Source organism: Occallatibacter gabretensis (assembly GCF_001449115.1).
Taxonomy (GTDB): Bacteria; Acidobacteriota; Terriglobia; order Terriglobales; family Acidobacteriaceae; genus Telmatobacter; species Telmatobacter gabretensis.
Genome location: NZ_LAIJ01000010.1, coordinates 57,672 through 115,342, shown reverse-complemented (window position 1 = coordinate 115,342; position 57,671 = coordinate 57,672). Strand labels below are relative to the sequence as shown.

General features: G+C 57.2%; 55 protein-coding genes (1 of these 55 only partly in view). 31 read left to right on the top strand and 24 right to left on the bottom strand.

The window, feature by feature from the left end:
* Both VO84_RS16825 and VO84_RS23375 read right to left on the bottom strand, forming a co-directional pair.
* Window positions 1–1,285 carry the 5' portion of a kelch repeat-containing protein gene (locus tag VO84_RS16825; RefSeq protein ID WP_058189350.1) on the bottom strand. Its footprint begins 1,034 nt before the window's first position, so 1,285 of the gene's 2,319 nt are visible here — the first part of the coding sequence; the start codon lies at window positions 1,283–1,285; its stop codon lies off the left edge, out of view.
* A gap of 361 nt (window positions 1,286–1,646) precedes the next feature.
* A complete protein-coding gene (locus VO84_RS23375) occupies window positions 1,647–1,835 on the bottom strand; it encodes a DUF2569 family protein (protein ID WP_157439965.1) in 189 nt (62 codons plus the stop codon).
* Between the two features lie 241 nt (window positions 1,836–2,076).
* Here VO84_RS23375 and VO84_RS16820 point away from each other — a divergent pair, with 241 nt between their 5' ends.
* Entirely contained in the window at window positions 2,077–2,385 is a 309-nt protein-coding gene (locus VO84_RS16820; RefSeq protein ID WP_157439964.1) for a hypothetical protein, read from the top strand.
* A gap of 36 nt (window positions 2,386–2,421) precedes the next feature.
* Here the strand turns inward: VO84_RS16820 and VO84_RS16815 are convergent, their stop codons facing one another.
* The 3 genes from VO84_RS16815 to VO84_RS16805 form a co-directional block, all read right to left on the bottom strand.
* On the bottom strand, window positions 2,422–2,964 hold the full coding sequence (locus tag VO84_RS16815) for a DUF2569 domain-containing protein (protein WP_058188912.1): 543 nt from the start codon (window positions 2,962–2,964) through the stop codon (window positions 2,422–2,424).
* Window positions 2,965–3,611: 647 nt separating this feature from the next.
* A complete protein-coding gene (locus VO84_RS16810; protein WP_058188911.1) occupies window positions 3,612–4,241 on the bottom strand; it encodes an NAD(P)H-binding protein in 630 nt (209 codons plus the stop codon).
* A gap of 14 nt (window positions 4,242–4,255) precedes the next feature.
* On the bottom strand, window positions 4,256–5,056 hold the full coding sequence (locus VO84_RS16805; RefSeq protein WP_058188910.1) for an SDR family oxidoreductase: 801 nt from the start codon (window positions 5,054–5,056) through the stop codon (window positions 4,256–4,258).
* 135 nt (window positions 5,057–5,191) lie between these two features.
* Here VO84_RS16805 and VO84_RS16800 point away from each other — a divergent pair, with 135 nt between their 5' ends.
* The 3 genes from VO84_RS16800 (at window position 5,192) to VO84_RS16790 (ending at window position 6,898) form a co-directional block, all read left to right on the top strand.
* Window positions 5,192–5,818, top strand: a complete 627-nt coding sequence (locus tag VO84_RS16800) for a TetR/AcrR family transcriptional regulator (RefSeq protein ID WP_231738029.1) — start codon at window positions 5,192–5,194, stop codon at window positions 5,816–5,818.
* Window positions 5,819–6,315: 497 nt separating this feature from the next.
* The gene (locus tag VO84_RS16795; protein WP_082662105.1) at window positions 6,316–6,570 is read left to right on the top strand and encodes a CPCC family cysteine-rich protein; all 255 of its coding nucleotides are present in this window, start codon (window positions 6,316–6,318) and stop codon (window positions 6,568–6,570) included.
* A gap of 13 nt (window positions 6,571–6,583) precedes the next feature.
* Window positions 6,584–6,898: an ASCH domain-containing protein gene (locus VO84_RS16790; RefSeq protein WP_058188907.1), complete on the top strand. Its 315-nt coding sequence runs from the start codon at window positions 6,584–6,586 to the stop codon at window positions 6,896–6,898.
* A gap of 14 nt (window positions 6,899–6,912) precedes the next feature.
* Here VO84_RS16790 and VO84_RS16785 read toward each other — a convergent pair whose 3' ends face one another.
* Window positions 6,913–8,040, bottom strand: a complete 1,128-nt coding sequence (locus VO84_RS16785) for a Gfo/Idh/MocA family protein (RefSeq protein WP_058188906.1) — start codon at window positions 8,038–8,040, stop codon at window positions 6,913–6,915.
* 239 nt (window positions 8,041–8,279) lie between these two features.
* Between VO84_RS16785 and tig the strand changes: the two genes are divergently transcribed.
* From tig to lon, 5 genes are all read left to right on the top strand, one after another.
* Window positions 8,280–9,665 carry a trigger factor gene (gene tig, locus VO84_RS16780; protein WP_058188905.1) on the top strand — a complete coding sequence of 462 codons (1,386 nt, stop codon included), beginning with the start codon at window positions 8,280–8,282 and terminating at the stop codon, window positions 9,663–9,665.
* Window positions 9,666–9,739: 74 nt separating this feature from the next.
* Window positions 9,740–10,333 carry an ATP-dependent Clp endopeptidase proteolytic subunit ClpP gene (clpP, locus tag VO84_RS16775; RefSeq protein ID WP_058188904.1) on the top strand — a complete coding sequence of 198 codons (594 nt, stop codon included), beginning with the start codon at window positions 9,740–9,742 and terminating at the stop codon, window positions 10,331–10,333.
* Between the two features lie 79 nt (window positions 10,334–10,412).
* Complete coding sequence (clpX, locus tag VO84_RS16770; protein ID WP_058188903.1) at window positions 10,413–11,684, top strand: ATP-dependent Clp protease ATP-binding subunit ClpX; 1,272 nt, start codon at window positions 10,413–10,415, stop codon at window positions 11,682–11,684.
* Between the two features lie 105 nt (window positions 11,685–11,789).
* Entirely contained in the window at window positions 11,790–12,230 is a 441-nt protein-coding gene (locus VO84_RS22610; protein WP_157439963.1) for a hypothetical protein, read from the top strand.
* 107 nt (window positions 12,231–12,337) lie between these two features.
* Window positions 12,338–14,752: an endopeptidase La gene (gene lon / locus VO84_RS16765; protein ID WP_058188902.1), complete on the top strand. Its 2,415-nt coding sequence runs from the start codon at window positions 12,338–12,340 to the stop codon at window positions 14,750–14,752.
* A 65-nt stretch (window positions 14,753–14,817) separates the two neighbouring features.
* Here lon and VO84_RS16760 read toward each other — a convergent pair whose 3' ends face one another.
* Window positions 14,818–15,606: a GlcG/HbpS family heme-binding protein gene (locus VO84_RS16760; protein WP_058188901.1), complete on the bottom strand. Its 789-nt coding sequence runs from the start codon at window positions 15,604–15,606 to the stop codon at window positions 14,818–14,820.
* 179 nt (window positions 15,607–15,785) lie between these two features.
* On the opposite strand from VO84_RS16760, the gene VO84_RS16755 reads away from it, so the two are divergent.
* On the top strand, window positions 15,786–17,117 hold the full coding sequence (locus VO84_RS16755; protein ID WP_197414088.1) for an MATE family efflux transporter: 1,332 nt from the start codon (window positions 15,786–15,788) through the stop codon (window positions 17,115–17,117).
* A gap of 2 nt (window positions 17,118–17,119) precedes the next feature.
* Entirely contained in the window at window positions 17,120–17,722 is a 603-nt protein-coding gene (yihA, locus tag VO84_RS16750) for a ribosome biogenesis GTP-binding protein YihA/YsxC (RefSeq protein ID WP_058188899.1), read from the top strand.
* Here yihA and VO84_RS16745 read toward each other — a convergent pair.
* The 4 genes from VO84_RS16745 to VO84_RS16730 are packed head-to-tail and all read right to left on the bottom strand — an operon-like array spanning window position 17,716 to window position 21,692.
* A complete protein-coding gene (locus tag VO84_RS16745) occupies window positions 17,716–18,333 on the bottom strand; it encodes a hypothetical protein (protein ID WP_058188898.1) in 618 nt (205 codons plus the stop codon). The two genes, yihA and VO84_RS16745, sit on opposite strands and share 7 nt — an antisense overlap.
* A gap of 36 nt (window positions 18,334–18,369) precedes the next feature.
* The gene (locus tag VO84_RS16740; protein ID WP_058188897.1) at window positions 18,370–18,774 is read right to left on the bottom strand and encodes a type II secretion system protein; all 405 of its coding nucleotides are present in this window, start codon (window positions 18,772–18,774) and stop codon (window positions 18,370–18,372) included.
* Window positions 18,761–19,231, bottom strand: coding sequence for a type II secretion system protein (locus VO84_RS16735; protein WP_058188896.1), 471 nt, complete (start codon window positions 19,229–19,231; stop codon window positions 18,761–18,763). The genes VO84_RS16740 and VO84_RS16735 overlap by 14 nt, the downstream gene beginning before the upstream one ends.
* Before the next feature lies 1 nt (window position 19,232).
* A complete protein-coding gene (locus tag VO84_RS16730; protein WP_197414087.1) occupies window positions 19,233–21,692 on the bottom strand; it encodes a cohesin domain-containing protein in 2,460 nt (819 codons plus the stop codon).
* Window positions 21,693–21,840: 148 nt separating this feature from the next.
* Between VO84_RS16730 and smpB the strand changes: the two genes are divergently transcribed.
* Window positions 21,841–22,392 carry an SsrA-binding protein SmpB gene (gene smpB, locus VO84_RS16725; RefSeq protein ID WP_058188894.1) on the top strand — a complete coding sequence of 184 codons (552 nt, stop codon included), beginning with the start codon at window positions 21,841–21,843 and terminating at the stop codon, window positions 22,390–22,392.
* A gap of 16 nt (window positions 22,393–22,408) precedes the next feature.
* Here smpB and VO84_RS16720 read toward each other — a convergent pair whose 3' ends face one another.
* Together VO84_RS16720 and VO84_RS16715 are read right to left on the bottom strand one after the other, a co-directional pair.
* Complete coding sequence (locus VO84_RS16720; RefSeq protein ID WP_058188893.1) at window positions 22,409–22,795, bottom strand: type II toxin-antitoxin system VapC family toxin; 387 nt, start codon at window positions 22,793–22,795, stop codon at window positions 22,409–22,411.
* Window positions 22,788–23,108: an AbrB/MazE/SpoVT family DNA-binding domain-containing protein gene (locus VO84_RS16715; protein ID WP_058188892.1), complete on the bottom strand. Its 321-nt coding sequence runs from the start codon at window positions 23,106–23,108 to the stop codon at window positions 22,788–22,790. Before VO84_RS16715 ends, VO84_RS16720 begins: the two co-directional genes overlap by 8 nt.
* Before the next feature lie 103 nt (window positions 23,109–23,211).
* Here VO84_RS16715 and VO84_RS16710 point away from each other — a divergent pair, with 103 nt between their 5' ends.
* Window positions 23,212–24,711, top strand: coding sequence for a leucyl aminopeptidase (locus VO84_RS16710; protein WP_058188891.1), 1,500 nt, complete (start codon window positions 23,212–23,214; stop codon window positions 24,709–24,711).
* A 697-nt stretch (window positions 24,712–25,408) separates the two neighbouring features.
* Here the strand turns inward: VO84_RS16710 and VO84_RS16705 are convergent.
* Entirely contained in the window at window positions 25,409–27,388 is a 1,980-nt protein-coding gene (locus VO84_RS16705; RefSeq protein ID WP_058188890.1) for an arginine--tRNA ligase, read from the bottom strand.
* 101 nt (window positions 27,389–27,489) lie between these two features.
* Between VO84_RS16705 and VO84_RS16700 the strand changes: the two genes are divergently transcribed.
* From VO84_RS16700 to VO84_RS16665, 8 genes are all read left to right on the top strand, one after another.
* The gene (locus tag VO84_RS16700) at window positions 27,490–27,987 is read left to right on the top strand and encodes a DinB family protein (protein ID WP_058188889.1); all 498 of its coding nucleotides are present in this window, start codon (window positions 27,490–27,492) and stop codon (window positions 27,985–27,987) included.
* A 78-nt stretch (window positions 27,988–28,065) separates the two neighbouring features.
* Window positions 28,066–30,306: a methionine--tRNA ligase gene (metG, locus tag VO84_RS16695; protein WP_058188888.1), complete on the top strand. Its 2,241-nt coding sequence runs from the start codon at window positions 28,066–28,068 to the stop codon at window positions 30,304–30,306.
* Between the two features lie 63 nt (window positions 30,307–30,369).
* Window positions 30,370–30,624, top strand: a complete 255-nt coding sequence (locus tag VO84_RS16690) for a type II toxin-antitoxin system VapB family antitoxin (RefSeq protein WP_058188887.1) — start codon at window positions 30,370–30,372, stop codon at window positions 30,622–30,624.
* Between the two features lie 27 nt (window positions 30,625–30,651).
* Window positions 30,652–31,065, top strand: a complete 414-nt coding sequence (gene vapC / locus VO84_RS16685; RefSeq protein WP_058188886.1) for a type II toxin-antitoxin system VapC family toxin — start codon at window positions 30,652–30,654, stop codon at window positions 31,063–31,065.
* A 19-nt stretch (window positions 31,066–31,084) separates the two neighbouring features.
* Complete coding sequence (locus tag VO84_RS16680; protein WP_058188885.1) at window positions 31,085–31,912, top strand: TatD family hydrolase; 828 nt, start codon at window positions 31,085–31,087, stop codon at window positions 31,910–31,912.
* 53 nt (window positions 31,913–31,965) lie between these two features.
* On the top strand, window positions 31,966–32,469 hold the full coding sequence (locus VO84_RS16675; protein WP_058189349.1) for a YajQ family cyclic di-GMP-binding protein: 504 nt from the start codon (window positions 31,966–31,968) through the stop codon (window positions 32,467–32,469).
* A gap of 38 nt (window positions 32,470–32,507) precedes the next feature.
* Entirely contained in the window at window positions 32,508–33,497 is a 990-nt protein-coding gene (locus VO84_RS16670) for a polyprenyl synthetase family protein (protein WP_082662186.1), read from the top strand.
* Between the two features lie 42 nt (window positions 33,498–33,539).
* Complete coding sequence (locus tag VO84_RS16665) at window positions 33,540–34,220, top strand: O-methyltransferase (RefSeq protein ID WP_058188883.1); 681 nt, start codon at window positions 33,540–33,542, stop codon at window positions 34,218–34,220.
* Between the two features lie 18 nt (window positions 34,221–34,238).
* Here the strand turns inward: VO84_RS16665 and VO84_RS16660 are convergent, their stop codons facing one another.
* From VO84_RS16660 to VO84_RS16625, 8 genes are all read right to left on the bottom strand, one after another.
* The gene (locus VO84_RS16660) at window positions 34,239–34,661 is read right to left on the bottom strand and encodes an acyl-CoA thioesterase (RefSeq protein WP_058188882.1); all 423 of its coding nucleotides are present in this window, start codon (window positions 34,659–34,661) and stop codon (window positions 34,239–34,241) included.
* A gap of 77 nt (window positions 34,662–34,738) precedes the next feature.
* Window positions 34,739–36,142, bottom strand: coding sequence for an RIP metalloprotease RseP (rseP, locus tag VO84_RS16655; RefSeq protein WP_157439962.1), 1,404 nt, complete (start codon window positions 36,140–36,142; stop codon window positions 34,739–34,741).
* 25 nt (window positions 36,143–36,167) lie between these two features.
* Complete coding sequence (locus tag VO84_RS16650) at window positions 36,168–37,322, bottom strand: 1-deoxy-D-xylulose-5-phosphate reductoisomerase (RefSeq protein WP_058188880.1); 1,155 nt, start codon at window positions 37,320–37,322, stop codon at window positions 36,168–36,170.
* A 22-nt stretch (window positions 37,323–37,344) separates the two neighbouring features.
* On the bottom strand, window positions 37,345–38,181 hold the full coding sequence (locus VO84_RS16645; RefSeq protein ID WP_058188879.1) for a phosphatidate cytidylyltransferase: 837 nt from the start codon (window positions 38,179–38,181) through the stop codon (window positions 37,345–37,347).
* Between the two features lie 47 nt (window positions 38,182–38,228).
* Complete coding sequence (locus VO84_RS16640) at window positions 38,229–38,690, bottom strand: RES family NAD+ phosphorylase (RefSeq protein WP_058188878.1); 462 nt, start codon at window positions 38,688–38,690, stop codon at window positions 38,229–38,231.
* Window positions 38,690–39,373 carry a type II RES/Xre toxin-antitoxin system antitoxin gene (gene parS / locus VO84_RS23235; protein ID WP_157439961.1) on the bottom strand — a complete coding sequence of 228 codons (684 nt, stop codon included), beginning with the start codon at window positions 39,371–39,373 and terminating at the stop codon, window positions 38,690–38,692. Before parS ends, VO84_RS16640 begins: the two co-directional genes overlap by 1 nt.
* A 58-nt stretch (window positions 39,374–39,431) precedes the next feature.
* Window positions 39,432–40,265: an isoprenyl transferase gene (locus tag VO84_RS16630; RefSeq protein WP_058188876.1), complete on the bottom strand. Its 834-nt coding sequence runs from the start codon at window positions 40,263–40,265 to the stop codon at window positions 39,432–39,434.
* 256 nt (window positions 40,266–40,521) lie between these two features.
* A complete protein-coding gene (locus VO84_RS16625) occupies window positions 40,522–41,118 on the bottom strand; it encodes a helix-turn-helix domain-containing protein (protein ID WP_231738026.1) in 597 nt (198 codons plus the stop codon).
* Between the two features lie 203 nt (window positions 41,119–41,321).
* Between VO84_RS16625 and VO84_RS16620 the strand changes: the two genes are divergently transcribed.
* Entirely contained in the window at window positions 41,322–41,936 is a 615-nt protein-coding gene (locus VO84_RS16620) for a hypothetical protein (RefSeq protein ID WP_058188875.1), read from the top strand.
* Window positions 41,937–42,161: 225 nt separating this feature from the next.
* Window positions 42,162–42,866, top strand: coding sequence for a lipid-binding SYLF domain-containing protein (locus VO84_RS16615; protein WP_058188874.1), 705 nt, complete (start codon window positions 42,162–42,164; stop codon window positions 42,864–42,866).
* 89 nt (window positions 42,867–42,955) lie between these two features.
* Here VO84_RS16615 and VO84_RS16610 read toward each other — a convergent pair whose 3' ends face one another.
* Window positions 42,956–43,351, bottom strand: coding sequence for a DUF3592 domain-containing protein (locus VO84_RS16610; protein ID WP_197414086.1), 396 nt, complete (start codon window positions 43,349–43,351; stop codon window positions 42,956–42,958).
* A 145-nt stretch (window positions 43,352–43,496) separates the two neighbouring features.
* Here VO84_RS16610 and VO84_RS16605 point away from each other — a divergent pair, with 145 nt between their 5' ends.
* The 4 genes from VO84_RS16605 to VO84_RS16590 all read left to right on the top strand — a co-directional run bounded on the left by VO84_RS16605 (window position 43,497) and on the right by VO84_RS16590 (window position 49,221).
* Entirely contained in the window at window positions 43,497–44,294 is a 798-nt protein-coding gene (locus VO84_RS16605) for an enoyl-CoA hydratase/isomerase family protein (protein ID WP_058188872.1), read from the top strand.
* A gap of 96 nt (window positions 44,295–44,390) precedes the next feature.
* Window positions 44,391–44,738: a PadR family transcriptional regulator gene (locus tag VO84_RS16600; protein ID WP_058188871.1), complete on the top strand. Its 348-nt coding sequence runs from the start codon at window positions 44,391–44,393 to the stop codon at window positions 44,736–44,738.
* A 29-nt stretch (window positions 44,739–44,767) separates the two neighbouring features.
* Window positions 44,768–47,383, top strand: a complete 2,616-nt coding sequence (locus VO84_RS16595; RefSeq protein ID WP_058188870.1) for an ABC transporter permease — start codon at window positions 44,768–44,770, stop codon at window positions 47,381–47,383.
* Between the two features lie 164 nt (window positions 47,384–47,547).
* On the top strand, window positions 47,548–49,221 hold the full coding sequence (locus VO84_RS16590) for a carboxylesterase/lipase family protein (protein WP_058188869.1): 1,674 nt from the start codon (window positions 47,548–47,550) through the stop codon (window positions 49,219–49,221).
* A gap of 23 nt (window positions 49,222–49,244) precedes the next feature.
* On the opposite strand, the gene VO84_RS16585 is transcribed toward VO84_RS16590, so the two are convergent.
* Window positions 49,245–50,768, bottom strand: a complete 1,524-nt coding sequence (locus VO84_RS16585; protein WP_231738024.1) for a DUF1254 domain-containing protein — start codon at window positions 50,766–50,768, stop codon at window positions 49,245–49,247.
* 310 nt (window positions 50,769–51,078) lie between these two features.
* Between VO84_RS16585 and VO84_RS16580 the strand changes: the two genes are divergently transcribed.
* The 4 genes from VO84_RS16580 to VO84_RS16565 all read left to right on the top strand — a co-directional run bounded on the left by VO84_RS16580 (window position 51,079) and on the right by VO84_RS16565 (window position 56,200).
* The gene (locus VO84_RS16580) at window positions 51,079–52,305 is read left to right on the top strand and encodes a TIGR03118 family protein (protein ID WP_058188868.1); all 1,227 of its coding nucleotides are present in this window, start codon (window positions 51,079–51,081) and stop codon (window positions 52,303–52,305) included.
* 218 nt (window positions 52,306–52,523) lie between these two features.
* A complete protein-coding gene (locus tag VO84_RS16575) occupies window positions 52,524–52,874 on the top strand; it encodes a PadR family transcriptional regulator (protein WP_058188867.1) in 351 nt (116 codons plus the stop codon).
* Window positions 52,875–52,890: 16 nt separating this feature from the next.
* Window positions 52,891–55,560: an ABC transporter permease gene (locus VO84_RS16570; RefSeq protein WP_082662102.1), complete on the top strand. Its 2,670-nt coding sequence runs from the start codon at window positions 52,891–52,893 to the stop codon at window positions 55,558–55,560.
* Between the two features lie 304 nt (window positions 55,561–55,864).
* Window positions 55,865–56,200, top strand: coding sequence for a GIY-YIG nuclease family protein (locus VO84_RS16565; RefSeq protein WP_058188866.1), 336 nt, complete (start codon window positions 55,865–55,867; stop codon window positions 56,198–56,200).
* Window positions 56,201–57,671 lie beyond the last annotated feature (1,471 nt).

The following is a 57,671-nucleotide window of genomic DNA, read 5'->3' as shown; positions in this document are numbered from 1 at the left end:
CTCCTCCAAAGAGCCAGAGTTTACCCGACGCATCCGTCCAGCTCACCACCTGCTCGCGTCCTCCGGGAACGTTCGTCGCCGAAGCTGTTCCCAGCGTCCCGTAAACTCCCGGTGAGCCGGCTGCGCCAAAGTTAGGGCTGGGAGGGTTAATGTTGCTTCCGCCCATCCATGTCCACTCGCTCTGTTTCGGGTCAAACTTCCACAGGTCGTTTTCCAATCCGCCCGCACCCGTCGAATCGTCACCATATCCGCCGAAAAGCCACTGGTTGCCGGATGCATCAGTCCAGCTAAGGCTCTGCTCTCGTCCGCCGGGAATATTCGCAGCCGCTGCCGTTCCCAGCGTCCCGTAAACTCCGGATTGGCCAAAATTGCTGCCCACCGTGCTGCTGCCGCCCGCCCACGTCCAATCGCCAACGCAGACCACGTTCACATCCGTCACGTTAGCCACGGCTATGCCGCTCGCGTTGGAGAGCACGCAGTTCCGGCTTGGCGGATTTGCCAGCACCGAGACCATGTATGCGCTGCCGCTCGCAACCGGATCAACAAAAGTAAAGTTGCCGTTGCCGTTCACCGGCAGCAGGTCGCTGTCGTTAATGCCGACACTGTTCTGCAGGATCAGCCCCGCGCCCGTGAGGCCCGTAGCCGTGCCGCCAATCGTATAGGCGGTGGCCGCAACATTCGTGCAGGTCACATTCGCGTTCGTAACATTCGCGGTGGCCGTGCCAATCGGGTTTGCCACCGTGCAGGCCTGTCCCGCAGGATTCGTGAGCACCGTAATTACATAAGGCGCACCGCCGCTGGGAATCGCGCCCGCAAAAACGAAGTTATAGCTCATTGCACCGGTGCCAACCGTCAAGTTGTTCCCGCTGTTATCCTCCAGCACCAGCCCTGAGCCGGTAAGGCCAAATACCTGTCCGCCGATCGTGTACGCCTGCTGGCAGGCAATACTCACGCTGGTCACATTCGCGCTGGCAGTGCCGCTGGCGCTCGTAAGCACGCAATTCTCTCCAGTGGGCTGCGTGAGCACGGACACACTGTATGCGCCGCCGCTGGCGATCGCAGTGGCGAAGGTAAAGGTGGTGGCGTTTGCGCTCACCGTCAGGCTGTTGCCACCATTATCTTGCAACACCAACCCTGAGCCGGTGAGCCCTGAAATGGTGCCGCCGATGGTGTAAGTGGCGGGCGCGGGTGGTGGGGTCGACTTGCCTCCCCCACCGCAGCCAATCACTGTAATCAATGCGATTGCCGGTAGGGCAAAAATACCGAATCTTATCCTGCTTCTCATCTTCATAGGCCTCTTTGAAATGGATTGAATTCAGATGCGCGCGACAGAATGCAGTGGGGGCTCAGTCCGTGTCTTGGGAAAACACAGCATGGGCTGAAGAAAAAACTGGGGCGCAAACTGAGGAAGGACGATCAGCCTGCTGGAATCGATTGCGGGGGTAGGGGCATTCACACACAACACCGGGAACACAATGCGCGCTCACTACGGATCAACTTGTCATGGTGAAAGTTGGAAAAAAGGAGCTTGGATTTTCAGTGCATGGGCCGAATCACCAGCACATACCTTTGCTCCGGTCGCAACAAAACCGATTTAGTTGAGGCGTTCCCGAGAAGTATCCCCATGTCTTTTTATGTATCGAAATTTAATTCGTGTCAACAATTATTTGCATCAACAGCGTAATTTCATCCTGAACCCGATATAAAAAGCTCCTGTCATCTTGAGCGAACTGGGACCCAGACGTTTTCTTCAGTCTGGGGGTTACCTTCACCCGCCGTGAGCGGAGGTAGTACGGAATCCAGATCGCAGCCGCAAGCAATGCGCTGACGAGCACATCAACGGAACGGCTTTACCAATCGGAACGTATACTTTGCTACCGTGTTGGAATCCGTTCTCATCGGAGATTGCGAATGACTTTCGGTCGATATGGGGCTGTTCTAGTCATCACAGTCTTGGTCGGGTGCACTCAGCCGGTTCGACAGAGCCCTGTGATCGACAATTACAATAACGCGGAATGTGTCCCCGTCAGGCTTGGGCCAGGAATCTCGCCGCCTACCCGGGCGTGGAACGATACAGTGATGACACACACGGGCATGGTTGTACTCGTATCGGGAGCAGAGATGCCCGGTGGCAAGATCAGCGTTCACTATCTCCCCGACGGAAAATCAGATGTCGCAGCAGACGCTGGAGACTACATCTATCCTTCTGACGTTCGTATGAACCGAGGCACGGATGTGCTTTACATCAAGGCGAGCGGCATACCTGCTGCATTCGGTGGTCCTCAAACCTGGCTCTTCGCTTATGACCTTCAACAGAAGCGGCAGACAAAACGCGTGCAGGTTGACCCAACCGTTCTGCCGAAGCAATGCGCCGAGCTGCCTTAGGAGGCAGCAGCCGGGGTGCCCCACCCCTTCGCAGCATCAATGCACGAACGTTACCTTCACCCGCCGCGAACGGAGGTAATACGGAATCCAGACTGCAGCCGCAACAAATGTGCGCACAAGGGTGAGGCTGGAGGAAGGTTTTGCCAAGAGGAAAACTGCCGCAAAGTGGTCGCCAGCGATAAAGATGCACTGGAAGACGAAGTAAAAAATCATGAATGTCGGAAAGGCTCGCCGTTTTGTGAAGAACAGGTAGTTGAGCCAGACAAGCATCAACACAAGAAGCACATTGGTAATGGCCTCAACGAGAATGAGCGCATGGAGAGTTCCATGTGTTTGCAGATATGACTGCATGTGCGGGTTGATAAGTACGCGCAGATGTACTGTGAAAATCCTGAAGAGAATAATCACCGGACTCAACACAAGACCAATTCCCACAAGAATCAGCCAGCCCGAAAGACCTTCGAGATGACGGTCTGAGTCGAGCGAAGAGGACGTAAAGAGATCTGGAGCCTCGTACACAGGCGTAGTAGATTCCAGCGCGGAAGCGCTCGCAGCCACAGGTACAGCAGCGGACTGCATCACGACCTCACCGCCACAATGAACGCAGATCACAGCGCCGCGCTCGATTTCCGACCCGCATCGGGAACATTGAATGGGCATCATGGATTGGAGAGAACTGAGCGCATCATCGCGTGAAAATCAGAGGTCTGTCAAGGTTCTTGGGTGAGCGTCGATCATGTATGCCGGGTTCCCCATTCATGGCGCGTTTCTTGCGCCATGAATGGGATAGCACTCCCGCCCCTAACAGTGCACGGCATTAGCCATGCCAAAATGTGGCCCAAAAGGATTGGGCTTTTAGGCCCCGAGGGAACATTTGCAGGGCGTGAAACACACATGAGTTGAGCACAATCAAGGACCTAGTCGCAGTCGAGGTTGCGGGAAAGTGGAAAGCGCTTTTCAGCTTTTCCATAACCCTACTCGTCTGAACCAATCCGCTCCATGGAAACAACCTCTTGAGACACGGCATTTAGCCCCGGATCTCGTGCGGGCTGCCGAAGTGTTTTGTCGAAGATCATCACTTCGCTCGCTCCCCGGTCAAAAACAATTCATGTGATCAGATCTCTCGGTAGTGGTTTAATTTTAAATTTTCGATTTACGAAAGCACGCCATTTGGGCTATGCATAACTTCCTACAAGGCGACTTCCCAGTACTCATCCGCCAGCAGCTCATCGGATGAGGCTTTCGGAAAAACGAAAATGGCGTCCCGGCTCTGCTGTCATGACAGCATCCAGGATCGCCGCAGCGATTGCGGGCGCGGGATTGATGCGCAGCTTCTTTGGAAGAACCGGCGCAAAGACGCTCATCAATCGCAGTGCAACGCCTTCCCTGAACCGCGGTTCGTCTCGCTCTCCACCGATGAGGCTTGGTCGAACGATGGTGAGTGATCTGAATCCTACGAGCTCGATGTCTCTCTCTATCTCGCCCTTGATTCGTGAATAGAACATCGCAGAGCTGACAGAGGCAACGCTCGCCGACACAAGGACAAAAGTCTCCACTCCATGTTCATGTGCAGATCGCGCGAATGCCAGGGGCAGCACGTAGTCCACTTCGCGAAACGCGTCTTTAGAACCAGCCTTGCCAATCGTCGTTCCCAGCGCACAGACGACGCCGTCAACCCCCTGAGTTACGCCGAGCATCGACTCCAGGCGATCGGACACAGGATTGATGAGCTTTGGATGTGGCGCCAATGCCTGGCGCGTGGGCGCGACCACGCCTGTGATGGCAGAATGCGCAAGAGCTTGCGCCAATACATTCTTCCCCAACAGCCCCGTGGCGCCCAATAGCAGTATCTTCATCGTCGAGCTTCTTTCTATTTCACCATTGCTTTTACCAGCAACCGTCGCCATGCCGCATCTGGCAGGAGTCGGTTCATCCAGAAAAACGGGCCGGGTTTGGCGAGATAACGTAGCCGATTGCTCGAATCATTCGCAGCACCGTAAATGACCTCTGCCACCTCTTCTGGCTTGGCCCCTGCGGAATTTCCTTTCGCAAATACAGCCAGGAATTTATTCATGCTTGCTTGGTACGGGTCACTCACGGCTATCTGCTTGCTGCCCTTGCCGAACTCGGTAGCAATGCTGCCGGGCTCGACCATCTTGACGCGAATACGAAACGGCTCCAACTCGTAGCGCATCGATTCGCTAAGGCCTTCTACTGCAAACTTTGTCGCGACGTAGGACGAGGCGTACGGAAGGGCAAAACGGCCCACAATCGAAGAGACATTGATGATCAAACCTTCGCCCGCCTCCCGCATGGCCGGAAGAACCTGCTGCGTCACCCCAATCAGGCCGAATAGATTTGTCGCAAATTGCTTCTGAATTTGCTGATCCGATAATGCTTCTATCGGCCCGAACAATCCATAGCCTGCGTTGTTTAGCAGCACGTCGATCTTCTGGTAACGGCCCAACGTATCGGCTATCCCGCGCGTAATGGACTCTGCATCTGTGACATCCAGCGCGAACAGGCTGATCTGCGAATGCTGAAGCCTGGGATCTGCCTTGCTTGGGTCGCGCATGGTTGCCGCCACATTCCAGCCTCTTTCGGCGAAGTAAAGCGCAGCCGCCTGTCCAATGCCGCTGGACGCACCGGTGATCAAAATTGTCTTTGCCATAAATTCCTCGCGTTAGTTACCTGGTTCGTCACTTCGCGTTCGCAACACTGGTGACCCACAATCGCATTCTATTGAGTATAGATATACCGAACGGTATTTAGGTTGCAAATAGTTTCCGTGCGTTATTCTGAAATCGTGCCGAAAGCGATCAAGCAGAGATTGACCCGCGAGGAGAGCCGCCTCGAAACCAGAACAAGGCTTCTGGATTCAGCAGCACAACTGTTTGCAAGGGGCGGTTATGAGGGCGCGTCTGTCGATCTGATCGCGGAGAGTGCAGGCTACTCCAAGGGAGCGTTCTATTCCAATTTTGAGAGCAAGGAAGCCATCTTTCTGGAGCTTCTCGACGCCCATAAGCGGCGTGAGATTGATGCGCTGGCGCAGCTTCTGGCGCAGGACATTCCCGCGTCGGAGCTTGTCTCACGGATTCGCAACTCTGAAAGTAGTCGTGTCTCTGATTTCGACTTCGGTTTACTTTCGGCGGAGTTTCAGTTGCAAGCCTGCCGCGATAAAACGTTCGCAAAGACCTATGCCAAGCTGCACCGCACTCACGTCGACACCATGGCTGGGTTGATTACCAAACTGTTCGCCAAGCTTGATCGGACTCCGCCCTCAGCGCCAAAGGATCTTGCCGACATCATTATGGCGTTGACCACGGGTCTCTCTTTACAAAGAACAAGCGTGCAAGGACCTCTGCGAAAGGGATTCCTGACTGCAGCGATTCTTCTCGTTCTTGGCCTCGACCCTATCGAAGGCGATAGGTAACGGCAAACGCACTTCTCGGCACTCAATTTCCGATTTGCGTTCCATAATCAGCCATTAGTGAATTTCAAATTGCACCACGACCGATCTCCCACTTTCATTACTAAAGTCCATTGCCCTTTCGTACCGTCTCGGCACTCCAGAAAGTTTGCGTAGAATTACCATCATTTATGCCACACTCATAATCAGCAGCGAAAGACGGCCCGAATCCAATACGGATTCGGGCCGTTTCGTTAAGGGACGGTACCCCTCCCCCATCCCCCTTGCACCACAATTGGTGCAAAAGGTGCCGTACCACCTGTGCAGCTTGCACAGTCCCGAAATGAAGATCGCATAAAGATTCCTGTAAGAACTGTGTAAACGTCAGTAACCCACACAAACTAAATACTTTCGCAAACAACCGTGCACAAGGTAACTCACAACAGTAGAGCCCTCAGTGGCGAACAAAACTCCAGCCATTCCCCGTAAACTCCTTATGAATTTCCAGCGTCTCTCTGGACATGGAAACCCGTTTTCGCTGTCCATGCTGCGGCTACCGGACCCTGAGCACACCGGAATCAATGGAGTTATGCCCAGTTTGCTGGTGGGAAGACGACGGCCAGGAAGACGAAGACGCCGGCGAAATTCGCCTCACGGTAAACGGCGCGCTGAGCCTGAATGAGGCCCGCATGCACTTCGCCGAGTGTGGCGCAGCGCATCCTCGTTTCCTTCCCTATGTCCGCAAGCCGGAAGCCACCGAAGTGGCCGCGGACTGATTAAACTCTCAGCATGGTATTTACCAAACGCCTTCGGGAAGGTGTCCGCCGCGGCGAAATCACATGCAGCGTCCGCATCTGGATGCGTCCACACGTGAAGGTCGGCCATCGCTACAAGATGGACGAAGGCGAGATAGAAATCGACTCGATTGAACCCATCGGCTTTCCGGACATCACTCCGGAACTGGCGCGAACCTCAGGTTTTCTGGGCGTCATCGACCTTCTCAAGGTCGCCAAACACGGCCCCGGAGAAAACGTCTATTTAGTCCGTTTCCATTACCTGCCGCCCGCCAAAACTCAGCGAGCGGTGCGCAAGAAAAAACAGTAAATCAGTCGACACAGCTACTGCGCAATGTTTGTCAGATGAATCGTCTTACCCGTGCGAACGGACTCACGCGCCGCATCCAGTATCTGCATGACAACCATGTTGGTATCCAGGCTGCTCAAGTCGCCGCGTGGAGTAATCTTTCCGTTCAGAACGGCCCTGAGATAGCTGATGGAGTCCTTCTCTGCATCCGGCAGGGAAGACACACTCTGAGTCTGCTCTTGAGACTCGTGCTCATGCCGCGTGCGCAGATGGTCGCTCGCAACGGTAATCGCGTATCCCGTCGCCCCATAGACCTCCATGTCCTTGCGGCCAAAAGGCCAGTTCCATGAGGCCTGGATGACAGCCTGCGCCTGAGGGTATTGCAAAACAATGGTGGCGTCGTCATCCACACGGGGATATTTGTCAGGCTTATCGTGGTTGGCAACCGCGGTCACGGTAAGCGGAGCCTCTCCATGCATCAGCCATGTAACAAGGTCGGCTCCGTAGCAGCCGAAATCATACATCGCCCCCGCGCCATTCTGCGCCGGATCGGTTAGCCACTTCAGAAACTCCGGCTGCACACCGATCTCCGCAGGCCCCTGGTGACCGTCATGCACCACGATGCGACGGAGAGGCCCCAGGCTTCCGCGTTGCGCCTCGTCATACGCAGCGCGATTGCTTGGGTACCACGTAGTCTCGTAGTTCACCAGAACCTGGATGTGGTGCGCCTCAGCAGTGGCGCGAATAGCGCGGGCGTCGTCCATCGAAATCGTTAGAGGCTTTTCCACCATCACGGAAACGCCACGCTCGGCTGCAATTTCAATGGCAGCCCGGTGACCGCCCACTGGGGTATACACCAGAATGGCCTGAGGCTTGATCTTGTCGATCATCTCCGCCTCGGAATGGAAGATCAGGTAATCCGGCCAGCCAAATTTCTTTTGATACTTGGCCAAAAGCGCCGAATCGGGGTCAGAGACGGCAACCAGTTGAACCTCGTTGAAATAGTTCTGCTTCAGGGCTTCAAGAAAGCCGTCCACATGGCCATGCTCCAGTCCGACGACAGCTACCCGGACAGGTCCGGGAACTACAGCCAATTGTGCGGATAGCGAGCCAGCAGTAAAAAGCGCAAGAAGAAAAACGCGAAACAAAACTCGGAACGGCATGGGCAGTCTCCAGCAAAAAACGATCGCGAAACGATTGTAAAGGGGCTGGCGCCCAACAGATAGTAACGTCCCGCGAAGGGTACGTTTGAACCAGGCCTTCCGCCCGTCAGTTTGACCCTTCGGTTGCTTCCCTCTTACCATGAATAGAGCACCTCCCCCGAGTTGGCGGCCTTTGTAGCACCCGCCCCATTTCCGGGGAGTTTTCACGCGGCGCCACGCGCGCCTGGAAGGCAACAAAGTTGAGTTCTGTTGACACCCTCGAAAACACACCGGAGCAGGAAGTTACTGGCCATGAAGGCCACGCGCACGATCACGAGCATCACGACCACGATCATGATCACGCCCACAACCCCGCTCCCGTCCTGAATCCTGACTGCACCCGCGACGTGGAGCTGGAAATCCCCGCCGAAGATGTGACCAAGGCCTTCCGCGGCGTCACGCGGAATTATCAGAAGTATGCCCGTATCCCCGGCTTCCGCCCCGGTAAAGCCCCGGAGAGCGTCATCAAGCGCAAATACGCGAATGAGATTCGCAAGGATGTGCTCGATCAACTTCTGCCTGAAAAGTTCAACAAAGCCGTAGCTGATCTGGGCGTTGCGCCCGTGGGCCAACCGCAGGTAACCGAGCTCAAGATCGAAGACGGCGAGCCGCTGCATGTCAAGGCCGTATTTGAGTATCTGCCCGAGTTTTCAATCGAGGGCTACCAAAATGTGACCGTGCCCAAGCCCTCCGTTGAAGCGACAGACGATGAGTTTAACGCCGAGATCGAGCAGCTCCGGGACTCACGCTCCACCGTTGAGCCGGTTGAAGAAGAACGCCCGCTCGTCGATGGTGACTGGGCCCTGATCTCCTACGCGGGCAAGATCGAAGGCTCCGAAGACACCGCGCCCATCAAGGGCGAGGAAGCACTCGTCGAAATTGGCGGCAAAGACACCGTAGAGGCCTTCACAAGCGCATTGCGCGGCGCAACGGTGGGCCAGACCCTGGATGTTTCCGCAAGCTATCCGGCAGAGTACCCGCAGGCCACGCTGGCAGGAAAGACTGTGGACTACACGATTGACGTGAAGGGCATCCGTAAGCGCATCGTGCCTGAGCTGAACGACGAGTTCGCAAAGGAACTGGGCAATTACGAGAACCTGGCGGATCTGGAAACCAAGGTGCGCGAGCACGTAGCCAGTCGCAAGCGGCGCAGCGTGGAAGGCGAAACGAAGGATCAGCTCTTCCATGCGTTAGTCGATCGTTTCCCGTTCCCCGTTCCCGAGACGCTGGTGCAGGAGCAGATTGACGCCCGCCTGGAACGTGGATTGCGCGCCCTTGCCCAGCAGGGCATGAATGCAGAGCAGATGCGGAAGCTGGACTTTGCCCGTCTGCGCGCTGCCCAGCGTGATTCCGCGGCCGCGGAAGTGAAGAGTGGCATTCTTCTGGCCAAGATTTCACAGGCTGAGAACGTGCAGGTAACGGACGAGGAAGTCAACCACGAGGTGCAGATTGGCGCCATGCAAACCGGTGAATCAGCCGATGCCCTGCTTGCGCGATTGACGCAGGACGGCGGTCTGGCTAGAATCCGGGAACAACTGAAACGCGAAAAAACCGCTCAACTTTTGTACGATCGGCTGCCTGCCTAGCGTGGGGCAACGTCGCGCTCATAAACGGGCGGCGAAGACAAGCGTAACTGAACTGGAGAGCGAAAAGGGCACACATGGCATTAGTTCCCATGGTTGTTGAGCAGACGAGCCGGGGCGAGCGCGCCTACGACATTTATTCGCGTCTGCTGCGCGATAACATCATTTTTCTTGGTACGCCGATTGATGATCAGATAGCCAATCTGGTGGTCGCACAGCTGCTGTTCCTTTCCGGCGAAGACCCGGACAAGGACATTCAGCTCTACATCAATTCACCGGGCGGTTCCATCACGGCCGGCCTCGCCATCTACGACACCATGCAGTACATCAAGAATTCGGTGACAACCTTCTGCATCGGTCAGGCAGCCAGCATGGGCGCGTTTCTGTTGCTCGCAGGAACAAAGGGTAAGCGGTTCGCGCTGCCCAACTCGCGCATTCTGATCCACCAGCCTTCCATGGGCGGACTCAGCGGTCAGGCCACGGACATCGACATTCACGCGCGAGAGATTCTTCGCATCCGCGAAATCACCAATACTCTAATGGCCAAGCACACAGGCCAGCCCCTCGATCGCATCGAACGCGACGTAGAGCGCGACTTCATCATGAATGCCGAGCAGTCCAAGGAATACGGCATCATCGACGAGATTATCGACCGGCCGCGCGGAAGCTAGCGCGGCTTTAACTTTTTCCGCTCACGCGGATGCAGAAACCGAATGCAAGTCCGGAAAGTCCGGGAGGAGTCGTATAACCATGAAAACGCGCACGGGACCTGAAGAAGCATTGCGCTGCTCGTTCTGCCACAAATCACAGGACGCAGTTGCAAAATTGATCTCTTCGCCCAGCGACTATCCCCGGGCCTACATCTGCGATGAATGCGTGGGTGTCTGCAACTCGATTCTCGAAGACGACCGCGGCGAAGCGCATCCCTCCACCACAGCCGGTCACCTGCCCAAGCCGCATGAAGTCAAAAGCTTTCTCGATGACTACGTGATCGGACAGGACCAGACCAAGAAGAAGCTCGCCGTGGCGGTTTACAACCATTACAAGCGCATCCAGATGAACCGCGCGCGGAACAATGATGTCGAACTGGCGAAGTCCAACATCCTGCTGGTCGGTCCCACCGGCTCCGGCAAAACGCTTCTGGCGCATACCCTGGCCAAGATGCTCGATGTGCCCTTTGCCATTGTGGACGCCACAACGCTGACCGAGGCCGGCTATGTCGGCGAGGATGTGGAGAACATCATCCTCAAGCTCCTGCAGGCCGCCGACGGCGACGTGACCAAGGCGCAGCAGGGCATCATTTACATCGACGAGATCGACAAGATCGGTCGCAAGGATGAGAATCCCTCCATCACACGCGACGTGAGCGGTGAGGGCGTACAGCAGGCGCTGCTCAAGATCCTTGAAGGCACGGTGGCAAACGTTCCTCCGCAGGGCGGGCGCAAGCATCCACATCAGGAGTTCACCGCGGTCGATACCACAAATATCCTCTTCATCTGCGGCGGAGCCTTTGTGGGCCTCGAGCGCGTAGTAGGCCGGCGCATTGGCAAGAAGGCGCTTGGCTTCAAGACCATTGACGCCGAAGCCGATGCCGCAACCACTCGTACCCACCGCGACACGGAGCTGCTGCGCAAAACCGAGCCGCAGGACCTCATCAAGTACGGATTGATCCCCGAGTTTGTCGGACGCTTGCCTGTGATGGGCGTGCTCGATGAGCTGGATGAAGCCGCTCTGGTTGAGATCCTCACCAAGCCGCGCAACGCAATTCTCAAGCAGTACCAGCGCCTGCTCGAATTCGAAAACGTCCGCATCCATTTCTCGCAGGATGCCGTGGGAGCCATCGCCCGCGAAGCCCTCACCCGCAAAGTCGGCGCCCGTGGCCTCCGCATGATCCTCGAAGAGTTGATGCTGGACCTGATGTACAACCTGCCCAACAACAAGAAGGCGCGCGACCTCGAAATCACACGCGACATGGTAGAGCGCCGCGATCTCTCACTCTGCCTGTTGGAAAAGGCTGGATAAGCCAGATCTGTTATACCGAAAACCTCAAGGGGCTCTAATCGAGCCCCTTAACTTTTTATCCCCCCCATAGAATGAATTAACAACTCAAACCAAAGGGACTGCCCAATGAACAGAGATACTCTCAAACGCGTTATCAGTTTGGCTGTCTTCTGTCTCGGTATACTCGGCGGTTTGTATAGTTGCGTGCTATCGCTCGGAGGCATCTTCACGATTGGTGTCAATGATTGCTTTCAGGAAATCCTCGCAATATGCTTGGCATGTTATTCGCCGTTCTGGTCTTCAATTCTTGCTCTTTGGAATCGTGTAGTCGCCGGCTGCCTGCTTATTTTTGCAGGGTTATATCTTCCTTTCGGAATGCTTGCTCAACGCTCTTACATGATTCATGTAAGGGGTTTTCCCGATCAGCCTTCGGTTTGGACAACAATTCGTGGCGGATTATCCTTCTGGACTCTGCCTTTAGTCGCTTACGGCTCATTCTGGCTTGTGACAAGCCTGTTGAAATGGCCCAGGCTGATCGGAGGCACAAAAGCTGCAGAAGCTGAATAATTCCTGTTGCGGGTTCAATCCACAGTCTTGTCAACAGTACAATCCAATCAATGCTGAGAACCGCCCATGCGTTTTGGCATTGCGGCAGAGCGGAGTTAAACTTGAGTATGACCACTCCCCGCGACAAATCCGAGCCGCGCAAACTGCCCATGATGCCCATTCGGGACATGGTGATCTTCCCCTATATGATGACGCCCTTCGTGGTGGGGCGCGAGTCGAGCGTGCGCGCGCTGGAAGAGGCGCTCACAGGCGACCGGCTCATCTTTCTGGCCACGCAGCATGACGCCACGATGGACGAGCCCAAGGCAAAGGAAATCTATCAGGTCGGCTGCATCTGCCGCATTGTGCAGAACGTCAAGATGCCTGACGGCAACATCAAGGTCCTTGTTGAGGGCGTAGAGCGCGCCAAGTCCGTCGAAGTAAACGACCGTGACGGCTTCTTCGTCGCCACTATTCGCACCGGTAAATCAAACTTTGAGTTGACCCCGCCTGTCGAGCAGCTCATGCAGCGCGTCACCACCCTCTTTGAGCAGTACGTCAAGCTCCAGCAGTCGCTCAACTACGAAACCATCATCGCTACCGTTCGCATGGACGAGGCTTCGAAACTCTCGGATGTCATTGCAACGAACCTGCAGATCGGCGTAGAGGAAAAGCAGGAACTGCTCAGCATCTTCGATCCCGCCGCCCGCCTCGCGCGTATCGCTGACGTGCTCGACGTCGAAATCGAAAAGCTGGACCTCGACCGCAACATCCAGTCGCGCGTAAAGCGGCAGATGGAGCGTGCGCAGAAAGAGTACTACCTCAACGAGAAAATCAAAGCCATCCAGAAAGAGCTTGGACGCGGCGAAAAAAGCGAGTTCGACGAACTCCGCAAGAAGATTGAAGCCGCAGGAATGCCGAAGGATGTGCTTGAGAAAGCCATCGCTGAGCTTAAAAAGCTCGAAGCCATGCCGCCCATGTCCGCCGAGTCCACAGTCAGCCGCAACTACGTCGACTGGCTGTTAGCCGTGCCGTGGAAGAAGCGCTCCAAGGAAACGCGCTCCATCGATTTCGCCGAGAAGGTTCTCAACGAAGACCACTACGGCCTCGAAAAGATCAAAGAACGCATCCTCGAATTTCTCGCCGTGCGTCAGCTCGTCAAGAACCCCAAAGGTTCCATCCTCTGCTTCGTCGGACCTCCGGGAGTAGGCAAAACTTCACTCGGCATGTCCATCGCCAAGGCAACGGGCCGCAAGTTCGTCCGCCTCGCTCTCGGCGGCGTGCGCGACGAGGCCGAGATCCGTGGCCACCGGCGTACCTACATTGGCGCGCTTCCGGGGCAGATTATCCAGCACATGAAGAGGGCCGGCACCAAGAACCCCGTCTTCCTGCTCGATGAAGTGGACAAGATAGCCTCGGATTTCCGTGGCGACCCGGCATCGGCGCTGCTCGAGGTACTCGACCCCGAGCAGAACTCCACCTTCCAGGATCACTATCTCGACGTCGACTACGACCTCTCGCAGGTTCTCTTCGTAGCCACTGCGAACGTGCTGCACACCATTCCAGCGCCTCTGCAGGACCGCATGGAGACCCTCCGCCTGCAGGGCTACACGGAACAGGAAAAGCTCGAGATCGCGCGGCAATATCTCGTCAAAAAACAGCGCGAGCAGACCGGTCTGAACGAAAAACAGATCACCATCCACGACGACGCGATCGTTGAGCTCATTCGCAGCTACACGCGTGAAGCCGGCGTCCGCAATCTCGAACGTGAGTTGGGCAACCTCTGCCGCAAAGTGGCGCGCCGCGTAGTGAAGAATGGCGCAAAGCACAAAGAGGAAATCACCGCGGCCAATATTGCCGAATTCCTCGGCGTGCCGCGCTTCCGCGACTCCGAAATGCAGGAGAAGAACGAGATCGGCGTCGTCACCGGTCTCGCCTGGACGGAGGTCGGTGGCAGCATTCTGTACACCGAAGTTCAGGTACTCGACGGCAAGGGCAAGCTCACCATCACAGGCCAGCTTGGCGATGTCATGCAGGAATCAGCGCAGGCTGCTCTCAGCTATATTCGCGGGCGCGCGCAGGCCCTCGGTCTCACGCGCGAGTTCTACCGCAACGTAGACCTGCACCTGCACGTCCCGGAAGGCGCAATTCCCAAGGACGGCCCCTCCGCAGGCATCACCATGGCCACAGCACTGGCTAGCGCGCTTTCCAAAATTCCCGTCCGCCGCGACATCGCGATGACGGGCGAAATCACGCTGCGCGGCAAGGTGCTGCCCATCGGCGGCCTCAAGGAAAAACTCCTCGCGGCACTGCGGGCAGGCATCTTTGAAGCCATTCTGCCTCGTGGCAACGAAAAGGATTTGTCCGAGCTGCCGGATAAAATCAAGAACTCCATGAAGCTGCACTTCGTGGATTCAATGGATGAGGTGTTGGCATTGTCTCTCACCGAACCGCTGCCCACTCCAGTTCCACCGGAGGCCGAAGTACTGGCCGCTGTTCCGGTCCCGACAGATATCGCAGGCGGACAAGCAGCACGACAGTAGAATCAACAAATCTTCTGTAGAAATGGGCCTCTCGCATGAGAGGCCCATTTCTTTTACAGATTTGCTTACTGTACAGCCGGAAGCTGGCCAGCGATTGTTGTGGAAGCACTGCTGCACGTTGGATGTCCCCATCCATTCCCGCTCTTGCCGATCATCAGATCGGGAGCATTCACGATATCGTAGACAATATTGTCTGGACGAGTAGCATCGCCGCTCACGCCGGACGGTACAAAGTCCAGGTTGAGCGTGTGACGTGTGCGCCATGCGATGTTGTGGTCAGCACAGGAAGAATCTCCGCTGACGCCAATGCCGCCGATCAACTGGTGTTGCGAGTTGTAAATTCCAAGACCGCCGCCAAAGACATTGACGCCGCCAATCTTGCCGCCAACCATCGGATCGTTACGCTGACCGTAGTCCGCCGAATCGCCGCGATAAGCAACTTCCGTGTTGACTGGATTGCTGGCCTGCAGGCCGAAGAGACTGCCGCCGGGCTGCACTGCCGTGTAGAGGTTGGCAGTGGAAAGCGCGAGCTGCGGCAGGCTGAAGGCATTGGCCGTGTTGGCCTTTTGCGCGGAGATTGCACGGCTGCCCGGCCACTGCGATCCGCGGTCCGATCCGGTAAAGGCAACCGCGCACACGATACCGTCGCGGTTCACAACTGTGCCCCACATATCGAGATTGAAGCCGCCGTTTTGCATGTTGCGGGCAGCGGTGAGTGCCGCCTTCAATTGAGACTGCGTTGGAAGGCCCTTGCAGGCCGCTCCGGAGTCGTAGTTGTTTTGAGAGAGCTGAGCAAACGCTGACGAAGAAATGCAGACCGCCAGCACAGGGAGTGCGAAACGATGAATTCTCATGGAAATCTTCCTCCTCGGCAAACAGAGGAATACGCACAAGTTTTTCGGAGAGGAGACCGCGTCGTAGCACTCTGGAGGCCACAGCGACGCTATCACGGCCTGATTTCGTCTGGCAATCGGAAATTGTGTTGAATTCAACACACGTCAAACTGGTAATGCATGAAGATAGAATCAATGCAATGACACACTGGTATCGGCGCGTCCTTCTGCTGGCGGTTCCGCTGATTCTGTCTAATCTCACGCAGCCGCTGCTGGCAACGGTAGACACCGCATTAAGCGGGCACCTTCCAGGCGCGGCGGCGCTAGGCGGAGTTGCGCTGGGCGGCGTTTTCTTCGACACCATCTACTGGAGCTTCGGCTTCCTTCGGATGAGCACCACTGGGCTTGTAGCGCAGGCACAGGGAGCGGGTCAGGACGAAGAGCTGCGGCTGCATTTTCTGCGCTCCCTGCTTCTGGCGTTGCTGATCGGAGCAATGGTCCTGGCACTGCAGGGTCCGCTCATCGCGCTCACCATACAGTTGCTGGGCGCAAGCCCGGAGGCTGCGGCAAACGCAAGCCTCTACTGCCATGTGCGTATCTGGTCGGCTCCGGCAGCGCTGGCCAACTTCGCCATCCTCGGTTATCTTCTGGGCCGCCAGCGCGCAAAGCTTGCGCTGCTGCTGCAGGCGGCCATCAACGTGGTGAACGTATGCGTGGCGCTGTTCCTGGTACTGCGCATGCACTGGGGCGTTGCTGGCATCGCCACAGGAACAGCCATAGCGGAATGGATCGGATGCCTTCTTGGCTTGGCGCTTGTGGAACGGCGCATGTGGGCGCCAATCCCATGGCACAGTCTCCTCGACCGTCCAAAGGTAAGAAAACTATTCGCGCTGAACCGCGATATTCTATTGCGAACAGTGAGCCTGGCCGCGGCATACCTATGGTTTGCGCGCACAGGAGCACACGAGGGCGATGCCATCCTGGCCGCAAACGCCGTGCTGATGAACCTGCACTACATTGCCGCGTACGGGCTCGACGGCTTTGCCAATGCCACGGAAACCCTTGTCGGCGAATCTATTGGAGCGCAAAGAATCGAAGATTATCGTGCCGTGCTGCGGGCTTCGTGGACATGGGCCGTGGCAGTCGCAGCTCTCGCCTCGCTCACCTACCTCATCGCCGGCCCATGGTTGGTGCCGCTCTTTACAAACGTGCAAGCCGTGCAAACACTAGCTCTGCGTTTTTTGCCCTGGGCCGTCGCGCTCCCGATTATTTCGGTGGCCAGCTTTCAACTGGATGGCATCTTCATCGGCGCAACACGAGGCCGCGAGTTGCGCAACGCCATGATCATCTCGTTCCTTTTCTATCTCGCCGCGGCAATCGCCCTCCAGCATTGGTTCGGCAATAACGGATTGTGGTGCGCCTTCTGCGGGTTCATGGCGGCGCGCGCAATCACACTCGCGGTTCGGCTCAAACGCATTGAAGTGCTGTTTCCCGTAACCGCGCGCTTTGCAAGAGTGGATGGTTGGACATAAATATGAAATACACCACGCAATTCCTGCTTTCGGCCATGGCCGCCGAACAGTTCCCCGCTCCGGATTCAGTGCGAAACGCTCCGGAGATCGCCTTCCTTGGCCGTTCAAATGTGGGCAAGTCGAGCCTGCTCAACGCACTCGCCGGCGAGAAAGCGGCAAAGGTCTCTTCCACGCCCGGTCGCACGCGCGCGATTAACTTCTTCGCGCTTCTCGACGAGCGCCAACGGGCCAAGCTCGTCTTCGCGGACCTGCCCGGCTATGGCTATGCCAAGATCTCGAAGTCGATCTCCGCAGAGTGGCCAAAGTTTATCGAGCCGTATCTCGCCGACCGCGAAACGCTCGGCCTCTGCGTCTGCCTCGTCGATTCCAATGTTCCTCCGCAGGATCGCGACCGGCAGCTCATCGACTGGATGCGGCACATGGGGCGCGCCTTCGTAGTCGTCGCAACGAAAGTCGATCGGCTCAGCGGTAATGAGCGCACGCGCAATCTCGCCGCGCTTAAAAAGGGTCTGGGAACCGACGACATTCTACCCATCTCCGCGAAGACGGGCACAGGAATCGGCGCGCTGTGGGCCAGAATTGAAGCCTTAAACAGCGCTCAGTAATCCGTCGTCAGGATTGCCGCAATCTCCTTCGTACAGGCCAGCGACCGCACTCCACGCGCCTTTGGCCCCAGATACCGCGAAGAAAGCCGCAACCAGCGTCGCACAGCCCGCTCACTCTCAGGTATCAGCGCAAGTACGCGAGCCTCAAAGTCTGCGGGCGCATCAGCAACAGCAAGAAAAATCTGATCCAGCCGCAGAGGCTGTGCAGCAATCGGCGCCCGCAAATCAGGCAGCACACCTCGTTCCTGCATCTCCGCTTCAATCGCATCCGGCGCAGCAGCCACACACACGGCAACAGTCTGCCGCTTGCGAATCTCGTTCTTCAGAATCCGCAGCGCCTCATCCAGTGAAGTCACAAGAAAATCAGCCACACCCTCACGAATCGCCATGCGTTGCATCGCCGCATCCGCCGTCGCACCCAATGACGCTGCACCGGCTATATTCGCAGCCCGCATCAGCCTGCCTCCCAGCGGATTCAGTTCGCCCGTATAGAGCAGCTTGCCGCCAAGGCCCGCTTCCGAATCGAGATCGCGCGCAAGCGCTGCGTAGAGCTCATACGTTGCAGCCAGCTCCGCAAAGAGAACAGGATCAGTTGTCGCTAAATCGCGCATGAATGAAGTTCATGCTACAGGAGCTACCTGCATGAGCTACCAGGTCGAGTAAGGCTGCCCGTCGGTGCCCGTATCCTGCGAGCCCGAGTGCACGTCGTCGACACCCGGATCGGTCTGATCAAGCGAGTGCAGCGTATCTCCCGTATCAGTAGTCCAGGTCTCCTTGCTCTGCGTCATCGGATCCACGGGAACCTCGCGCAGATAACCGTCCTGCACCAGATCGTCCAATGACTGCGGAGCCTTCTGTTTGTCCGCGGTATAGGAGTCGATCGCGGAGCGCATGGTGTGCAGGTCTTCCTTGAGTACAGCTTCGCGCGCATTGCGCACCGTTGCTTTATATGCAGGAATGGCGACGGCTACCAGGACGAGCATGATGGTCATGACAATCATCATCTCCAGCAGCGTAAAGCCGGCTTCGTGTTTTGGTTTACCAGTCCGCATATTTCGTGCCGTCCAGGCCTGTTCCCTGCGATTTTGTGTACACGTCAAAGACGCTTTGCCCGCCAAAGGAATCGGACTTCGGATCGTCCTGCATCGACCGCAGACCCCACTCGGTGCTGCCGGTCATGGGGTCAATCGGGATGCGGCGCAGAAACTTCATCTTGACCCCCTTCATGTCCACGCCTTTCACCAGCGTGTCCAGATCGGGCGGATAATTGTTGCTGTCCACCTTCACCATGATGCCGCCCTTGTCCGCTGCGTCTTTGTACCTGTCAATCCCCTCGCGGATCATCCACAGGTCCGCGCGCAACTCGCGTTCCTTTTGCCGCTTGATCTCGAAGCGCGCCACAGGCAACGCCGCGGCAGCCAGAATGCCGAGAATCCCCACGGTCACAATCAGTTCAAGAAGGGTAAGGCCGCGCTCGCCCCGCTTCCGTATTGGACTGCTGCGTCTCATCTCACTTCACGGTAATGTTCACGCCGCCGCCCGTAGCCGGTACGGACTGCTGGCTCTTGTTCATTGCAACAGGTTGTGTGATTGCAATGGTGCTGTCTCCCGGCGCCTTTGCCTGGAAGTTGAGCACATACACCACCCCCGCTCCGCTTACGCCTGGCGCGCTGCTGGAACGGGAAGCATTGATGGTAATGTCGCCAGGTGGATCTTCCCGGAAGGTGGGGCTCACAGTCTGGTTATCGCGGTTCAGGAAGTCCCCGGGCGCAACTCCCACCAGTGAAAGCTTCGTTGCATCGTAATGCAACTTAATCGGAACGGCGGCAATATCCGTTGCTCCGCTGATCACGATAGGAATCTGAAAGGTAGCTCCATTTGCGACCGGACCGGGACTGCTGAGAATAAAGCGAACCAACGATCCCGGAACCGGATTACTAGGGGGCTGAGCAGCCGCCGGCGGAGTCATCGGCACCGTCGGCGGAACCATAGGAGGCGGTGAAACCGGTGACGTGGGGCCTTGAGTCTGAACTGCGTTCATCGCGCCCTCAGCCGACTTTCGCAGCTCCGCAATGGCCATAGGCGCGGCAGCGGCGGCGCTCGGAGCCTTGAATGAGCTCACAATGGTAGTGGCAACACCTGCCTGTGCCACTGGCGTGGCATTGGCCGCGGCTCCGTCCACGGGTAGGTGGCGAAGTTGGATACTCTGCCCCGTGCCCGTATCCACCGGGCGCAGATTGGAAGCTGATGTCTCCGCCCTGCGCACGATATGCGGCACGAGCATGAAAACCAGCTCATCGTTCATGATGGTGTGGTCCTTGGAACCAAAGAGGTAGCGCAGAAACGGAATCGAGCTAAGGCCTGGAATGCCGCTCCAGCTTGTCGAATCGGTATTTTCCAGAATCCCGCCAAGGATGCTGACCTCGCCCTCGCGCAGGCGGATCGTCTGCTCGCTGTTCTTCTGGATAATGATCGGCTCGGTAACGCCGCTGATCGTCACGTTGCTGCCCTCGGACTGATCTTCAATCTTCAGCTTCAAGGTAACGTCGCCGTCCGCGTGGATGGTGGGTGTCATTTCCACGTTGACGCCGATATCGATATATGTGAATTGCGTCTGGGCCACGCCGGCAAGCACGCTGGAACTGACGCCGGTATTAAATGTGCCCGTGGCGATCGGGATGCGCGAGCCGATCTTCATCGTTGCTTTCTGCATATTGGTAGCGCGCAGACGCGGGCTTTGCAGAACCTTGGTGTTCGCGTCGGAAAGCAGCAGATTGGCCGTCGCCGCGCCCATCGTAATGGCAAAGTCATTCGAATTCAGATTGGCCAGGTTATAAAGCGTCAGGTTGCTGGTGCTGGTTGTGGTGCTGGTGCCGGTGCCGCTGCTGCTCGAAGTGCAATTGCTGCTCGTGCTGCTGGTAGTGCAGGGCGACTGCAGCTGCACGCCCACGCTGCCGGGCCACTGTATGCCCAGGGTGCGTTCCCAGTTCTTGCTCACTTCCATAATGGCAATATCGACCACCACCTCTGGCATGGCCTTGTCGATGTCGCTGATGATCTTCGCTGCAAGAAGCAGCTGGTCCGGCGTGCCCTTTACGATGATGGCGTTCTGACTATTGACGGGATACGCTTTGACATCCGTTCCCAGCACATTGCGAACCGTCTGCAAAGTGTCATTCAAATCGTTCTGCTGGACGGCATTGGTCAGATAAAAGGTTTGGACAGCGAACTCATCGAGATCGCGCCGCCGGGCGGGGGTATTCTCCGCAACAAAAATGGTATTCGAGGTAACCGGGCGCCAGAAGGTGTTCGATTGAATGCCTACAATGCGCAGCGCATCGAGATAAGAAACGTTGGTGAGATCCACCGTGATCCGCTTGGAGGTGTAAGCCTGATCGAAAAGCACGTTGACGCCGGCTGCGCGGCCAATGGCCTGATAGATATTCTTCGTATCCTCCGCCGCCCGCATCGTGAACGGCTCGGTGGACATGGGTTTAAGCTCAATCGGGCCGCCAAGCGAGTCAAAGGCTGCCTGTCTGGCCACTTCGGCTGGCGGAACAGGAGGCGCTTGTACTGCAGCATGCTTCTGGCGCTCACGCAGCGCCTCAATCTCTTGCGTGGCGGCCTCGTTGCTCGGATCAATATCCAGCGCGCGCAGCAGCTCTACCATCGCGGCCTGGTCTTCCCCGGATTTTTCCAGCTGCCGGCCCCTGGTCAGGTGGATCGCGGAGGCAGCGCCCCGCACGCGATACATCGCGGTGCGATAGCGAAGGTCTTTGGGATTCTTGGCGTATGCCTGCTGGTAGGCCTCGAAGGCCGCATCCCACTTCTCGCTGTTCTCGGCAGCCTGGCCCTGTTTATAAAGCTTGCCGGCAGACTGGGCATGGAGCGATGCGCCCGCGGCCAGCGTCAAGGCGAAAACGAGTAGAAAGGTAGCCCTCAAAGGGGAGAACAGCAACTTACGATTCATCAAGCTCCCTTTTCGGACGCCTTTTTGTCGATACATCCTTACTCTCAAGCGATGCCTCATTTTAGCAAAGACCATGTGCCGGACGCCCTTGCGCGCACTCAGCGGAAACTATGCAGATGCTAGGATATAGCTTTAAGGAACCCGTACGATGGCGCGCCAGACCAGTCATGTAATCGTCCAGCCCGACACCCCCAGCCAGAAGAAGGTTGCGCGTCCGCGCGACCCCGTGGCGTCCGGCGAGCGCGATGCGGCTCATAACCGCGCAGCCAGCCATAACTACTTTCTTCTTGAGCGGTTTGAGGCGGGCGTGGCCCTTCGCGGAACCGAAGTCAAGTCGATCCGCGAGGGCAAAGCCAATCTCAAGGACGCCTACGGTCTGATCAAAGACGACGAGGCGTTTCTGCTCAACCTGCATATTGGGCCTTATTCGCATGGGAATATCTCCAACCACGACGAAACCCGCACGCGCAAACTGCTTCTGCACAGGGAAGAGGTTCGTAAGCTACACTCCAAGACGCAGATCAAAGGACATACGCTCATCCCCACGCGGCTTTATTTTAAGCACGGGCGAATCAAGTGCGAGTTAGCAGTGGCCAAGGGTAAACAGGACTGGGACAAGCGCGAGACCGAAAAGCGCCGCGAAGCCGACCGCGAAGCCCGCTCCGCCATCAATGACAGCAAGCGCCGCAATCAGCGATAGACCCCGGCAATGCTGCTCAGCGGATAGTTTCGATCTCGATACCGAGGGAGAGACTCTGCCAGGCTTTGTCGGCGGTGCAGGCCGTCGCATTGCGCTCCATAGCAAGGGCCAGGCACGCGCGATCGCCCAGAGATAAGCCGTAAGGACGCGTGATCGAGATCAACTCCGCAGCGATTCTTGCCTGCTCACTGGTGAAAGGCCATATATCACATCGAAGAGCGGTCAGACGTTGCCATGCTGTCGCAGGCGGCTCGCCGAGATGAATGAGACGGGTATGAACTTCGGATGCATTCACCGCGCTTAATATCGCTTTGTCCAGATGAGGCACCACACGCTGTCCGCCGGGTTCGCCCAGTAGCAGTGCCAATACAGCTGAAGAGTCCAGCACAACGCTATCAGGCAATCTTATCCTCGATCAGTTTCCGAACTGTTGCGGCATCGCGCTCAAACGCTTCTTCCTCGCGCCGAGTTTCCGCCCGTCGTTCCGCGATCAGTTCATCTGAAGCAAGAACGCCCGGCTTTCTGAGATGAGCTAATTCCCTTTGAATCCTTGCAACACGAGTAGGATAAGACTCAATCTTCAAAACCCCATCCTCAACATCCATAAGAACTGTGTCTCCGGGATTAACCCCGAGCAATTCGCGCATCGAAGCGGGAATCACAATCCTTCCATTAGAACTGATGCGAGTTTTTGAGCGAGTTGCCAGATCCGACATAATTGACACCCCTTTTCATTTTGACACCAATGGATAGTTATGACAATCCAGGTCTCCAGTGCATGGATTCCTGAGAAAAAAAAAAGAAATGCAACAATTGGGTATGCGGACCGAACTTTCCTTTGCTCCCCTGAACGAAATCGAAACAGAATGGCTGGCCGTTCTGGCCGCAGACACCCAGACCGCCAAGGGCCCCGACGCCAAACCGGAACCACTCCTGCTCACAGCAGATGAAGCTGTAAAGGCCGCCGCCAGCGTTCTCTCCAGCGGCGAATTCAAAGCAGGCGCGAATGAGACCCTGCTGCTGCACGCACCGGCGGGACTTAAGGCAAAGCGCCTGCTCCTGATCGGGCTCGGCAAACAGGCAACAGCTACCCTGACCAGCGTCCGCAATGCCGCCGGAACGGCAGTCCGGTTCACCAAGCCTCGCGGCATCCGCGAGCTCGCCTTCGCACTCCCCGATTCCGAAATCCCGCTCCCCGCGGGAGCCCGCGCCACTGCCGAAGGCGCAGTCGTGGGCGATTTCGACTCGGACACCTACCGCAGCGACCGCAAGGACCTGAGCGTCAACTCCTTCACCGCCATCGCGCCTGCCAGCGCAGAAAAATCAGCCGTGGAAGCTGCCTTCGCGGAGGGCGCAATCATCGGCGAAAGCCAGAACTTTGCCCGCGTACTGGTCAACGAGCCGGGCAACGTGCTCACCCCCACCGAGTTCGGCCGCCGCGCCGCAATCATGGCTGAAGAAGTCGGCCTCGGTTGGGACATCAGCTCCACCGAAAGGCTTCGCACTCTTAAGATGGGAGCCTTCCTCAGCGTCACACAAGGATCCGAAGAGCCGCCCGCACTCATCGTGCTCAAGTACGAACCGGAAGGCGTCACCGACGGCCCGGTCCTCGGCCTGGTCGGCAAAGGCGTCACCTTTGACACCGGCGGAATCTCCATTAAACCCGCCGACAACATGGAAAAGATGAAGTACGACATGGCAGGCGGCGCAGCCATGCTGGGCGCCATCCGCGCCATCGCGCTGCTCAAGCCCAAAGTGCGCGTCATCTGCATCGTCTGCGCCACAGAGAACATGCCCGACGGCAAAGCGCAGAAGCCCGGCGATGTACAAACCGCAATGTCAGGCAAAACCATCGAGATCATCAACACAGACGCCGAAGGCCGCCTCGTCCTCGCCGATGGAATCACATACGCAAAGCAGCTCGGCGCAACCCACCTGATTGACGCCGCCACGCTCACCGGCGCAGTCGCCGTCGCGCTCGGCCAGATCAACGCAGGCGTCTTCTCCAATGACGACGAGACCTTCGGCAAATTCAATAACGGACTTGCTGCCAGCGGAGAAAAGTTCTGGCGTCTTCCTTTGGGTGACGAATACGCGGAGCAAATCAAATCCGACATCGGCGACATCAAGAACACCGGCGGCCGCTACGGCGGCGCAATCACAGCCGCCGAGTTCCTCAAGGTCTTCGCCGAAGACACACCCTGGCTTCACCTCGACATCGCAGGCCTCGCCTGGAATGACGAGAACAAGCCCTTCATCGCCAAAGGCCCAACCGGCGTAGCCGTTCGTTCCATAGTGGAATGGGTGCGAAGCTATTAGCTTTTAGCTACAGGGTAGGCCGGAGTAAGCCGAGGTTTATTGCCGGGGATTTATCCCCGGCAATAAACCAGGCAGAAGAGCGGGGGCTTCAGCCCCTGAGGTATGCTTTTTTTAAGACAGAACAGACTGATAAGTTCCAGTGTGGAAGTACGAAGCGCTGTGATCCCATTACTTTAGTCCAATGCCCTTTCGTACCCAGGATTCCTTCCAGATAGTTTGCACAAAATTAGGCCCATCCGTGCCACACTTATCTTGAAGTCAAAAAGGCCCGGTCTTCAAGGACCGGGCCTTCGTATTTTCCAGCCGTAAAATAATCTTCCCGCAGTCATCTCCGATTGAATTAGAGCTTAAGAATTGCCATTTTCGCCGCATTTTGACCACATTTTCGCACCCTTTTTCAAGCGGAAAATTGACCTCAAGTATATGAATATAAATATCTTACTAGGATTTACGAATAGAAAATTCGTGATTTTCTCTCGTCACAGAATCTGTAATTCTGTAAATCTGTGAGCCGGCCAGAGTCTTAAATCCATGAAAATAAAACAGATAGCATCTCTGTGTGTCTATTCTCCCCCACAGAAAAGCTGAGAGCCGGGTGCCGGGTGCCCCAGGTCTCGATTTTGAGACCTGGGATAGCACTCCCATACGTTCTCGCAAATTCAAGCCAGGAGCGAGCAGCTAAGAGCTAAAAGCTGCCCTACATCGCCTCCGGCGTCTCAATCCCCAACCACCCAAGCACCATCATCAGCTCTCGCAGCGCAACCGCAGCCGTAGCCAGCAGGAACGTCTTCTTCGCCGGATCCTCTTCCGTCAGGATGTGGTGCTTGTGGTAGAAGTTGTTGAACTCCTGCGCCAGTTGAAACACATGCTTCGCCAGATACGCGGGCTCTGAGGCGCCAATAGCCTGATCAAGCACCAGCGATCGCCGTCCCGCACGCAGCCACAGCGCCCAGATGTCCTCGTTCTCTTCGCCGGAAAGATAGCTTTCTAACTCGTCTATCTCCGCCAACCGTGCTAACTCCGCTTTGGGAGTAGTCCCACCCTTCCGGAAGATATTGCGAATGCGCACGGCAGCATACTGCGCATACGGCCCGGTCTCGCCCTCAAAACTCAGCGCATCCTTAAAGTCAAAAGCAATCACGGAGTTTCGCGTGAACTTCAGCATGAAATACCGCAGCGCGCCAATCGCAACCTGTTCGGCAATCTTCTGGCGCTCAGCCTCCTCGCGGCTGGTCTGGCGCTTCTCCACTTCCTCGCGCGTCGCTGCAATCAGCTTGTCGATCAGATCGTCAGCCTTCACACCAAAGCCCTTGCGCCCACTCACTTCGATATAAGGCCGGCTCAAATCCTCATCCGAAACCGTGTACCCAAGATCAACCGCACACCGCGGCGTCAGCGCCACCATCTCATAGCTGAAGTGCGTGTAGTGATCCGCCTGCGCCGTGTGCCCCATCCCGCGCAGCGCCTGAATCACATTGGCCTGCGGATCAGACTGCCGCGAATCAATCACGTTGTAAATAGCCGTCGCCCCGCCAAAATGAGGATGCTCCGCCTCACCATGCTCGGTAGAAATCCAGCACTCATGATCGGGATACTTGAAGAACTTTTTGTAACCAAAGTCGCGGCCCAACAAGCCAAACTTCCACAGGTGATACGCAATGTCCTTGCCAACATACGTCACGGTCCCATTCGACCGCACAATCACCTTCGCATCTTCGTCAAGCTCGCCTTCAGCAATCTCCGCGCCAGGCCGACGCATCACCCAGCAGCCCTTGTTCTTGCCTTCGGTCTCAAAGTACAGCACGCCGGTTTGCTTCAACTGCTCAAAGGCCACATCCCAGAACTTCAGGTGCAGAATCTCGCTCTCGCGCGGCAAAAAATCATACTCAATATCCAGCCGCAGCATCGTTTCCAAATGCCGCCGCAGCACAGCCGTCGAGATCAGATCAGCCACTTCAGCCGTCTCGTTGCCGCCCTGCTCAATCTCATGCAGCGTGGCATATCTAAATTTCTTGCGCTCCGCATTCTCTTCCGCGCTTCCCTGCTCGTACCACTGCGAAGTCCTTGCATACAGGTCCCAGCAGTAGTAATCCACGCGCTCGCCACTCGTCTTCAGTTCTTCCAGCAGCCGGCGAACCTCCGCCAGCGACTTACCTTCAAGATGCAGAAAACCCACAACCACATCCGCCACCTGCACCCCGGTGTTGTCGATGTAGTTCTGCACATCCACTTGGTTCCCAGCAGCCCTCAGCAGTCGCACAAACGTATCGCCAAGAATCGCATTCCGCAGATGCCCAATGTGCGCAGCCTTGTTGGGATTAATGCTTGTATGCTCCACCAGCACATGGTCCTGCATATCAAGCGAATGACCATCACCATCCACAACCGCCCGAACGCCCGCAGTCCGGTCCAGCCGAGCATTGATATACCCCGCGCCAGCCACTTCAAAGCCTGCAAACCCCGGCAGCGTCCCGAGAGCTTCAACGATCTCCTGCGCAATCACCTTCGGCGCCTTGCGCAGCGTCCGCGCCAACTGCAGCGCAATCGGCGTCGCCAGTTCGCCAAACTTTAGATCCGGCGGAATCTCAACGGGAACATTCTCGATCTCAATCGAGTATTTGCTCTGAAGAACCGAGCGCAAATGCCCGGCAAGCTGCTTTTGAAGTTCAAGATACACGCGCGCAAAAACCTCAGAAATCCTTGATTTGCAAGGCTAAGTTTAACATCCAGCGGCAATCAAATTTTCCATTTACTATCTGCTCAAGGAGAACAACAAAGATGGTCGCCCTCACCGGAGAACAACTCCTGGCATACGTCGAGTACACCACCGACAAGTTCAAGAAGCTCTTAACGACGCACCCGGAAATCCTGGCCTTCCCCTGCGACATCCGCGAAACGCAATCCGTCGCCCAACTCCTGCAGCACATTGTCGCCGTCGAACTGCGTTACCCCGAGCGCCTCCTCGAACTCCCGCAGACCGATTACGCGACCATCCCTTACGACTCCGTCGACGCCATCTACGCAACCCACAATCGCGCCTTCGATCTGATACGGCCGCTGCTCGAAAAAGACGAAGACTGGTGGGAAGAAGTGCTCGAATTCAAAACACGCAGCATCGGCGCTCTGCACATAACCCGGCGCACGGCATTAGTGCAGTCACTCACCCACTCCATCCGGCATTACGCTCAGTTAGCCACGCTGGTGCGCCACCACGGCATCACCGCTGACCTGCCACTCGACTACATCTTCATGGGCCTGCTCCCGTCCATTTCATAAGCTGCAATAAACCCAATGCCTTAAGATGGAGTGTCAGGGCTTTCCGCGCAGCACTGCCGTCTGCCCTGCCCTTCATCAATGACAAAGCCCGATTCCAGCCCCGGTTTGAGAACAGACCATTACTACCTCACCACGCCCATTTACTACGTAAACGCGCGGCCTCACCTGGGCCACGCCTACTCCACAATCGTCTGCGACGCCATCGCCCGCCGCAAGCGTGCTCTCGGCATCGAAACGTGGTTCCTCACCGGGACCGACGAGCACGGCCAGAAGATCGAGCGCTCCGCCAAACTCGCGGGCAAAACCCCGCTTGAGTTCGCCGACAAAATCTCCGGCGAGTTCCGCGCCCTCTGGGACCGCCTCGGCCTCAGCTACGACGACTTCATCCGCACCACGGAACCCCGCCACGTTCGCGGCGCACAGCATCTCTTTGCCACACTGCGCGACAAAGGCTACATCTACAAAAGCACCTACACCGGCCAGTACTGCGTCAGCGACGAGGCCTGGGTCGATGTGCCGCCCGGTGCGCCTTGCCCCGATTGCGGACGCATCACAGAAACCGTCAGCGAAGAAAACTACTTCTTCAAACTCTCAGCCTTCGAGCGCAAGCTGCTCGACTTCTACGAGGCCAACCCCGGCTTCATGCAGCCTGAGAGCACACGAAAAGAAGTCATCTCCTTCGTCCGCGGCGGCCTCAAAGATCTCTCCGTCAGCCGTACCAGCTTTTCCTGGGGCATTCCTGTCCCCGGTGATGAGAAGCATGTCATTTACGTATGGCTAGACGCCTTGGCTAACTACATCACTGCTATTGGTTATGGCTCGGATGACGTCCAGGACCAGAAAAAATTCGAGAAATTCTGGCCCGCGGACATTCATCTCATCGGCAAGGAAATCAGCCGTTTCCACTGCGTCTACTGGCCCGCATTCCTCATGGCCGCAGGCATCCCAACGCCCAAATCCGTTCGCGCCAACGGCTGGCTGCTCTTTGACGACACAAAAATGTCGAAGTCGCTCGGCAACATCGTCCGCGCAGAAACCATCGACGAAGTCCTTGGCGCCGACGCCCTGCGCTACTTCCTGCTGCGCGAAATCCCCTTCGGCCAGGATGGCAGCTTCACCTTTGACGCCCTCGTGCGCCGCTACAACGGCGATCTTGCCAACGGCTACGGCAACCTCGTCAGCCGCGTCGTTAACATGATGCACAAGTTCTTCTTCGGCGTTGTGCCGGACTCAGGCGCGCCGACAGAAACCGAAACAGCCCTCCGCGCAGCCGCCGAGCGCACCATCACAGAATTTCCGGTTGCCTTCGACGAGTTCAACTTCTCTGAGGCATTGAAAATCCTCTGGACGCTCGTTGCCGAAACCGACGGCTATCTCACCGCCAACGCACCGTGGAAGAAGCCCGCCGACCGCAGTGATGCGGACCATGAGACGCTGCAGGCGCGCGTGTTAGCCAACGCCGCGGAGTCCATTCGCATCATCACAGCATTGGTGTACCCCATTCTGCCCGCTTCGGCAGCAAAGGTTTGGCAGCAGCTTGGCCTCGGTGAAATTCAGGATGCGGCAAAAAAGACATTTTTGACGGAAATCAAATGGGGAGGTCTGAAGCCAGGCACAAAATTTGGCGAGCCGGCGCCACTCTTCCCCCGTGCAGAAAAGGACGCGATAGAACGTATGGAAAATCTCGAGAAGCAGAACAACGCAAGCGCCGTAGACGCAGCAGCCGGCAAACAGGCCGAGCCTATGCACGCTCCCGCGGCAACATCCGTCGACCCCACATCAGCACCGGACGCCACACCGGGCGAACACACAGCAACGCCAACCACCGTGGCTCCCCATCATACGGGCACCCCTGTGGAAACGGCCACTGTGCACCCAGTCCCGCCGGAGATTGCCAGCGCCCGGCTCGCCACCGGAGCCACAGACGCACCCGCCGGTACTCCGCTCACACCGGAGACTCACGCAACTCCAGCTGCCGAAGAAGAAAAGCAATTCATCACCATCGATGATTTCACCAAGGTGGAATTGCGCGTAGCCCAGATCCTCGTCGCCGAGCGCATCCCTAAAGCGGACAAGCTGCTCCGCCTCGAAGTCGACCTCGGCTATGAAAAGCGCCAGATCCTCGCCGGCATCGCACAGTACTACGAGCCGGAAAAGCTCATCGGCCGCAAAATCGTCATCGTCGCCAACCTCGCGCCCCGCAAGATGCGCGGCCTTGAGTCAAACGGCATGCTCCTCGCCGCCTCGCTGCCACCCGATGGCTCGCCCGTCCTCGCCAGTTTCCTTGAAGACGTCCCCCTGGGTGCACGGTTGAAGTAAGCCGGCGCTTCGCAGTATTGATACACATAAATCGTGCTATCTTTACACATCGGAGGGCATGTGATGCGGACCAACATCGACATCGACGACAAGCTCATGCGCCAGGCGATGAAAGCCACCGGCGCAATAACCAAGAAAGCCGCAGTTGAGGCGGCTTTACAGCTTGCTGTGCGGCTTCGGCGTCAGTCGCAAGCACTTGATGAACTCTGGGGAATTGGCTGGGGCGGCAACCTGGATCAGATGCGTGCAGACGAACATCCCAGCTCCGATTCTGACGTACAGACTGCAAATCGTGTAAAACGCAAATCTGCCGCATGACCTGCAATCCATCTCTGTGAGTACAAAATGGTCATCGTTGACTCGTCTGCCTGGATCGATTTTCTCAATCAGAAACTTACTCCTCAAACGCAATGGCTTCGGAACACGCAAGGAACCGTCGAGATCGGACTCACAACGCTGGTGCTCGCTGAAGTTCTACATGGAATCCGCTTCGATGGCAGGTTCCGTGTAGCCGAACGACTTTTTCGTACCATGACGATCTTTGAATCACCGACCATTCCAATTGCTATCCAGTCTGCAAGCAACTACCGCAGTCTACGCGCGCTCGGCATAACAGTTCGCAGTACCATCGACTGCCTGATTGCTACCTTTTGCATCGAACACAGCCACCAGCTTCTGCATAACGACCGCGATTTTGATGCCTTTGAAACTCATCTTGGACTGCGGGTCATTCATCCACCTGCCCTTTCACGTAGCTGATTTTTTGTGAGGCACTCTCTTGCTCATCGACTCGCACGCACACCTGGACAGCACACGCTACGCCGAAGATCGCGCAGAAATGCTACGCCGCGCTGCTGACGCCGGCGTTGGCGCCGTGCTGTCTATCGGCATCGGCGAAAACCCGTTGGAAATGCATCAGGCGCTCGATATCTGCCGCGAGTACAACGGACAGCCCGGCATGCCACAGCTTTACTCGAGCGCTGGAATCTATCCGCACTCCACAGTCGACGCTGACGAAGCGACCCTTGCCAAACTCGACAGCCTGCTCGCCGAGCCGGAAGTCATCGCCTGCGGCGAAATCGGCCTCGATTACTACCATGAGGGCGCACCCCACGATCTTCAGCGCAAAATGCTCATCGCGCAGTTGGAAATCGCCGCCGCACGCAAACGTCCTATCCTGATTCACTGCCGCCCAAAGGACAACACCACCGCCGCCTGGGACGACCTTTTTGTGGTTCTCGAAGAGCATTGGCAACACACCGGCCTCGGCGGCATCATGCACTGCTTCTCCGGAAACTACGATCAGGCGCGCCGTTCCCTCGATATGGGCTTCCTCTGCTCCTTCGCCGGGCAAATCACTTATCCCAAAGCCCAGGATCTGCGCGACGTGGCGGCAAAGCTCCCGCTTGATAGCGTATTAGTCGAAACCGACGCCCCATGGCTGGCCCCAGCACCGCTCAGAGGCCAGCGAAATGAGCCCGCACATGTGGTCCACACCGCACAAACCCTGGCCGTTCTGCAGGGTGTACTCGCTGAGGAATTAGGCGAAGCAACAACGAAAAACTTCCAAAGATTGTTCCGATTAGCCCCCTTCATGGGAAACTGATAATTACAGCTCCCCCTGGCGCCCCCATGCGCTCAGGCCGCTCGAGGGCAAACATGGCGCAAGACAATTCATTCGATATTGTGAGCAAGGTCGACATTCAGGAAGTTCGCAACGCAATCGACCAGGCACTCAAGGAAGTTAAGCAGCGCTTTGACCTCAAGGACTCCAAGTCCGAGATCGAGCTTCTGCAGGGCGACAAGGAGATTCAGCTCGCCTCAGCAGCGGAATACAAGCTCGACGCAGTCAAAGAAATCCTCGGCCAGAAGCTCGTCAAGCGCGGCGTCTCGCTCAAAAACCTTGAGTACGGCAAGCTTGAGCAGGCAGCCGGCCAGAGCGTGCGGCAGAAGATCACTCTCCAGCAGGGCATTCCCGGCGAAAAGGCGAAGGAGATTGTCCGCCTTGTGAAGGACTCCAAAAAGAAGGTGCAGGCCAGCATTCAGGGCGATACCGTGAGAATCAGCGGCAAAGACCGTGACGAGTTGCAGGCCATCATGGCCCTGCTGCGCGGCAAAGATCTCGGCGTCGATCTACAGTTCACCAATTACCGCACGAATTAGCTGTCTCACGTTACAACTCCAGCACCGGGAGAAAGATGATAAGCACACTGGCGATAGCGACGGCGCGAGAGGTCTTTGAGCTGCTGCGGGACGATCTCGTGGCCATTGAGCAGGAGCTGGGCCGCGACGCCGCCTCCAGTGTCAGCACCATCACGGAGATCGCCGAGTACCTTCGCGAAGGCGGCGGCAAGCGCATTCGCCCATCGGTGCTTTTGCTCTCCGCGCACATGATGGGCTTCTTCGGCCAGAGCGCCATTCGCCTCGGCACCGTCGTTGAAATGGTGCATACTGCCACGCTCGTGCATGACGACATCATCGACGGCGCAAGCACGCGCCGCGGCCGTCCCAGCACAAACACCACCTGGGGCAATGAGAAATGCGTCCTCGCTGGCGACTGGCTTTACATGCAGGCCTTCCGGGTCGCACTTGAAGAGAAAAATCTCCGCGTCCTCGATCTGCTCATCGCGCTCACGCAGCAGATGGTTGAGGGCGAGCTCCTCCAGATCCAGAAGCTCGGCAAAGCCGTCTCGGAAGCCGAATATTACGACCTCATCTTCCGCAAAACCGCATGTTTGTTTTCCACCTCCATGCGGCTTGGTGCGGTCCTTGCCGGTGCATCAGAAGCCGAAGAAACGAACGTAGCAACATATGGCCGCACCGTCGGCCTTGCCTTCCAGATTGTCGATGACGTACTGGACCTGACCGCAACCGAAGAAGTCCTTGGCAAGCCCGTCGCAAGTGACCTCCGCGAGGGCAAAACAACCCTGGCCGTCATTCACGCATGGGATCACGGAACCGCCGCCGACCGCCAGCTCATCCAGCGTGTTCTCGACGACCGCAGCTTTGAGCACGTCTCCCGGCAGGAGATTCAGGAAATCCTCAAGCGCCACGACTCTGTGGCGTATGCCATGGGCGTCGCCGAGCGCTACGCTGAGCAGGCGCGCCAGGCGCTCGCCGGTTTTGCCGAATCGGACTTCAAACGCGCGCTCCTCTGGGTCCCGGATTTCGTCGTAGCACGGGAAAAATAGCAATTCACTCAGTACTCGAATAGCGCATGGAGAGTAGACCCTATGCCAAGCCGCCCGAGGCAAGACCTTTGGAATCGTGTAGACCAGCGCCTAGAGCAGTTGCTGATCCGTCCGGAGGAGAATCTTTCTGCCGCTCTTGAATCGAATCGCGCAGATGGACTGCCATCGATTGATGTCTCTCCTCTCTTCGGAAAACTCCTCGGCATGCTAATCACGATCTCCAGCGCACGCCGCGTGCTGGAAGTCGGTACGCTCGGCGGCTATTCCACAACCTGGATGGCGCGAGCTCTACCTAAAGACGGACACTTGGTGACATTGGAACTCAACCCACACCATGCCGAAGTCGCGCAAGCAAACCTCGCTCGCGCCGGAGTGCTTGATCGGGTCGAAGTCCGTGTTGGCCCCGCAGCTGAAAGCCTTCGCAAGCTACAGGAAGAAGGCGCCAAGCCATTCGATCTCATCTTCCTTGATGCGGATAAGAGAAGTATGCCCATCTATCTCGACTGGAGCCTCAAGCTGGCGCGCAAAGACACCATCATAGTCGCCGACAACGTAGTGCGTGACGGAAGAATCCTTGATGCCGACACCAAAGATGAGGATACCCAGGGCACTCGGCGGTTTCTAGAGCTTGCAGGATCAAATCCGCACCTCAGCATCACAGCGCTGCAAACAGTCGGCATAAAAGAGCATGACGGCTTCGCAATCGCTGTTGTAGTTGACTAGCCAGCGAGTGAAACTCGCCTACTCCATCAAATTCCGCAGCGCAGCAACGTAGCTATCCGGCAGCGGCTGGCGCTCGAACTTCTCATCACAGACCACGTGCACAGTCTCACCTTCTGCAAGAAGCTTCCGTTCTGCTCCATCCTGGTCCGCATCACGGTAAATACGATAAGCAAACTTGATCACAGACCCGCGCAGCAGCGCAGGCCGTGTCTCGATCAGAATTTCCTCATCATATTTCGCGGGAGATTTATAACGGCATGACGCGTCGACAACCGGAAGAATCAGCTTGTGATCTTTTTCCATCTGGTCATATGAAAGACCCACGGAGCGCAGCACTTCCACGCGCCCAATCTCAAACCAGACAAAATAATTGGCGTAATAAACCACGCCCATCTGATCGGTCTCGGCATACCGCACGCGAATTTTAGATGTAACTGGCATAGGAAAAAATCAGAGATCAGATTACTGCATAGTCAGCGGAAAGCTGACATCTGATCTCTGACAACTGATCTCTGCTTTTACGGCTTCAAGTGCGTGAATATCGGCAGCTTGGTCACATCGTTAAAGATAATGAACGCGAAGAAGACCACCAGCACCACAAACGCCGCCTGGTAGATGCGTTCCTTCACCACCAGCGAAATATCATGCCGCATCACGCCTTCAATCAGCAGCAGCAGAATCATCCCGCCATCAAGAATCGGGAACGGCATGAGGTTCAGGATGCCAAGATTGAGGCTGATAGCAGCCGCCAGGCCAAACTTCGGCAGGTAGCCCTTCATCTCCGCCGCCTGGCCCGCCATACGCGCAATGCCCACGGGACCTGAAAGCTGCGACACTCCAACCTTGCGTGTGAAAAGCCGCCCCAGCACGTCGAGAATCAGCGTGGAATTGTCCTTCCAGAAGCTCGCTGACTTCACCATCGCCTCGCCAAACGGCAGAGGCTTCATCTGCATTGAAGGCCTGGCCCACTCAAACCCGAGCGTCCATACCGTGTCTCCCTGCTGGATCGAAGGCTGAGCGGTCAGTGTCAGCGGAGAGCCGCCGCGAAGCACGGAAAGCGTAACCTGCTTACCGGGATAAGCCTGCATGTAGGCCAGCAGCGTGGGCACTGTGTGAAATTGCAACCCATCCACTGACTCGATCAAGTCGCCGTCGCGCAATCCCGCACGCTCCGCGGGCCTATCCGTCTGCACCTTGAAAACCCCGATCGGACCGCTATAGCTCGCCGCCAGCATTCCCGCGAACGTGGTATCCGTCTCCTGGCCCTTTGGATTCTCCGGCACGTGCAGGGAAAGAGGTATGCTCTGCCCGTCACGTTCAATCGTAGCGGCCACTGTCTGGTTGGAATTGACGGCCATGCGCGCGCCCACCATACCCCAGTCAGGATTGTCGTAGGAATCGAAACGGCGAATGATATCGCCGGCATGAATACCGGCCTGCGCCGCCGGGGAGCCTGGAACCACCCACTCCACGACCGTCTGCTTGATCATGTCCTTCGGCTCTTCATTGAAGAACCAGTAGTAAACGCCCATCAGCACAAACGCGAGGATGAAGTTGGACACTGGTCCAGCCAGCCCGATCAGTATTCGCTGCCAGCGCGGGTGCGAGGTCAGCGCGCCGGGATCCCGCTGATACGCCTCAATCTCTTCCTTGCTGTCGGCTTCGAGCTTCATGTTCTCGCCCGGCATTGACTCGCCGGTCATCGCCACGTAGCCGCCCAGCGGAAGCAGGCAAACCTTGTAGTCGGTATCGCCGTGTTTGAAACCGAAGAGGCGCGGGCCGAAGCCAAGAGAAAACGATTCCACGCGAACGCGGAAGAGCTTCGCCATAATGAAATGGCCAAACTCGTGTACCGTCACCATCACGCCGATCAGCACCACAAAGGCGACGACGGCAACGACAAAACCATGAAGATTTTCCAAGAACAAGCGTGTATTCCTCTAGCCTTCAGCCAATCAGCGCGGCTGCTGTAGCGCGTGCTTCGCGGTCAGCCGCCAGCACCTCGGCAATCGTGCCCGGATGCGACTCTGGCGTGGCTGCGAGCACTTTTTCTATTGTATCCGCGATCCCGCTAAATGGGATGCGGCGGTCCAGAAACGCCTCCACCGCAATCTCGTCCGCGGCATTCAGCGCAATGCAATGCGCGCCGCCCTTTTCCGCCGCCTCAAAGGCCAGCCGCAAGCACGGAAAGCGAGCAAAATCCGGCTGCTCAAAATCCAGATGCTTCAGCGCCGCCAGATCAAAGGTCAGCGACGAGGCAGGCCGCTCCGGATACGCCAGCGCATACAAAATCGGCAGCCGCATATCCGTCACAGAAATCTGCGCCAGGATCGACCCATCCACGTACTCCACTAGCGAATGTACCGTCGATTGCGGATGAATCGTCACCCGCACCTGGCTTGGCGAAACGTCGAAAAGCCGGCACGCCTCAATCACTTCCAGCCCCTTGTTCAACATCGTCGCCGAATCAATCGTGATGCGCCGGCCCATCACCCACGTCGGGTGCTTCAGCGCCTGCTCCGGCGTAATGCTCGCAAACTGCTCCAGTGGCGTCGTGCGAAACGGCCCACCCGAAGCCGTCAGCCAGATGGTCTTGATCTCGTCGTGTGTGCCCACGCGCAGGCACTGATGCACGGCATTGTGCTCGCTGTCGATCGGCAAAATCGGCACATTCCACTCACGCGCCGCCGCAGTCAGAATCTCGCCCGCAGCCACCATGCACTCCTTGTTGGCCAGCCCTACAGGCTTTCCCGCCAGAATCGCCGCATGCGTCGCCTCCAGGCCCGAAACGCCCACAATCGCCGAGACCACAAAGTCAGCCTCCGGCAGCGTGGAACAGGCAACGGTACCTTCCGTCCCGTAAACAACCTCAACGTCGGTCACGCCTGCCTGCTTCAACCGCGCGGCAAGCTGGCCGGCCAGCTCTTCGTCGGCAAGCGAAACCACCTTGGGCCGCCAGCGGAGCACCTGCGCAAAGGCTTCCTCCACGTTGCGCCCCGCAGCCAGCGAGGCCACCGAGTAGCGCTCCGGAAACTGCTCAACAATGGAAAGAGTGCTTTGGCCAATGGAGCCAGTAGAGCCGAGAATCGCTAGTCTTTTCAATACTTTAGTCAGCCTTAAAACCTTAAAAATGCTGGTGAATAATCTGAGCGTACCATAGCACCGGAGCCGCCAATAGAAGCGCATCAATGCGGTCCAAAACGCCGCCATGTCCCGGCAGCAGCGTGCCGGAATCCTTCACCCCAGCCGACCGCTTCAGCGCCGACTCCGCCAGATCGCCCACCTGCGCCGCAACATTCACAATGGCCGCCAGAATCAGCCAATACCACCAGATCTCATCCTGATACGAAAGCGCCACTGAGTTCCAGCTGGTCGCCAGATGCCGGGAAATCGCCAGCAACGCCGCGGCGACCGCTATGCTACCAAGAATCGAAGCAACAGCGCCCTCCCAGGTCTTTCCGGGGCTGATCGAAGGCGCAAGCTTATGCCGCCCAAAGAGCCTGCCCGCGTAAAGCGCCGCAATATCGCCCGCCCACACCGCGCAGAGCAGGAAAACCACCAGCGACGGCCCATTGGCCTGCTCGTGCAGGGCGGGCAGCGTGACAAGCGTAAATCCTGTATAAACAAGCGCAAAAATAGCGCTCGTCGCATCCGGAAGCACACGCGAAACCGGACTGGTAAATGTGCAATAAACAAGCAGCAACAAACAGAGGCTGCCGCCAATCGCAGCAAGCTGATCAGGCCATTGGTAGTTCGCGGCAAAGAATGCCACGATAGCCGCCAGCACAATAATCCGCGGAGGCTTGGCCGCCGTCTGCCGCGCCAGCGTCAAAAACTCCCACGCCGCCAGGCACGCCACCAGAGCCGTGACCAGCGTAAAAATCCATTGCCACCGGGGCCCCAGAAACACCAGGAATAGGACTATAGGAATCAGTACGAATGCAGTAAGAACTCTTTTCATTTCGTTCAGGGATGAGAATACACTGTCGAATCCGGCCAGAACACAGCTCAGCCCTTCAACCGCGAGTCAAAAGCAAACCTCTCAGGCGCCGAAATGCGAATCTTCCCGAACTCAGCATGACGCGGATTCAGCAGATAGTTATGTTCCTGCGGAATCAGCACGCTCGGCACACGCAGAACCGCGGAAGCGCCGCTTCGAATCCATGCATCTCCTATCGCTTGTGTGCTCCCCGGAGCAGAATCATCTCTCCAATCCTGCGGCAGTCCACCCGCAGGCAGCTCCGTCATCAGCGACTCCGCAAACTCCGCCTCATAGAGCAGATAAGAACTAAGCAGTTGCGGCCCATCTAGATGCACCAACATCTCCAGGACAGCCAAAGCACGCGATCCGCCAGCATAAACGGCCGCATGGCCCACACTGTTCCAGCGCCCGCCATAAAGCCTGGCACCCTCACCCGTAAAAGCCTCTTTGGAAAAGCGCTCCTGCACAATCCGCCAGCAGGAGAGCACTAGGAAAAGACCCCATGCTCCAGCCTGCCAATCAGATTCTCGACTTCACGTGCTCCTAGTTCTGTCGATGAGAACTCTAATGGGCTTTCGCCACCCAAGGCCTTTTTGGGCAGTCGCATCCATCGTTGCGCCTTAGACACATCTCCATTGAAAAGCATCCGGGCTTTTTGAAACAGGTTAGCTAATCGGACCACATGCTCAGACTCGCCGACACTAAGCTTGCCCGTAACTTTTCGACGTGCGAGAGTTCGAGACGGAACGCCAATGTTCGCGCCCAGTTCGGAGATCGTGACACCGATTTCGGCGGATAACGCCTCCAAAACGTCAAATGGCAAGCCGTTCTTAACAGAACGGATCAAGTCGCCTAGCTTTTGTGAGGGCAAGCCCAGCTTGGTTGTAGGCAAAGTCGAAAGTTTCTGGCTTGACTCCATTACCCGGGATTCATTCATCAAGTCAGCGTTCAATTTACGCTGATTATCTAACCATTCCTCAAGCCTCGCTCGCCTAAAACGCCAGCGGTTACTCAACTTGAACGCTGGTACAAAACCTTCAATGGCGTACTTGTAAAGTACATCAGGAGAGATCCCTAAGTAGTCTGAGGCCTGACGAATATCAAGCACCTCTCCTAGCTCAGGAGCCGATTTTCTAGGCGTCGCACTTATTTTGAACGAACCAGCACGCATACGCCAAGTGTAGTTTGTATATCAGGCAAATTGGCAAAAATTTTCTGCCATTTGGCAGTCAGCTGACCGCGATCTTCACCCGCTCAGCTTCTTCGTCCGTCACGCCCACGTTCTCACTCAGGCCGCCAAAGCGCCGTTCACGCCGCTGAAAATTCGCAATCGCCTCCAGCAGATTCACTCCGCGAAAATCCGGCCACAGCCGGTCCGTCACGTAGATCTCCGTATACGCAATCTGCCACAACAGGTAGTTCGAAATACGCATCTCGCCTGAAGTGCGGATCAGCAGATCGGGGTCCGGCATATGCGCCGTGTAGAGATGCCGATGAATATCCTCTTCCGTAATCCTGTCGGGCGATATGTGCTTCAGCCGCATCTCCGCCGACAGCGCGCGAAAAGCATCTACCAGCTCCGAGCGGCTTCCGTAGTTCAGGGCCAGCGTCAGCGTCGTACCCGTATTGCCGCTCGTAGTTTCGCTCGCCCATTGCATGGTGTCCTGTACCTCGCTGGGCAGCTCGTGCGTGCGGCCAATGTAGCGCATGCGGACATTGTTATCCATCATGCGCTGCACATTGCCTTCCAGGTAGCTCTTCAGCAGCCGCATCAGAAAGTTGACCTCGGCTTTGGGCCGGCGCAGGCTGTTTTCAAGCGAAAAAGCATACAGCGTAAGCCACGGTAACCCAATGCGCGAAGCAGTTTCCGTCACAAGTTGTACGCTCTTGGCGCCTTGCTGATGGCCTAGAAAGCGCTTCAGCGAGCGCGAACCAGCCCAGCGGCCGTTGCCATCCATAATGATGGCCACATGCTCCGGCAGGCACTCCGGCTTCAGCGTGCTGTAAATCGCGCGCTCTTCCGGCGTCAGCTCATGAATGCGCAACGTGCCTGCGGGTCGCAATCGAAATGCCTCATTCCGGGGGGCCGGACGCGCGGAAGCGGGCGGCCAGAGTGGCGATACGCGCTGATTCGCCTAATATAGTCGAGTCCGCTCCCTCTGCGCATGGAGAGCGGAGTCCACGCAGACATTGCTACATACTTTGCAGCAGAAAGCTGGACCTCTCTGACGCTAGCACAACCGCATTAGGGCTGCAATGGCGCAGATATGCCCGCTGCAATCTAAGTTGAAGGCAAGCCATAAATTCCCGGAAACTGCCCTACGCTGTACGCCGCTGCCCCGTCGCCTTGTCTCGAACCGCACCCAGAAAAAGCGTACGCTGCAGCGAGTCCAGTCGAGGCAACAGTTGCGCTACCTCCGCCAGGAATGGATCGGCAAAGATCCCCGTCACCTCTTCCTCGCGCCGGCTGCGGGTGTCGCGCACAAGCTGGCAAACGTCCACCTCCAGCGCATTCGCAATCCGTTCCAGCGAGCCAAGCGTCGGAATCGCCTTCCCATTCTCAATCTTCGAGATATAAGTACGCGGAACCTGCATCCGGCCGGCAAGTTGCCGCTGGCTCAGGTGGCGCGCCCGGCGAATTTCCTTCACCTGCGCCGCAACCTGCAAACCGGCTTCTGTCTCCGGCGCAACAGGTTTTGCTCCGACAACGGGTACAGGCCCCGGCGCGGGAGCAGGCTCAGGCATATCAAGGGATTTGTGGCAGCGTCTGCAGTTTGAATCCTTGGTGCGGTACTGCACCAGAAGACAATGCTCGCAGCGAATAACCTCGCGGGTTGGCATCTGCATCACTGGAACCGGGCCCATTTGCACCGGCACGGGTCCTGCGATTGGCATAGTCACAACGGTTGTTGCCATAAGTTGTGTGCGAAGATCCAGAGCGTGATCTCCGCGGTGCATCTCTGCACCACGATTATTGCTAGATTGGGGGAGATGAACCATAATTGTCAATTACAGACTTAGAGTCACCCCTAAGTTGCTACTATAATACTCGGAAAAACCCGAAAAAACACGAACCAATCCTGCTAATAACGAACCAATGTAGTTAACAAGGGGAACAGATGTCCGAAAGCTCCAATAACGGAAGCACATACGGCCGCAGCCACGCCTTGAGCCTGCTCCACGAATGGACCCAGAGCGAAAGTCTGCGCAAACACGCCCTCGCCGTTGAGACCTGCGTCGCCGCCTACGGAGAAGCCGAAGCCGACCGTCTCAGCCTTAACGGCTCCGACCGTGAGCGTCTGATAACGCTCTATTCCACCACCGCCCTGCTCCACGACTTCGACTATGAAAAACACCCGACGCCCGCAGAGCACCCTTTCGTCGGCGTCCACGAGCTCGAGCGCCTCGGCTGGCCTGCCGAAACTCGCACCGCCATCCTCGGCCACGCGCAGTACTCCGGCGTCCCCCGGGTCACACATCTCGATAAAGTGCTCTTCGCCTGCGACGAACTCGCCGGATTCCTCACCGCCTGCGCACTGGTCAAGCCCAGCAAAGCCATCGCCGACGTAGAGCCAGCAAGCGTCAAGAAGAAACTCAAGGACAAGGCCTTCGCCCGCGGCGTCAGCCGCGACGATGTCTACCAGGGCGCCGCCGAGCTAGGCGTCGAGGTCGATGCGCACATCGCATTCTGTCTTGAAGCCATGAAAAAGCGCGCATCGGAGCTGGGCCTGTAATTGATAACCCTGGCAGGGTCTTTTGAATTGATTCACACAAGCCTGATAATCCCGGTCCTGCCGGAAACAAGTGTTGCGTACATGCACAAACACTTTCGTTGGAACACCTGGCCAACCTCTGACGCGGAATGTGTCTCAAACAGCGTAGAGAGAATCTATCTAGCAAGCCCGAGTCCACCCGTAAACATAGTTATCGAGATGCTGAACAATCGCAAGGAGCGACAAATGAAGGTTTTACTTGCTGCAACACTCGCAGTGGCCAGCTTGAGCCCCATGGCCGTAGCACAGGATACATCGAAAATTGACGCTCGCATTGCCGCCGCCCACGCCGTTCTCCATGAACTGATGGATACTCCAGACAAAGGAATACCACTGGATATCGCAGCCAAAGCCACATGCGTTCTGGTCGTACCCTCTTTCAAAAAGGGCGCATTTGTTTTCGGGGCCGAATACGGACAGGGTGTAGTGACCTGCCGAACTCCGAGTGGGCGATGGAGCGCTCCGGCATTCGTTCAACTTGAGGGAGCCAGCTTCGGATTTCAGGCTGGCGGACAATCCACGGATTTAGTTTTGATCGGCATGAATCATCATGCAATCGATCATCTCCTCAAAGACAAGGTGAAGCTTGGCGGAGATGCATCCGTGGCTGCGGGCCCCGTAGGCCGAGACACGCAAGCCTCAACAACCGAACTGGCAAACGCCGAGTTTCTCACCTATTCACGCAACAAGGGCCTCTTTGCAGGCATCGATCTCAACGGAGATGTCGTTCACCAGAACACATCGGACACACAAAAGGTCTATGGGCACGACATTCCCTTCGCCCGGATACTTGGGGGTGGTGTACCAACTCCTCCAGCCGCTACCCACTTTGTTGCCACTGTAAGTGAGCTATTCCGGCGAGGTGTCGCGCACAAGGATGCAGGGAAATAAAACCTCGAAATTCCCAAACTAACGATGGGTCGTGCTCTTGGCGCGACCCATCGTTTTTTCCGTAGAACATTCCATCCTTGGCCGCTTGCTCACTGACGCAAAAGAACCGGCATCCAGAACCGGTAAGTCAGGCCCATCAGAACAATCAAAACTAAAAGGACTGTCTTTACGCCTGTAAGCAACTGGCTTTGAAACAGCTCACGCAGATAAAACTCCGCCGGGTTCTTCGGGTTGTAACGGATGCGCAGACTCTGGCCATCTACCATTTGATAGAGCGGAGAGCTGTCCGGCACTTTAAAGCTTGCCGACTGCTCATTACCGGAGTCGTCAGTCCACGCAAGCACATCGCCTGATGCATAGGTGTAGGTAGTATTCCCATATCGATTACTGAGCTCGGTCTCCTGCACCTCGGATGAAACAATCCGTGCCTCAGCCTCAACCCATTTATCGAATCCCCGTAGCCGCTCCCACATCTCAATCAGCATAGTGGCAACAGTCTGCCACAAACACACGGTTTGCGCGTACAATTTCGCTGCCGGATCGGATCGCATCGGACGCGTTACGAAGCTCGCTTTCCGGCGAATACAAATTGCGTTATTCTCTGCTTCTCCGTAAGAGATGGAGACGATCATGTCCAGCTTTCATCATCTGCTCATTGAAGACAACGACGAAGTACGCACCATCAGCATGAACCGGCCGGACAAGCGTAACGCGCTCTGTCCTCTATTAATGCAGGAGATCTCCCAGGCTCTCAGTGAAGCCGAGGACTCCGACTGCCGCGTTGTCATTCTCACCGGCACCGGACCGGCCTTTTGCGCAGGCCTCGACATGGAACACCTCTCCACGCTCCACGCCACCACGGAGGAAGAAGGCCGCCAGGACTCCGAAAACATGGCCAATGTCCTGCGCACGCTCTATGAATTCCCCAAGCCGGTCATCGCAGCGGTCAATGGCCCGGCCATCGCAGGCGGCATGGGCCTGGCCATACTGGCCGATTTCACCCTCGCCGTCCCCGAAGCCAAGTTCGGCTTTACTGAAGTCAAGCTCGGCTACGTGCCCGCCATCATCGCCTCCTTCCTGCTTCGACAGGTGGGTGAAAAGCGCACACGCGAGCTGCTTCTCTCCGGTCGGCTCGTCAAGGCGCAAGAGGCATACCACCTCGGTCTCGTTACGCAGATCGTCAACTCGGACGAGCTGATGCAAACCGCTCGCGCGCATGCTCAGGGGCTGCTGCAGAACAGCCCCCAGGCCATGCAGGAGGTCAAGCAGCTTCTGAGTATGCACTCCAAGCGCCGTCTCGATGAGGAGATCGAAGAAGCCATCGAAGTCAACTCCCGCCAGCGAAGCACCGAAGACTTCCGCGAAGGCGTACAGGCATTCCTAAAGCACCGCAAACCCGAGTGGCCCAGCCTGCACGCAAAAGTCTAGACCGGCTTTTCAGGTTCGAAAAAAGATACGCCTCTCTCCTGTTGGCATCCAAAATGAAAATGTGCTACGCTTCTTTTGGATACCAAGAGAAGGGTCATGAAAGAGAAATCGGATGTTCAACAGGGAACGCTGACGCTGATGGTTCTCAAGACGCTTGAAACGCTGGGACCATTACACGGATACGGCGTCGCCCGGCGAATCGAGCAGATCAGCGGAAATCTATTGGCCGTAAACCAGGGAACGCTGTACCCTTTGCTGCTCAAGCTCGAACACGAGGGCGCAATCTCCTCCGCGTGGGGCGCATCTGAAAACAACCGGCGGGCGCGTTTTTACAAAATCACGCGCGACGGGCGCAACCGTCTGCAGAATGAAGCACGGGAGTGGCAGCAGACCGCGGACATCATCGCACAATTCTTCAAGCTCGAAGCGGGGGACTTCTCATGAGATTTTTGAGACGATTTTCGGCGCGCCTAATGAACCTGACAATGCGGCGCAACAACACCCAAAGGCTCCAGGAAGAGATGGAGGAGCATATCGCTCTTCAAACCCAAGAGAACCTGCGCGCTGGCATGACACTCACCGAGGCGCGCCGCCAGGCGCTGCTGAAGCTTGGCGCAGTAGAAGCAGTCCGCGAGCATTACCACGCCGAACAGACGTTGCCGTTGGTTGAAAGCCTGTGGGAAGACCTCAGGTATGCCGTGCGGCAACTCGTAAAATCACCAGCCTTCACAATCGCCGCCTTCATCACTTTCGCAGTGGGCATCGGTGTCAATACAGCCATATTCAGCAGCATGGATGCAGTCGTACTGCATCCTCTTGCGGTGCCGAGGCTGGACCGCGTCGTCACGCTCTCAGAAGAGAGAGTGAAAGGCGGCTACGAGCAGGCCGCCCTGGCGAACTATGAAGATTGGCTCCGGGGCTCTAGTTCGTTTGAAGAGCTGGCAGTGCGAAAAGAAGCCGACATGACGCTGACAGGCGCCGGCGACGCCGCGCACATTGAAGCCGCAGTCACCTCAGCCAGTTTCTTTTCCGTGTTGCGCTCCACCGCACTGTTTGGCAGGGTTTACGGCCCTGAGGAGAGTCAGCCGGGACGGGACGCGGTAGCCGTCTTGAACTACGCCTTCTGGCAGCAGCACTTTGGCGCAGACCCAGGTGTGCTAGGACGCAAAATCGAGCTCGATCAACGCAGTTACACCATCATAGGTGTCCTCCCGCAGTCGATGCAGTATCCCTCCACTGCGGACTTCTACCTTCCCTTCGCGCCCACCCCTGCGCAGCTTTCCGATCGCGTGGAACGCAACTATCTGGTAATAGGAAGGCTGCGCGATGGAGTTTCCGTCCAGCAGGCGCAAGCCGAGCTGCGCACAATGGCCGAGCACATGGCAGGGGCCTATCCCGCAACCAATCAGGGCTGGACCGTTCACGTCGAGTCCCTGCTCGATGGAATCAATGGTCCTTATACTCCGGAATACTATCGCCTGCTCATGGGCGCTACGCTCTTTCTCCTTCTCATCGTATGCGCCAATGTCGCCAATCTGCAGTTGGCGCGCGGCGTTGCGCGTCGGCCAGAGATTGCAATGCGAATCGCATTGGGTGCAACCCGCTGGCGCATTCTGCGGCAGTTGCTTACAGAAAATATTTTGCTCGGTCTTGCAGGCGCAGTTGGCGGCCTGGCCTTCGGCGCACTCTTTCTGCATCTCACGCTGATCACCATGCCTGCGCGCGTAGCCCGCTATATGTCCGGCTGGTCCAACATCTCGCTCAATGGACGCGTGCTGTTCTTTTCCCTTCTCATCGCAGGACTCGCCGGGTTCATCGCCGGCATGGCCCCAGCCGTGGACGCACTGCGCGTAAACCTCGTCGATCAGCTCAAGGCCGGTTCGCGTTCTTCGGTTGGCTCAGGCCGCACGCATCGACTGCGCAGCATCTTCGCAGTCGTCCAGATCTCGCTGGCAGTTGCGCTCGTCATTGGAGCAGCGCTCATCTCAAAGGGCATGAACGCATGGCTGCACGTTGCCGACTTTTACCGGCCCGGCACCATCCTTACCTTCAACATCAACCTGCCCAAATCCCGCTACGGCACTCCGCAAAAACGCGCACAATGGTACGACGCCAGCCTCACCCGTCTCCGCGCGTTGCCCGGCGTAACCCAAGCAGAGCTGGTCTCCGCGCTGCCCTACGACGACAACGGCTGGGTACGGGACGTCGAGCTTGAGAACAGACCCTCCGTTCCCGGCAAGCTTCTGAGCACGTTATACCTTCCCGTGAGCGCCGGCTATTTTGACGCTCTGCACGTTCCCGTCGTCGCCGGGCGGGTTTTCAATCAAGGGGATTCCCTCAGCTCCCTCCCGGTCGCCATCGTAAGCGAGCGATTCGTCGCAGAGCATTTCCCAGGGCAGAATCCGCTCGGCCATCGCATCCGCATCGGAGGGCGCAACAGCAATGAGCCCTGGCTGACTATCGCGGGCGTCGCAAAGGAGACGAACTACTCCCTGTGGGACTCGGTACAGCATACGGCGGTCTACGTCGATGCCGGCCAGATTCCGCCCGCGTCCGTCACATACGCCATCACCGCTACCGGCGATCCGCTGTCCGTCGCCCCGGCAGCGCGAAATGCTCTGGCAGGGATCGATCCGGCAATACCTCTTGACACAGTGGAGACATACGCCCAGTTGTTGCATGACAACCTGGTCGGACTCGCATACGTTGCCGCGCTTCTCGGCTTTGATGCCCTGTTCGCTCTCTTTTTGGCAGCCATTGGAATCTTCGCCATCATGGCCAATCTTGTCTCGGAACGCACCCGAGAGTTCGGCCTGCGCATTGCCATGGGCGCACGGCGCGAAGATGTGTTGCGAATGGTCCTTCGCAGGGCGGGCCGGCTTACGGCCATTGGCTTAGGCGTAGGGCTCCCGCTCGCCTTTGCACTCGCTCATGCCCTGGCGGGCATGCTCCACGGCGTACAACCTGGCGATCCGCTTGTCTTTGTTCTCATGGCGCTGACAATACTCATCGTCGCGCTCGCAGCAAGCTGGATTCCGGCCTGGCGAGCGGGGCGCGTCGATCCAATGGTCGCCCTGCGGGAAGAGTAGCTCGGCTGCACCACAAGCTCCCACCCGCCGTGCTACTCTGAGCACCCCGCCTTGGAAGAGGCGCTCAGGATCGCAACTGAGCCGCCACATACCTAGCAGCCTCTTCAGATAGGCGGACCCCATGCCTCGTCGCATGGAATTATGACCCGGCATTCTGGAGAGATATGAGTCAGACGTCGCATTTCACAAAAGTAAACCGGCGGGATCTGCTCAGCGCCGGAGCAGCCCTCATAGGAGCCGCTGCCACTGGTCTCGCCTTCGAGCCAAAAGCCTCAGCCGAAAAGCCTTCCACCGGAGCAACCCACACAGAACCATCCGCCACAGCACCCAACTATGCCCCGCCCATCGTCCAGATCCAGGGTGGCCAGCTCCGCGGTTACCGCGACGGCAAGACCACAGTCTTCCTCGGCATTCCCTACGCCACGGCAGAACGCTTCGAGCTTCCCAAACCAGTCCCGCCATGGCAAGGCATCAAGAGCGCCCAGAGTTGGGGTCCAGTCTGCCCCATCCCTCCCATGGCGCACGTTGGTATCGACGAGTTCGTCTTCCCGCATCGTTATTGGGTCGAAGACGAGCACTGCCAGATCCTCAACATCTGGACCCAAAGCACCTCAGCGTCTGCCAAAAAGCCAGTCATGGTCTGGCTTCACGGCGGCGGCTTCACCAATGGTTCCGCGATGGAAGCCTATGCCTACGACGGCAAGAACCTCAGCGAGTTCGGCGATGTCGTGGTCGTCAGTCTCAACCACCGCCTCAACATCCTCGGCACGCTCGACCTGTCAGCCTATGGCCCGGAATACGCTCAGTCGCGTTACACCGGCACAGCGGACATCCTCGCAGCGCTTCAATGGGTGCAGGCAAACATCGCACAATTCGGCGGCGATCCCGGCAGCGTAACCCTCTTCGGCCAGTCCGGCGGCGGCAGCAAAGCAGCACGTATGCTGCACACCCCCTCCGCAAAAGGCCTCTTCCACAAAGTCGTCACGCAAAGCGGCGGCGGAGAAGTTTTAGCCGATCAGGATCCCGCCGCGCTCCTCAAGATTCAGCAGCAGATTGCCGCCCAGACCCTCGCCAACCTTAACCTCACGGGCAGCGATATTAGCAAACTCAAAACCATCCCCTATCTCGATCTCATCACCGCCGGCCAGGCAGCACTGCGCTCCGTCGCTCAGGCCAACAATCAGCGCGCCGGTTGGAACGTCATCGCCGATGACAACTACATCCTTCGCCAGTTCTGCGACTGGTCATCCGACATCCCCCAGATGTCCGGAAGCGTCTTCAGCGAAATGTCCAGCAATTACGTAAAAAGCATCGACAAGAACAGCTGGACTCCGCAGCAGGTAAACGAGCATCTCACCGCCGAGTTCGGCGACAAGAAGGATGCCATCGCAGCCGCGTTCAAAACCTCATTCCCGCGCAAGCAGGTCCAGGACGTTCTCTTCTTCGCTCGCCCCAACACGCGAGCGCTCGCCGCCAAGGCCCAGGCCGGCCATGCTTCGGTGTACAACTATCTCTTCGTCTACGAGTACCCGGTCAACGGCGGCACCACATCCTTCCACACCGCTGAGATCGCCTTCGTCTTTCACAACCTCACCGAGCCGCAGGTCCGCGTTGCAACCGGAGACGCCTCGGAAGGCTACGCGTTGCAGGACAAGGTCTCCCGCGCATGGATCAACTTCGCCTACACCGGCAACCCATCGCAGCCCGGCCTCGATTGGAAACCCTTCTCCGACGCCGATCCGCAAACCATGGTCTTCGACACCGTCTCCGAATGCCGAAACATCCACGCCAAGGAGCTCATCGCCCTGCTACCGCCGCCCCCCGCCCCCAGATTCTGAGCACGTGCTTCTCATCTCGACACTCAGCGAGTCACTTTAACCAGCGGCGGTATCCACTGGCCGTTTGTGACCTCTTCCTTCGGCCAATATGCGCGAATATAAAGTGAGAAGTTATCTTTCGGCGCGGGCAGCCAGTTGTCCTGCTTGTCCGCTCCGGGAGATGTGTTCTGCACGTAAATCGTCAGCGAGCCATCCGGATTCTGCTTCATCGACTTGCTCTTCGTGCCAAGTGAGAACCGCTTCAGCGCATTGGGCGCGAAGAGATGCTCTTTGTTGTAGAGCGTAAGTGACCAGAAGCCGTTGACAGGTGGCGTCTGTCCCGCCGGGAAGGTCACAGTGTAACCATGAGCACCGCCCAGGCGCTGCCCGCTGGAGTCAAAGTCGGTATAGATGTAGCGGGTCTCTTGCGGCGCATTGTCGTACATGTTGGATCTTGCTGTCGCGGTGCGTGAGAGATAGTCAAAGCCCCAGTTGGCTCCGTTGGGCGGAGAGTTCCAACCGTTCCCAATAGGACGGCCATTGTTGTGAAATTCAAAAAGCGGACCAATAACCTCTTTTTCCGTAGCCACTGCAGTCTGAACCAGGGTCTGCTTCAGCTTGGGATCCTTCGCCGCAGCATCAAGCACAGACTGAAAGGTCGCGTACAGCGATTCCTCGCCCGTCATAGGCGGAATCTGTTTGAGAATGATGGGAAGCTCGTCGAAAAATTTCTCCGGAATGACCCACTTGATCTCGCCGCCGGCGCTGGCAGGCTCAGGATACGTCGGAATGCTCTTCCAATCCATCGTCTTCATCTTGCCATCGAATTCGCTGAGTGGGTAAAGCACCACCTGGCTTAAAAGCGGCTGGATAGCGGCCTTGTCCTCAGCCGTATCGTCCTGGAAGACGCGAGGAAGGATGACGACCAGATCCGTCGGAGAGTGAAGAACTGCCGTGATGCCACTGGGAATGGTGCCCTTCCAGCTTGAGCCGACAATCGCGTAAAAGCCGGGCTTGGTGCCATATTGGCTTCCAATATTAGCGAAGGAGTCAGTGCGCGCATCGGCAATCTGATAGACAAAAAACCGCTTGCCAAAGTCAGGAACTTGGATCACAACCGGTTGCGTATTGACGTGTTGGTAACCGGAGCCATAAACCGTGTCCTGGTTAGGGCAAGTGATCATGTGCTGGTCGGCGCTGATGTAGTCGGTAAGCATGGAGATATGCCCCGGAGGCGAAACAGGGGCCACACCGCCAACCAGGCCCGGACTAGGCTGCTGCTGCGCAGCCAGGGACCGGTTGAGATTGTTTACGAGCGGCCAGCCCCAGATGTAAGCAAACCGGCCCACGGATGCCACATATTCCGGAGTCATCACAGTGCCGGTGGGCGTGCCTGCGATCTGCGCCGCAGCCGGAGCGGCTGGCGGATTGCTGTTCTGCTGCGCGGAACTCTGCTCGTCAGCAGCTTTCTGCTGGCAACTTGTCAGCACTATTGCGAAAACACTGGCTGCGGCTGTGAGGTAAATACTGGCTCTGCGCATCATTCCCTCCGGAAGTACCACTGGCATCCGTGTACTCAGTAGCCATCTAGATTTAAACCCTTCACGACCAAACCGCACCTGTCATTACTCACAGATACAGGTTTGGTTGGTACCGCCATAGGACACATCGATCACACTTTTACGGGCTTTCGAAATCTGTGACAGAACAATGACAGCTTCCTGACATCTGGAGTTCAACGGTGGGACTAAGCTCGCTCTGGATTTATGTGTCCCCTCCCCGCATACACGAAAATCCCAGCCACCGTGTACGACTCGGCCGGTTGACGTAGCAACATTCGTAACATGACGCGGGGCATTACCTCCAGGAGGTTCAGGTATGAAGACGTTTTTGTCTTTGACCACAGTCGCATCGTTGGCCATCTCTCTGTATTCAGTCGCTGAAGCCCAGCATTACACCCAGGTCAATCTCGTAGCTAACACATCCGGCGTAGCCCCCGTTACGGATCCTCACCTCATCAATCCGTGGGGACTCTCCCGCACTTCCAGCAGCCCATGGTGGGTCTCCGACAACGCCACCGGCCTGAGCACGCTCTACAACGGCGCTGGAGCCATAACCCCACTCGTCGTAACTATCCCCAAAGCTGACCCCAACAGCAAGACCTTCCCCACCGGTACTCCAACAGGCACCATCGCCAACGCCAGCCCCACGGATTTCCTGCTTGCCCCAGGCGCACCCGCTGCCTTTCTCTTCTCTACCATTGATGGCACCATCTCCGGATGGAACCCAGCCGTCGGCATAGCTCCAGGCGGCAGCGCGCCTTCCACGCACGCCGTCGTCATGGTCAAGACCACAAACGGCTCCAGCTACACCGGCCTTACCAGCGCCACCATCAACGGCAAACGCTACCTTTATGCCGCCAACTTCACCAAAGGCACAGTCGACGTCTACGACAATGCCTTCCACAAGGTCACCCTCAAACCAAACCGGGACGGAAATCGCGATGACAACTATGGGTATCGCGACGGCGACAGGGACAATGACAATAACAAACCCTTCACCGACGATCGTCTTCCCCGGAACTTCGTGCCCTTCAATGTTCAGGCCATCGGGAACGACATCGTTGTCGCCTACGCCCTCCACGAAGAAGGTAACCCATTCGAAACCGACGGTCCCGGCCTCGGCTTCGTCGATGTCTTCTCCTCAGATGGTCAACTTCTGCACCGCCTCGAACACGGGGACTGGCTCAATGCCCCCTGGGGCGTAGCCCTCGCGCCTCTCGACTTCGGAACCTATAGCCACGACCTGCTTATCGGTCAGTTCTCCGGCGGCGGCGCCAGTGAGTTTAGCGGAACCATCGCCGCCTACGATCTCGCCACCGGTAAGTTCATCGGCCTGGTCCAGGATGCCACCGGAAAGCCGCTCGCAATCAACGGCCTCTGGGCCATCAGCCCCGGCAACAGCGCTGCCGCCGGCAGCTACGACCCCGCAGGCGCACCTGCCTCCGAGCTCTACTTCACTGCCGGCCCAGACCACGGAACAGGCGGCCTCTTCGGCTACCTAAAGCCCGTTGCCACCGACCTGACTGTGGGCAACGACCAGTAACCCAGCCTCCACAACCCACCAACTGATGAAGCCCAGATCCCAACTCGGGATCTGGGCTTCGTTCTTAGACCCTTTCACAATAGCTGGAGTTCCTGTAGAGAAACGCGGCTTTCGATAACCATCTCCTGAAGGATCAGTATCCCGCAGAATATTTCCCCTTCACATAGCCATTCGAGTGAAGTATAGTCACTCCCATAGTCATTCGAGTGGAGATACTGATGACGCCTAAACAACCGCCCGAAGCAGGTGACATCCTTCAGGGGACGCTTGATCTTCTCATCCTCCGCACTCTTATCTTCGGCCCTGCGCATGGACACACAATCGCACATTCAATCGAGCAAACCTCAGAAAACGCACTCGAAATCGAGCAGGGATCCCTCTATCCGGCTCTTCATCGTCTTGAAGACCGAGGCCTTGTTTCATCCAAGTGGGGCGTGAGCGATAACAACCGCAAGGCGAAGTTCTACCAGCTCACAGCCAAAGGCCGCAAAGAACTGACTGCGGCCACCAGCCGTTGGCGGCAAATGACCCGCGCCATCGGCCTCATTCTCGGCGAATCGAACAGCTAGGGCAGGAGGAACAACCATGGGCTTCTTTCAGCGTTTTCTGCATCGCAAAGAAAAAGACCGCGACCTCGCCGAAGAGATCGAATCCCATATCGCGCACGAGCGTGACGCAAACCAGGCGCGCGGTCTCTCAGACGCAGAAGCCCAGCGTCAGGCACAACTCAAATTCGGTAATCCACTCGTCGTCAGAGAACGCGTATGGCATTATCGTTCCGTGCCTTGGCTTGAAGATCTCTGGCGCGATGTTCGCTTCGCCTGGCGCTCGCTACGAAAAACACCCGGCTTCACCGCAGTCGCCCTGCTCGTCATCGCGCTCGGCATCGGAGTCAACACAGCTGTCTTCTCCGTCGTAAACACCGTATTGCTTCAACCGCTCCCTTATCCTGAGCCGCAATCTCTCGTGCGTATGGTGCAGAACTTCCCGCAGGGCAGCTTCGATTCCACCAGCGTTCCCGAGCTCAACATGTGGCTCCATCAAACCGCCATCCTCAATCAGATAGCTGCATACGATACCGGCGGCGCAGGCATCAATCTCACAGGCGGCGACCATCCCCAGCAGATACAGGGAATTCACGTAACGCAAAACTACTTCAGCCTCTTCGGCGCGCAGTTTATCGCGGGCCGCGCCTTTACGCCGGAAGAAGACAGCCCCAACGGCCCGCACGTCGTCGTGCTCAGCTACGGCCTGTGGAAACGCCGCTACGGAGGTGACGCAAACATCGTAGGCCGCACCGTTCAGCTCGACGGCGAGCCTTACCTCATAGTCGGCGTCGTCGCCCGTAACTTCGTCATAGACGATCCCGCCGACCTCTGGGTTCCCTATCAATTCGACCTCAACACGCAAGACATGGCGCACTACTTCGGAGTCGCCGCCAGGCTCAAGCCCGGCATCAGCATCGAGCAGGCAAATGCCCAGCTCAAGCTAGCCTCTGACCAGTTCCGCCGAGCCATCCCCAACGCCATCGGCCCGCAAAGTAACTTCGCCGTCATGCCGCTCAAGCAGTGGATGATCGGCGACACGCGCACCCCGTTGCTTATACTCCTCAGCGCTGTCGCACTTGTGCTGCTTATCGCGTGCGCCAATGTCGCCAACCTGCTTCTGGCACGCGCCTCCGGCCGCAAACGCGAGTTCGCCACACGCGCAGCCCTCGGCGCAGGCCGCTGGCACGTCATCCGCCAGCTTCTCGCGGAAAGCCTCATCCTCTCGCTCTCCGGCAGTCTGCTCGGCCTGCTTCTCGGCTACGTCGGCGTTCGCTTGCTGCTCGCCGTCAACATCGGCGGCCTTCCGCGCCTCGGAGAAGACGGCTCAACCGTCGCGCTCGACACACGCCTTCTGCTCTTCACCCTTTGTATCTCCGTTATTACCGGAATCCTCTTCGGTCTCGCTCCCGCCATCAGCGCGTTACGCACAAACCTGCTCGGCACACTCAACGAAAGCGGAAGCCGCTCCGGCACAGGCTCCCGCAGCACCAGCTTCCGTTCCATTCTCGTCGTCAGTGAAATCGCACTGGCGCTGGTCCTTGTCATCGGCTCAACACTGTTAATCCGCACCTACCTCAAGCTTCAGGCCGTCGATCCCGGCTTCGATCAACACAACACACTTACGCTGGCCATGTCCATGAGCGGTAGCCGTTTTCAAACATCCGCTCCCGTCGCGCAAATCATCCACCAGGGCACAGAGCAGCTCAAATCCATCCCCGGTGTCCTCGATGCAGCCGTGGCTAACGGCCTTCCCTTAGAGGGCGCCTTTGGAATGTCCTTCAATGTCGTTGGTCGTCCTAAAGGAAACGGACCCTTCGCCGGCGGTGCATCTTACTATTCCGTCTCCTCGAGCTTCTTTCACACGCTAAAAATCCCCCTGCTGCGCGGCCGCAACTTTACCGAGCATGACGACGCATCCTCTCCGGGAGTCATCATCATCAATCAGGCCATGGCCAAACAATTCTGGCCCAACTCCGATCCGCTCAAAGACCGTATCCAGAAAGCCCCGGGCTCCCCCGCCGGCTCACCATTCTCTGAGTCACCGCGCCAGGTCGTTGGCATCGTCGGCGATACGCGGGACCAGGGCCTCAATCAAAATCCCGCTCCCACCATGTACATCCCGCTCGCGCAAATGCCTGATGGCGAAACAGCCCTCAACTCACGCGTCGTGCCGCTCTGGTGGATCGTCCGCACCGCATCCAATCCGAACACATTCGTAACGCCCATCACAGAAGCCCTCCGCCAATCGAGCTCCGGTCTGCCCGTCGCACACATCCGCACCATGGATGAGATCCATAGCCTCACTACATCCCGCCAACGCTTCAACATGCTGCTTTTAACCATCTTCGGTGCATCCGGCCTGCTGCTCGCAGCCATAGGCGTATACGGCCTCATGGCCTACTCCGTCGAGCAGCGCACACAGGAACTCGGCATCCGCATGGCCTTGGGAGCGCAAGCCTCCGACATTCGCAACATGGTCCTCGGTCAGGGAATGCTGCTCACCCTCATCGGCGTCGCCATTGGCATCGGCTCCGCATTCTGGCTCACCCGATTCCTCGCCAGCTTCCTCTTCGCCGTAAAAACCTGGGACCCAATAGCCTTCATCCTCACGCCACTGCTCTTAGCAGCAGTAGCCTTAATCGCCACTTTGATCCCCGCACTCCGCGCCACACACGTTGATCCCATGACAGCCCTACGCTCGGAATAGCTGCCTCTTACGGCTAGCAGTCAGCACCATAACCACTGCATGTCATCCTGAGCGAAAGGGCCCAAACGTTTTCTTCAGTTTGGGGGTGGTGAGTCGAAGGACCTGCTTTTGTTTTGCTTTGAAAGGTCACGACTTCCGTCGTGCCGCAAGAGCCACCTATAAAGACGTGTCATCCTGAGCGAAGTTTTACGCTACGCGTAAAACGCAGTCGAAGGACCTGCGGTTGTTCTTGCCGTTGTCTTTCGCAAGCTCACGCACAAAAGCCAGTTGTCAACCCGTCACTCCCCACCTACCATGAAGAGCAATGCCTCCAAGCTACTTCACATACATCATGGCGAGCCGCAGCCATACGCTTTACATCGGCGTAACCAGCGACCTGCAGAAGCGCGTCTTCCAACACAAATGGCGCGAGCATGATGGCTTCACAGGGCGTTATAACTGCGACCGTCTAATCTGGTTCGAGACGCATCAGGATGTAGCAATAGCCATCGACCGCGAAAAACAACTCAAAGGCTGGCGGCGCGAAAAGAAAATCGCCCTGATCGAAAAAACCAACCCCGCCTGGATCGATCTAAGCCGCGATTGGTACGACCTCGAGCCCGCCGACCACAGCCGCTCCCTCGACAGAATGAACACCTGAACCACGACCCACATTCATCACAAGCACCGCCGAAGCTATCCCATAAAAACGTGTCATCCTGAGCGAAGTTTCGCGCGCAAGCGCGAAACGAGTCGAAGGACCTGCGGTTGTTCTTGCGGTTGCCTTTCGCCCACACCGCACCGCAAAGGGTGCCCCATTCATTCGGCGTTCTTTTGCCGAATGGGTGGGACAACACTCCCGTCCACTCCCCTCAAATGAGGTGTCATCCTGAGCGAAAGGGGCCCCGAGCGTTTTTCAGCTCGGGGGTGGTGAGTCGAAGGACCTGCTTTCATTCTTTGCTCGCAACAGGGCACAACTCCAGTCGCGCCGCAAAAACCACATAAAAAGCGTGTCATCCTGAGCGAAGTTCCGCGCGCAAGCGCGAAACAAGTCGAAGGACCTGCGGTTGTCCTTGCAGTTGCTTTTCGCCCACACCGCACCGCAAAGGGTGCCCCATTCATTCGGCGTTCTTTTGCCGAATGGGTGGGACAGCACTCTCGCCCACTCACCTCAAATGGGGTGTAATCCTGAGCGAAAGGAGCCCCAAACGTTTTCTTCAGTTTGGGGGTGGTGAGTCGAAGGACCTGCTTCTGCTCTTCGCTTCGCAATAGGGCACAACTTCAGCCGTGCCGCAAAAACCACATAAAAAGCGTGTCATCCTGAGCGAAGTTTCGCGCAAGCGCGAAACGAGTCGAAGGATCTGCGGTTGTTCTTGCGGTTGCCTTTCGCGCGCTTCCCATAAGGCCCCATCCTTGCGACAAAAACAGAATCATCACAAGGACGAAATAGCGCCCCTATACATTCATTCAGCTTTTCCATGCTCTAGGCTGAAGGCTCCATGTTCGGAAATAGAGTTTCGCGTGTAATTCTCGATTGTTCGAGATCGATGTATGGCATTTGATCCAATCCAAATCCAAACTGAACATAGATTCCGCCGAGAAGCTCATACACGACACGGCATAAATCAAAATTCTCGAATGGAGTTACGAAACTTGAGGTAAGAGTAGAGTTAGGCGCAGTACGAGTTGAGTTTGGAGATCGAAAGGTATTAGGTCCTCGATCGTCCCCTACCCCAAGAGTGCACGGCACTCCGTCTTCGGTCATGTTGTCGAGCTTCAAAGTAAATTTCAACTTTGGGGGCTTCGGAACGGCATGCGTAAAGACCTCTTGAGCCAAATAGCAAAAGTTCAGCGTGACTTCAGCAAAAACAAAACTCCGAATGGGTAAGCCTGGTTTGTTCTGCCTATGGCTCCTTGTGAACCAACACAACATGTCATCATCTGCGGGACCAATTGTAACCAATAAACCATCTTGCCAAAGTTCAAGGAGTTTACTACCTCGCGCGACAATTCTGCGGAACCGCCCTTGGATGATTTCGGATGACTGTCGTGAGCCGCCTAGGGTGATTGCGAACCCTTCCTGTCTCATGACCGGAGGACTTTCGATAAGCTGGACTTCAGCAGAGTTAGAT

Excerpts from the sequence above, each read along its gene's own strand:
- VO84_RS16815 (WP_058188912.1), bottom strand. The coding sequence starts at position 2,964 with ATGCAGTCCGCTGCTGTACCTGTGGCTGCGAGCGCTTCCGCGCTGGAA.
- VO84_RS16810 (WP_058188911.1), bottom strand. The coding sequence starts at position 4,241 with ATGAAGATACTGCTATTGGGCGCCACGGGGCTGTTGGGGAAGAATGTA.
- VO84_RS16805 (WP_058188910.1), bottom strand. The coding sequence starts at position 5,056 with ATGGCAAAGACAATTTTGATCACCGGTGCGTCCAGCGGCATTGGACAG.
- VO84_RS16795 (WP_082662105.1), top strand. The coding sequence starts at position 6,316 with ATGGAAACCCGTTTTCGCTGTCCATGCTGCGGCTACCGGACCCTGAGC.
- VO84_RS16790 (WP_058188907.1), top strand. The coding sequence starts at position 6,584 with ATGGTATTTACCAAACGCCTTCGGGAAGGTGTCCGCCGCGGCGAAATC.
- VO84_RS16785 (WP_058188906.1), bottom strand. The coding sequence starts at position 8,040 with ATGCCGTTCCGAGTTTTGTTTCGCGTTTTTCTTCTTGCGCTTTTTACT.
- clpP (WP_058188904.1), top strand. The coding sequence starts at position 9,740 with ATGGCATTAGTTCCCATGGTTGTTGAGCAGACGAGCCGGGGCGAGCGC.
- clpX (WP_058188903.1), top strand. The coding sequence starts at position 10,413 with ATGAAAACGCGCACGGGACCTGAAGAAGCATTGCGCTGCTCGTTCTGC.
- VO84_RS22610 (WP_157439963.1), top strand. The coding sequence starts at position 11,790 with ATGAACAGAGATACTCTCAAACGCGTTATCAGTTTGGCTGTCTTCTGT.
- lon (WP_058188902.1), top strand. The coding sequence starts at position 12,338 with ATGACCACTCCCCGCGACAAATCCGAGCCGCGCAAACTGCCCATGATG.
- VO84_RS16760 (WP_058188901.1), bottom strand. The coding sequence starts at position 15,606 with ATGAGAATTCATCGTTTCGCACTCCCTGTGCTGGCGGTCTGCATTTCT.
- VO84_RS16755 (WP_197414088.1), top strand. The coding sequence starts at position 15,786 with ATGACACACTGGTATCGGCGCGTCCTTCTGCTGGCGGTTCCGCTGATT.
- yihA (WP_058188899.1), top strand. The coding sequence starts at position 17,120 with ATGAAATACACCACGCAATTCCTGCTTTCGGCCATGGCCGCCGAACAG.
- VO84_RS16745 (WP_058188898.1), bottom strand. The coding sequence starts at position 18,333 with ATGCGCGATTTAGCGACAACTGATCCTGTTCTCTTTGCGGAGCTGGCT.
- VO84_RS16740 (WP_058188897.1), bottom strand. The coding sequence starts at position 18,774 with ATGCGGACTGGTAAACCAAAACACGAAGCCGGCTTTACGCTGCTGGAG.
- VO84_RS16735 (WP_058188896.1), bottom strand. The coding sequence starts at position 19,231 with ATGAGACGCAGCAGTCCAATACGGAAGCGGGGCGAGCGCGGCCTTACC.
- VO84_RS16730 (WP_197414087.1), bottom strand. The coding sequence starts at position 21,692 with ATGAATCGTAAGTTGCTGTTCTCCCCTTTGAGGGCTACCTTTCTACTC.
- smpB (WP_058188894.1), top strand. The coding sequence starts at position 21,841 with ATGGCGCGCCAGACCAGTCATGTAATCGTCCAGCCCGACACCCCCAGC.
- VO84_RS16715 (WP_058188892.1), bottom strand. The coding sequence starts at position 23,108 with ATGTCGGATCTGGCAACTCGCTCAAAAACTCGCATCAGTTCTAATGGA.
- VO84_RS16710 (WP_058188891.1), top strand. The coding sequence starts at position 23,212 with ATGCGGACCGAACTTTCCTTTGCTCCCCTGAACGAAATCGAAACAGAA.
- VO84_RS16700 (WP_058188889.1), top strand. The coding sequence starts at position 27,490 with ATGGTCGCCCTCACCGGAGAACAACTCCTGGCATACGTCGAGTACACC.
- metG (WP_058188888.1), top strand. The coding sequence starts at position 28,066 with ATGACAAAGCCCGATTCCAGCCCCGGTTTGAGAACAGACCATTACTAC.
- VO84_RS16690 (WP_058188887.1), top strand. The coding sequence starts at position 30,370 with ATGCGGACCAACATCGACATCGACGACAAGCTCATGCGCCAGGCGATG.
- vapC (WP_058188886.1), top strand. The coding sequence starts at position 30,652 with ATGGTCATCGTTGACTCGTCTGCCTGGATCGATTTTCTCAATCAGAAA.
- VO84_RS16675 (WP_058189349.1), top strand. The coding sequence starts at position 31,966 with ATGGCGCAAGACAATTCATTCGATATTGTGAGCAAGGTCGACATTCAG.
- VO84_RS16665 (WP_058188883.1), top strand. The coding sequence starts at position 33,540 with ATGCCAAGCCGCCCGAGGCAAGACCTTTGGAATCGTGTAGACCAGCGC.
- VO84_RS16660 (WP_058188882.1), bottom strand. The coding sequence starts at position 34,661 with ATGCCAGTTACATCTAAAATTCGCGTGCGGTATGCCGAGACCGATCAG.
- VO84_RS16645 (WP_058188879.1), bottom strand. The coding sequence starts at position 38,181 with ATGAAAAGAGTTCTTACTGCATTCGTACTGATTCCTATAGTCCTATTC.
- parS (WP_157439961.1), bottom strand. The coding sequence starts at position 39,373 with ATGCGTGCTGGTTCGTTCAAAATAAGTGCGACGCCTAGAAAATCGGCT.
- VO84_RS16625 (WP_231738026.1), bottom strand. The coding sequence starts at position 41,118 with ATGGCAACAACCGTTGTGACTATGCCAATCGCAGGACCCGTGCCGGTG.
- VO84_RS16620 (WP_058188875.1), top strand. The coding sequence starts at position 41,322 with ATGTCCGAAAGCTCCAATAACGGAAGCACATACGGCCGCAGCCACGCC.
- VO84_RS16615 (WP_058188874.1), top strand. The coding sequence starts at position 42,162 with ATGAAGGTTTTACTTGCTGCAACACTCGCAGTGGCCAGCTTGAGCCCC.
- VO84_RS16610 (WP_197414086.1), bottom strand. The coding sequence starts at position 43,351 with ATGCTGATTGAGATGTGGGAGCGGCTACGGGGATTCGATAAATGGGTT.
- VO84_RS16605 (WP_058188872.1), top strand. The coding sequence starts at position 43,497 with ATGTCCAGCTTTCATCATCTGCTCATTGAAGACAACGACGAAGTACGC.
- VO84_RS16600 (WP_058188871.1), top strand. The coding sequence starts at position 44,391 with ATGAAAGAGAAATCGGATGTTCAACAGGGAACGCTGACGCTGATGGTT.
- VO84_RS16595 (WP_058188870.1), top strand. The coding sequence starts at position 44,768 with ATGAACCTGACAATGCGGCGCAACAACACCCAAAGGCTCCAGGAAGAG.
- VO84_RS16590 (WP_058188869.1), top strand. The coding sequence starts at position 47,548 with ATGAGTCAGACGTCGCATTTCACAAAAGTAAACCGGCGGGATCTGCTC.
- VO84_RS16585 (WP_231738024.1), bottom strand. The coding sequence starts at position 50,768 with ATGCCAGTGGTACTTCCGGAGGGAATGATGCGCAGAGCCAGTATTTAC.
- VO84_RS16580 (WP_058188868.1), top strand. The coding sequence starts at position 51,079 with ATGAAGACGTTTTTGTCTTTGACCACAGTCGCATCGTTGGCCATCTCT.
- VO84_RS16575 (WP_058188867.1), top strand. The coding sequence starts at position 52,524 with ATGACGCCTAAACAACCGCCCGAAGCAGGTGACATCCTTCAGGGGACG.
- VO84_RS16570 (WP_082662102.1), top strand. The coding sequence starts at position 52,891 with ATGGGCTTCTTTCAGCGTTTTCTGCATCGCAAAGAAAAAGACCGCGAC.
- VO84_RS16565 (WP_058188866.1), top strand. The coding sequence starts at position 55,865 with ATGCCTCCAAGCTACTTCACATACATCATGGCGAGCCGCAGCCATACG.